General features: G+C 54.3%; 54 protein-coding genes, 2 tRNA genes and 1 CRISPR repeat array (1 of these 57 running past the window's edge). Of the genes, 7 read left to right on the forward strand and 49 right to left on the reverse strand.

What is annotated here, in order from left to right; all coding sequences use genetic code 11:
* Positions 1-77 precede the first annotated feature (77 nt).
* From glmS to cdaA, 4 genes are all read right to left on the reverse strand, one after another.
* A complete protein-coding gene (glmS, locus tag FD38_RS03160; RefSeq protein ID WP_057731062.1) occupies positions 78-1892 on the reverse strand; it encodes a glutamine--fructose-6-phosphate transaminase (isomerizing) in 1815 nt (604 codons plus the stop codon).
* A 341-nt stretch (positions 1893-2233) separates the two neighbouring features.
* Positions 2234-3592, reverse strand: a complete 1359-nt coding sequence (glmM, locus tag FD38_RS03165) for a phosphoglucosamine mutase (protein WP_057731064.1) — start codon at positions 3590-3592, stop codon at positions 2234-2236.
* Between the two features lie 38 nt (positions 3593-3630).
* Positions 3631-4593 carry a CdaR family protein gene (locus FD38_RS03170; RefSeq protein ID WP_057731066.1) on the reverse strand — a complete coding sequence of 321 codons (963 nt, stop codon included), beginning with the start codon at positions 4591-4593 and terminating at the stop codon, positions 3631-3633.
* Positions 4593-5441, reverse strand: a complete 849-nt coding sequence (gene cdaA / locus FD38_RS03175; RefSeq protein WP_057731068.1) for a diadenylate cyclase CdaA — start codon at positions 5439-5441, stop codon at positions 4593-4595. The genes FD38_RS03170 and cdaA overlap by 1 nt, the downstream gene beginning before the upstream one ends.
* 287 nt (positions 5442-5728) lie before the next feature.
* On the opposite strand from cdaA, the gene FD38_RS03180 reads away from it, so the two are divergent.
* On the forward strand, positions 5729-6382 hold the full coding sequence (locus FD38_RS03180; RefSeq protein WP_057731069.1) for a DUF1361 domain-containing protein: 654 nt from the start codon (positions 5729-5731) through the stop codon (positions 6380-6382).
* 182 nt (positions 6383-6564) lie between these two features.
* Positions 6565-6834: direct repeats of the CRISPR family, unit length 24 nt; unit sequence GAATCACCCCCACACGTGTGGGGA.
* Between the two features lie 86 nt (positions 6835-6920).
* Here the strand turns inward: FD38_RS03180 and FD38_RS03185 are convergent.
* On the reverse strand, positions 6921-9053 hold the full coding sequence (locus tag FD38_RS03185; RefSeq protein ID WP_057731071.1) for a cation:proton antiporter: 2133 nt from the start codon (positions 9051-9053) through the stop codon (positions 6921-6923).
* A 15-nt stretch (positions 9054-9068) separates the two neighbouring features.
* Positions 9069-9977: a UDP-N-acetylmuramate dehydrogenase gene (gene murB / locus FD38_RS03190; protein WP_083485257.1), complete on the reverse strand. Its 909-nt coding sequence runs from the start codon at positions 9975-9977 to the stop codon at positions 9069-9071.
* Positions 9978-10258: 281 nt separating this feature from the next.
* Here murB and FD38_RS03195 point away from each other — a divergent pair, with 281 nt between their 5' ends.
* A complete protein-coding gene (locus tag FD38_RS03195; protein WP_057731075.1) occupies positions 10259-11023 on the forward strand; it encodes an exodeoxyribonuclease III in 765 nt (254 codons plus the stop codon).
* 21 nt (positions 11024-11044) lie between these two features.
* Positions 11045-11581, forward strand: a complete 537-nt coding sequence (locus FD38_RS03200) for a 3'-5' exonuclease (RefSeq protein WP_057731076.1) — start codon at positions 11045-11047, stop codon at positions 11579-11581.
* A gap of 180 nt (positions 11582-11761) precedes the next feature.
* Here the strand turns inward: FD38_RS03200 and FD38_RS03205 are convergent, their stop codons facing one another.
* The 4 genes from FD38_RS03205 to FD38_RS03220 form a co-directional block, all read right to left on the reverse strand.
* Positions 11762-12295 carry a GNAT family N-acetyltransferase gene (locus FD38_RS03205; RefSeq protein ID WP_057731078.1) on the reverse strand — a complete coding sequence of 178 codons (534 nt, stop codon included), beginning with the start codon at positions 12293-12295 and terminating at the stop codon, positions 11762-11764.
* On the reverse strand, positions 12288-12764 hold the full coding sequence (gene tsaE, locus FD38_RS03210; protein WP_057731079.1) for a tRNA (adenosine(37)-N6)-threonylcarbamoyltransferase complex ATPase subunit type 1 TsaE: 477 nt from the start codon (positions 12762-12764) through the stop codon (positions 12288-12290). The genes FD38_RS03205 and tsaE overlap by 8 nt, the downstream gene beginning before the upstream one ends.
* A 192-nt stretch (positions 12765-12956) precedes the next feature.
* Positions 12957-13934 carry a phosphate acetyltransferase gene (gene pta / locus FD38_RS03215; protein WP_057731081.1) on the reverse strand — a complete coding sequence of 326 codons (978 nt, stop codon included), beginning with the start codon at positions 13932-13934 and terminating at the stop codon, positions 12957-12959.
* Between the two features lie 47 nt (positions 13935-13981).
* On the reverse strand, positions 13982-14695 hold the full coding sequence (locus FD38_RS03220; protein WP_057731083.1) for a uracil-DNA glycosylase: 714 nt from the start codon (positions 14693-14695) through the stop codon (positions 13982-13984).
* Between the two features lie 134 nt (positions 14696-14829).
* Here FD38_RS03220 and FD38_RS03225 point away from each other — a divergent pair, with 134 nt between their 5' ends.
* Complete coding sequence (locus tag FD38_RS03225; RefSeq protein ID WP_225430793.1) at positions 14830-15396, forward strand: LURP-one-related/scramblase family protein; 567 nt, start codon at positions 14830-14832, stop codon at positions 15394-15396.
* Positions 15397-15604: 208 nt separating this feature from the next.
* On the opposite strand, the gene smpB is transcribed toward FD38_RS03225, so the two are convergent.
* The 12 genes from smpB to FD38_RS03280 all read right to left on the reverse strand — a co-directional run bounded on the left by smpB (position 15605) and on the right by FD38_RS03280 (position 29428).
* Positions 15605-16078 carry an SsrA-binding protein SmpB gene (gene smpB / locus FD38_RS03230; RefSeq protein WP_057731085.1) on the reverse strand — a complete coding sequence of 158 codons (474 nt, stop codon included), beginning with the start codon at positions 16076-16078 and terminating at the stop codon, positions 15605-15607.
* 15 nt (positions 16079-16093) lie between these two features.
* On the reverse strand, positions 16094-18556 hold the full coding sequence (gene rnr, locus FD38_RS03235; RefSeq protein WP_057731087.1) for a ribonuclease R: 2463 nt from the start codon (positions 18554-18556) through the stop codon (positions 16094-16096).
* Between the two features lie 10 nt (positions 18557-18566).
* A complete protein-coding gene (locus FD38_RS03240) occupies positions 18567-19319 on the reverse strand; it encodes an alpha/beta hydrolase (protein WP_057731088.1) in 753 nt (250 codons plus the stop codon).
* A 126-nt stretch (positions 19320-19445) separates the two neighbouring features.
* Complete coding sequence (gene secG, locus FD38_RS03245; RefSeq protein WP_057731090.1) at positions 19446-19682, reverse strand: preprotein translocase subunit SecG; 237 nt, start codon at positions 19680-19682, stop codon at positions 19446-19448.
* A 96-nt stretch (positions 19683-19778) separates the two neighbouring features.
* Entirely contained in the window at positions 19779-21317 is a 1539-nt protein-coding gene (locus FD38_RS03250; protein ID WP_057731092.1) for a ClC family H(+)/Cl(-) exchange transporter, read from the reverse strand.
* Between the two features lie 61 nt (positions 21318-21378).
* Positions 21379-23151: a hypothetical protein gene (locus tag FD38_RS12750; protein WP_147007845.1), complete on the reverse strand. Its 1773-nt coding sequence runs from the start codon at positions 23149-23151 to the stop codon at positions 21379-21381.
* Positions 23152-23265: 114 nt separating this feature from the next.
* The gene (eno, locus tag FD38_RS03255) at positions 23266-24585 is read right to left on the reverse strand and encodes a phosphopyruvate hydratase (RefSeq protein ID WP_057731094.1); all 1320 of its coding nucleotides are present in this window, start codon (positions 24583-24585) and stop codon (positions 23266-23268) included.
* Between the two features lie 98 nt (positions 24586-24683).
* A complete protein-coding gene (tpiA, locus tag FD38_RS03260) occupies positions 24684-25448 on the reverse strand; it encodes a triose-phosphate isomerase (RefSeq protein ID WP_057731096.1) in 765 nt (254 codons plus the stop codon).
* 141 nt (positions 25449-25589) lie between these two features.
* Entirely contained in the window at positions 25590-26792 is a 1203-nt protein-coding gene (locus tag FD38_RS03265) for a phosphoglycerate kinase (RefSeq protein WP_057731097.1), read from the reverse strand.
* Between the two features lie 188 nt (positions 26793-26980).
* A complete protein-coding gene (gene gap, locus FD38_RS03270) occupies positions 26981-27991 on the reverse strand; it encodes a type I glyceraldehyde-3-phosphate dehydrogenase (protein WP_057731099.1) in 1011 nt (336 codons plus the stop codon).
* 67 nt (positions 27992-28058) lie between these two features.
* Entirely contained in the window at positions 28059-29087 is a 1029-nt protein-coding gene (locus FD38_RS03275) for a sugar-binding transcriptional regulator (RefSeq protein ID WP_057731101.1), read from the reverse strand.
* A gap of 269 nt (positions 29088-29356) precedes the next feature.
* A tRNA-Arg gene (locus FD38_RS03280) sits at positions 29357-29428 on the reverse strand.
* 245 nt (positions 29429-29673) lie between these two features.
* Here FD38_RS03280 and FD38_RS03285 point away from each other — a divergent pair.
* Together FD38_RS03285 and FD38_RS03290 are read left to right on the forward strand one after the other, a co-directional pair.
* Positions 29674-30294: an ECF transporter S component gene (locus FD38_RS03285; protein ID WP_057731102.1), complete on the forward strand. Its 621-nt coding sequence runs from the start codon at positions 29674-29676 to the stop codon at positions 30292-30294.
* A 166-nt stretch (positions 30295-30460) separates the two neighbouring features.
* Positions 30461-30814, forward strand: a complete 354-nt coding sequence (locus FD38_RS03290; protein WP_057731104.1) for a hypothetical protein — start codon at positions 30461-30463, stop codon at positions 30812-30814.
* Positions 30815-30918: 104 nt separating this feature from the next.
* Here the strand turns inward: FD38_RS03290 and FD38_RS03295 are convergent.
* From FD38_RS03295 to FD38_RS03305, 3 genes are all read right to left on the reverse strand, one after another.
* Positions 30919-30990 (reverse strand) — tRNA-Arg (locus tag FD38_RS03295).
* A 76-nt stretch (positions 30991-31066) separates the two neighbouring features.
* Positions 31067-31789: a LiaF transmembrane domain-containing protein gene (locus FD38_RS03300; protein WP_057731105.1), complete on the reverse strand. Its 723-nt coding sequence runs from the start codon at positions 31787-31789 to the stop codon at positions 31067-31069.
* Positions 31786-32247, reverse strand: a complete 462-nt coding sequence (locus tag FD38_RS03305) for a LytTR family DNA-binding domain-containing protein (protein WP_225430792.1) — start codon at positions 32245-32247, stop codon at positions 31786-31788. The genes FD38_RS03300 and FD38_RS03305 overlap by 4 nt, the downstream gene beginning before the upstream one ends.
* 267 nt (positions 32248-32514) lie before the next feature.
* Here FD38_RS03305 and clpP point away from each other — a divergent pair, with 267 nt between their 5' ends.
* Complete coding sequence (clpP, locus tag FD38_RS03310; RefSeq protein WP_057731106.1) at positions 32515-33111, forward strand: ATP-dependent Clp endopeptidase proteolytic subunit ClpP; 597 nt, start codon at positions 32515-32517, stop codon at positions 33109-33111.
* Positions 33112-33196: 85 nt separating this feature from the next.
* Here the strand turns inward: clpP and FD38_RS03315 are convergent, their stop codons facing one another.
* The 24 genes from FD38_RS03315 to FD38_RS03430 all read right to left on the reverse strand — a co-directional run.
* Positions 33197-34540 carry a PFL family protein gene (locus tag FD38_RS03315; RefSeq protein ID WP_057731108.1) on the reverse strand — a complete coding sequence of 448 codons (1344 nt, stop codon included), beginning with the start codon at positions 34538-34540 and terminating at the stop codon, positions 33197-33199.
* A gap of 11 nt (positions 34541-34551) precedes the next feature.
* Positions 34552-34821 carry an ACT domain-containing protein gene (locus FD38_RS03320; RefSeq protein ID WP_057731110.1) on the reverse strand — a complete coding sequence of 90 codons (270 nt, stop codon included), beginning with the start codon at positions 34819-34821 and terminating at the stop codon, positions 34552-34554.
* A gap of 545 nt (positions 34822-35366) precedes the next feature.
* The gene (gene whiA / locus FD38_RS03325) at positions 35367-36296 is read right to left on the reverse strand and encodes a DNA-binding protein WhiA (RefSeq protein ID WP_057731112.1); all 930 of its coding nucleotides are present in this window, start codon (positions 36294-36296) and stop codon (positions 35367-35369) included.
* 4 nt (positions 36297-36300) lie between these two features.
* Positions 36301-37314, reverse strand: a complete 1014-nt coding sequence (locus tag FD38_RS03330) for a gluconeogenesis factor YvcK family protein (RefSeq protein ID WP_057731114.1) — start codon at positions 37312-37314, stop codon at positions 36301-36303.
* Complete coding sequence (rapZ, locus tag FD38_RS03335; protein WP_057731116.1) at positions 37311-38195, reverse strand: RNase adapter RapZ; 885 nt, start codon at positions 38193-38195, stop codon at positions 37311-37313. Before rapZ ends, FD38_RS03330 begins: the two co-directional genes overlap by 4 nt.
* 159 nt (positions 38196-38354) lie before the next feature.
* On the reverse strand, positions 38355-38900 hold the full coding sequence (locus FD38_RS03340; RefSeq protein WP_057731118.1) for an HdeD family acid-resistance protein: 546 nt from the start codon (positions 38898-38900) through the stop codon (positions 38355-38357).
* Positions 38901-39326: 426 nt separating this feature from the next.
* Positions 39327-42191: an excinuclease ABC subunit UvrA gene (gene uvrA, locus FD38_RS03345; RefSeq protein WP_057731120.1), complete on the reverse strand. Its 2865-nt coding sequence runs from the start codon at positions 42189-42191 to the stop codon at positions 39327-39329.
* A 20-nt stretch (positions 42192-42211) separates the two neighbouring features.
* Positions 42212-44218: an excinuclease ABC subunit UvrB gene (gene uvrB / locus FD38_RS03350; RefSeq protein ID WP_057731121.1), complete on the reverse strand. Its 2007-nt coding sequence runs from the start codon at positions 44216-44218 to the stop codon at positions 42212-42214.
* A 106-nt stretch (positions 44219-44324) separates the two neighbouring features.
* Entirely contained in the window at positions 44325-44861 is a 537-nt protein-coding gene (locus FD38_RS03355; RefSeq protein WP_057731123.1) for a hypothetical protein, read from the reverse strand.
* A gap of 4 nt (positions 44862-44865) precedes the next feature.
* The gene (locus FD38_RS03360; protein ID WP_057731125.1) at positions 44866-45507 is read right to left on the reverse strand and encodes an HD domain-containing protein; all 642 of its coding nucleotides are present in this window, start codon (positions 45505-45507) and stop codon (positions 44866-44868) included.
* A gap of 180 nt (positions 45508-45687) precedes the next feature.
* A complete protein-coding gene (trxB, locus tag FD38_RS03365; protein WP_083485258.1) occupies positions 45688-46629 on the reverse strand; it encodes a thioredoxin-disulfide reductase in 942 nt (313 codons plus the stop codon).
* Between the two features lie 67 nt (positions 46630-46696).
* Positions 46697-47596: a UTP--glucose-1-phosphate uridylyltransferase GalU gene (galU, locus tag FD38_RS03370; RefSeq protein WP_057731127.1), complete on the reverse strand. Its 900-nt coding sequence runs from the start codon at positions 47594-47596 to the stop codon at positions 46697-46699.
* A gap of 39 nt (positions 47597-47635) precedes the next feature.
* Positions 47636-48649, reverse strand: coding sequence for an NAD(P)H-dependent glycerol-3-phosphate dehydrogenase (locus FD38_RS03375; RefSeq protein ID WP_057731129.1), 1014 nt, complete (start codon positions 48647-48649; stop codon positions 47636-47638).
* 14 nt (positions 48650-48663) lie between these two features.
* Complete coding sequence (gene lgt / locus FD38_RS03380; RefSeq protein WP_057731130.1) at positions 48664-49521, reverse strand: prolipoprotein diacylglyceryl transferase; 858 nt, start codon at positions 49519-49521, stop codon at positions 48664-48666.
* The gene (gene hprK, locus FD38_RS03385) at positions 49518-50465 is read right to left on the reverse strand and encodes an HPr(Ser) kinase/phosphatase (RefSeq protein WP_057731132.1); all 948 of its coding nucleotides are present in this window, start codon (positions 50463-50465) and stop codon (positions 49518-49520) included. The genes lgt and hprK overlap by 4 nt, the downstream gene beginning before the upstream one ends.
* Before the next feature lie 169 nt (positions 50466-50634).
* A complete protein-coding gene (locus FD38_RS03390; RefSeq protein ID WP_057731133.1) occupies positions 50635-51006 on the reverse strand; it encodes a phage holin family protein in 372 nt (123 codons plus the stop codon).
* Positions 51007-51345: a PspC domain-containing protein gene (locus FD38_RS03395; RefSeq protein ID WP_057731135.1), complete on the reverse strand. Its 339-nt coding sequence runs from the start codon at positions 51343-51345 to the stop codon at positions 51007-51009. It abuts the gene before it with no gap.
* A 135-nt stretch (positions 51346-51480) separates the two neighbouring features.
* Positions 51481-52158, reverse strand: coding sequence for a phosphate signaling complex protein PhoU (gene phoU / locus FD38_RS03400; protein WP_057731137.1), 678 nt, complete (start codon positions 52156-52158; stop codon positions 51481-51483).
* 14 nt (positions 52159-52172) lie between these two features.
* Positions 52173-52931, reverse strand: coding sequence for a phosphate ABC transporter ATP-binding protein PstB (gene pstB, locus FD38_RS03405; protein ID WP_057731138.1), 759 nt, complete (start codon positions 52929-52931; stop codon positions 52173-52175).
* Positions 52932-52947: 16 nt separating this feature from the next.
* Positions 52948-53766 (reverse strand): phosphate ABC transporter ATP-binding protein PstB, encoded by an 819-nt coding sequence (gene pstB, locus FD38_RS03410; RefSeq protein WP_057731174.1) that lies wholly within the window; start codon positions 53764-53766, stop codon positions 52948-52950.
* Positions 53767-53784: 18 nt separating this feature from the next.
* Complete coding sequence (gene pstA / locus FD38_RS03415) at positions 53785-54669, reverse strand: phosphate ABC transporter permease PstA (protein ID WP_057731140.1); 885 nt, start codon at positions 54667-54669, stop codon at positions 53785-53787.
* Position 54670: 1 nt separating this feature from the next.
* On the reverse strand, positions 54671-55603 hold the full coding sequence (pstC, locus tag FD38_RS03420) for a phosphate ABC transporter permease subunit PstC (protein WP_057731142.1): 933 nt from the start codon (positions 55601-55603) through the stop codon (positions 54671-54673).
* Complete coding sequence (locus FD38_RS03425) at positions 55600-56487, reverse strand: phosphate ABC transporter substrate-binding protein (protein WP_057731144.1); 888 nt, start codon at positions 56485-56487, stop codon at positions 55600-55602. The genes pstC and FD38_RS03425 overlap by 4 nt, the downstream gene beginning before the upstream one ends.
* 194 nt (positions 56488-56681) lie before the next feature.
* On the reverse strand, positions 56682-57671 hold the 3' portion of the coding sequence (locus FD38_RS03430; RefSeq protein ID WP_057731146.1) for a sensor histidine kinase. The gene runs 387 nt beyond the window's last position; only the last 990 of its 1377 coding nucleotides appear in the window; its start codon lies off the right edge, out of view — the gene reads right to left on this strand; its stop codon occupies positions 56682-56684.

Below are 57671 nucleotides of genomic sequence, written 5' to 3' on the forward strand. Positions count from 1 at the left end.
AATCGAGAATTTCCTTCCTGTTTTCTTATAGAATTCGAGTTATGTCCCAAACTCTTCATAACTCGTTTTAATTTAGTTTATTCGACTGTGACACTCTTGGCCAGGTTCCGTGGCTTATCGACGTCCAAGCCCTTGTTTAAGCTGGTGTAGTAAGCCAACAGTTGGGCTGGCACTACCGTCAATAACGGCATCAACATTTCGTCGACGTCTGGTAAGACCAGCGTGTCGCCGTCGATAGCCAAGCCTTCGCGGACAATGGTCATGGTCTTCGCCCCCCGCGCCATAGTTTCTTGCAGGTTGCTCCGAGTCAAACCGGCCGTCTTCGACTGGGTGATGAAGCCAATGACCGGCGTGTCCTTTTCAATCAAGGCAATCGTCCCGTGCTTCAATTCACCAGAAGCAAAACCTTCAGCTTGCACGTAAGAGATTTCCTTTAACTTCAACGCCGCTTCCAACGAAACCGCGTGGTCGATTCCCCGACCGATGTAGAAGGCCCGGTTAGACTTCATCAGGTAGTTGTTGGCGAGGTCTTCGATCTTGGCCTTTTCGTCGACGATGGCTTGCATCCCCGTAGCGACCAACCCTAATTGTTGGCGAATGTTGAAGTTTTGGGCCACGATTTGACCGTTAACTTCACCCAACGCCTTCGCCAAGATGGCTTCCAGCGCGATTTGGGCGGTGTAGGCCTTGGTCGACGCCACGGCGATTTCTGGACCGGCGTGCAACAGCAACGTGTAACTGGCTTCACGGGATAACGTGGAGTTTTGCACGTTGGTGATGGTCAAGCTAGGGTAGCCCGCGTCGTTGACGTTGACTAGCACTTCACGGCTATCGGCCGTTTCACCGGATTGCGTCAAGAAGATGAAGAACGGCTTGTCCGCTAACATCGGTTGTTCGTAGGCAAATTCGGAGGACACGTGGACTTCCGTTGGAATGTGGGCCAAGCGTTCGAATAACCGCTTGCCGACCAAGCCGGCGTGGTAACTGGTCCCGGCCCCGATGATGTAGAGCCGATCAGCGGCTTGCATGGCCTTGATCAACTTGTCATCGATTTGGGGTTCACCGTGTTCGGACAAGTAGGTTTGGGCCAACTTCCGCATCACGTTGGGTTGTTCGTCGACTTCCTTAAGCATGTAGAACGGGTAAGTCCCCTTGTCGGTTTCGTCGGCGTTCATGTCCACGTGGTAGGTCTTACGTTCAACGGGGTTCCCGTCGGCGTCTTGGATCTTCACGTCGTTAGGCGTTACCGTAACCACTTCGCCGTCCATGATTTCCAAGAAATCGTGGGTCTCACGTAACATGGCCATGGCATCAGAGCAGACCACGTTAAAGCCGTCCGCAACCCCGACCAACAGTGGGCTCTTGTTCTTGGCAACGAATAACGTGTCGGGTTGTTCGCGGTCCATCAATAAGAAGGCGTACGACCCCTTCAAGAGGCTCAGGGCCTTTAAGAAGGCGGACTTGGCGTCCAAGTGGTCTTCAACGGCGAACTTATCGATCAATTGAACGACCACTTCGGTATCCGTTTGACTCCGGAAAGGCACGTCGCTTAAGTATTGCGCCTTGATTTCTTGGAAGTTGTCGATCACACCGTTGTGAACCAGGTAGAACCGGTCGTCGTTGGAGAAATGTGGGTGCGCGTTATCCACGCTGACTACCCCGTGGGTCGCCCAACGGGTATGGCCGATCCCGGTCGACCCGTGAACGTCCGGCGTAATCTTTTCGCGTAATTGGGAGATTCGACCCTTAGTCTTCACCAGGTAGTCGTTGTCCTTCTGGTCGTTAACGTAGATACCGGCCGAGTCGTACCCCCGGTATTCCAACTTTTGTAGTCCTTCAACTAGGATTTTAACGGCATTATCGTTGCCCGTGACACCAACAATTCCACACATAAATAATCTTCCTTTTCTGGAGAGCGTTCTGAAAATCACGCCTCGATTAGTTTTAATGATGAAAATGAATGAGTTTTCTTGAAAATTGGTATAGACTGAAACAATTTGAAAACTATTCCTGAATGACTATACTTTACTGCCTTCTCGTGGGGTTGTCAATCTAAATAGTTCGAAATGGTCTATCGTTGTTTTAATATTTACTTAAGGTCGTACAGTCGCTGCATGGTTAAGCTGCTCAAGCGCTGATTTCCCGGCATTTACGGGGAACCGACCTGTCACCCGTTGTCAGGTCAATCAAAAAAGCCGCTGCCACCGGCAACGACTTTTCCGTAAATTTCAACTTATTCTTCGACGCCCACTTCGGCCCGAACCACGTCGGCGATTCGTTCCACGTAGGTGGCCACGGATTCCTTGGTTGGCGCTTCCGCCATCACCCGCAGCAACGGTTCCGTCCCGGAAGGCCGAACCAGCACCCGACCGTCACCGTTCATTTCTTTTTCGACGGTGGCGATCATGGCCTTGACCTGCGGGTTATCCATTGCGGCCTGCTTGTCAGCAACCCGAATGTTGACTAACTTTTGTGGGTAAGTCGTGACATCGGCGGCCAATTCGGACAACTTCTTGCCACTGGCCTTCAAGATGTGCAACAGTTGGAGGCTGGTCAACAGACCGTCCCCGGTGGTGTTAAAGTCCAAGAACACGATGTGACCGGACTGTTCGCCCCCCAGGTTGTACCCGGACTTGAGCATTTCTTCCACCACGTAACGGTCCCCGACCTTGGTCTTGACGGACTTCAAGCCGTGCGCTTCCATGGCCTTGTACATCCCCAGGTTACTCATGACCGTGGTCACGATGGTGTCCTTCTTCAACCGACCGTGTTCGGCCATGTACTTCCCACAGATGTACATGATCTTGTCGCCGTCCACGATGTCGCCGTTTTCGTCGACCGCGATGCACCGGTCGCCGTCACCGTCGAAGGCCAACCCGATTTGGGCGCCCTTTTCAACGACAAACTTTTGCAGGTTTTCCGGATGGGTGGACCCAACTTGGTCATTGATGTTGATGCCGTTGGGCTTGGTGGCAATCGTGTCGAAATCCAGGTCGAAGTCGGCGTACAACCGGGAGACTAACCCACTGGTCGACCCGTTAGCGGCATCGACGGCGATGTGCAGGCCGGCCAAATCATCGGAAATAGTTTGTTCCAAAAATTGGATGTACTTCTGGCTGCCTTCGGAGTAGTCTTCGACCGTGCCCAAGCCGTCCGTGGAAGGCCGCGGTTGGTCGTCGGTTGGCGAATCCAGTAAGGCTTCGATTTCTTCTTCCATGTCATCGGACAGTTTGTAGCCGTCGTTACCGAAGTACTTGATGCCGTTGTATTCGGCTGGGTTATGCGAGGCCGTGATCATGACCCCGGCAGCGGCGCCCTGCGTCCGGACCAGGTAAGCCACGGCCGGCGTGGTGATGACGCCCAACCGTAAGACTTCGATGCCGACGGACAGTAAGCCGGCAACCAAGGCGTTTTCCAGCAATTGCCCGGAAATCCGCGTATCGCGCGCCACAAGGACTTGGGGATGCTTGTTTTCGCTATCGGCGTGTTGGGTCAAGACGTACCCGCCGTAACGGCCCACTTTAAACGCTAGTTCTGGCGTCAATTCTTGATTCGCAACGCCTCGTACACCATCAGTTCCAAAGTATTTCATGACAGAATTCCTCATTTCTCAATTTTTTAAATGACAGTTTAATTAGCAGTCGCCTTGACCGTGACCCGAATCGTCGCCGGATCAAAGGCGGTCACTTCATTGTCGTTGGTGTCTAACGTCACGGTCTTAGTGGCCGTACTCTTGACGTCGCTCACATCGACATCGACCTGCGCCGTACTCAGCGCTTTCAGTTGGGCCGCACTTCCGAAGGCCTTCACCTTGGTCGTCGAACTGCTTAGTTTATACGTCGTCCCGGACGAGCCATTCTTGGCGTTCAGCTTGACGTTGACCGTCTTGCTGGCCCCCTTGGTGATGGGCAAATTGACCGTGGTAGTCGACGGCGTCAAGATCACGTTGACCGTCTTGCCCTGCTTATCCAGTGCCTCAATCACGGCCTGACTGTTGACGGTCTTCTTGGTGTTCTGCGGGACGGAAAGTTGGGCGATCACCTGGCTGACCCGGGAAATCTCGTTGGCCGCCCCGGTAGCCTTCACGTTAGTCACGTCGGTCGTGGGTTTACCCGCGGTATAACCTGACGCGATATTTTGCTGGTTGAACCGGACCTTCACGGGGAAGGAGACCGTTCGCCGCGGCTCGATGTCCACGGTAATCTTCGCTGGTGAGATCGACGATTCAATCTCGTGATTCAACCCCTCTTGGTGTAACGACACCTTGTGCTTGCCCGTCCCCAGGTCGCTCAACGAGGCATAGACCTTGAAGTTCTGAGTGTTAGCCGTGGTGGTGACCAAAGCTAACGGGCCGCGCAAGGTCACCTTGACCTTCTCGGGATACCCCGTAACGAAGTACTTATTACTATTCACGTTTAATTGGAGGGGTACCGACACCGTCATGGTCTTGGTGGCCGTTAACGACGTCTTGCCGGAATTAGTGGTCTGCTGACTACTCGAGGACTGGGTACTGTTCACGTAAAAGAACAGTAAAATCGCCAGGATTAGCGCCAGAATGCGGTAGATCCACGCCGTATAGTGTTGATTTTTCATTAGCGGCGCCCCCTATGCAGGCGTTGGTCGATCCAATCCAACGCCGTTTCTAAGATATTGTGGTTCGTTGCGGCTTCTTCGTTGACCAGTTCGTGCTTCAAGAACTTTAAATAGTCCTCCTGGGTCAACCCGCGCAACAGTTCGTTGTTCTTGGTGATGGAGACTTCCCCGGTCTCTTCAGAAATCACGATAGTCAAGGCATCGGTGACTTCGGAAATCCCAACGGCCGCCCGGTGTCGGGTCCCCAGTTCCTTAGGAATCAGGTTACTTTCCGACAACGGCAGGTAAGCCGCCGCGACTGCAATCCGGTTATTGCGAATGATCACGGCCCCGTCGTGTAACGGCGTGTTGGGGATGAAGATGTTGATTAACAATTCACCGGTCAATTCGGCATCTAATTTGATACCCGTTTCGATATAGTCTTCCAGCCCCGTGTCCTGCTGAATCGTCATTAAAGCCCCGATTCGTCGCTTAGACATGTACTGAATGGCTTTATCCAAACCCGCGATCATCCGGTTAGCAGCTTCGTTTTCGTGCCGCATGCGCACAAATAACGAGCCGCGGCCCAGATGCTCCAACCCCCGGCGAATTTCGGGTTGGAAGATGATGATGACCGCAATAACCCCCCAGTTGATCACTTGATCCATCAACCACGAAACCGTGTTGAGGCCAAAGTAACTACTAATTACTTTGACCACCAGAATCAAGATGACGCCCCGGAAAAGTTGAATGGCCTTCGTTCCCCGTAACATGACGATCAGTTCGTAGATCACGAACCAGACCACCAGGATATCCAAAACGTTGACCAAATTACCTAACGTTAGGAGATTTCCCCAGTTCAGGTTCATTTGACTTTCCCTCCAAATTGAATTCAGAATTCATTATATCACGCCCCTTGACCTTCCGCCGCAATTCCCCCCAATGTCCCGGAAAACTCGGTCAAATTTTAGACATTCCGGGCGGTTTCGCTTCCAAAAGTGCTTGTTCGGCCAATAAGTTTACAAAATTTATTAAGGTCACCCGCAGTCTGTCAGTCCGCTTTTAATTTCTGGTAAGATAGAAAGCATATTGTACTTCGAACGGCATAATTCGCTGTAAAATAGGAGTAAAGATTGAAAGGGTTGGGTGATGGCTTATGAATCGGCGTGCCAAGTGGGAAATTCGCGGCTTCTTTATCTTATGGCTGCTATTTCTTTTTTTCCGCGCTCACGACCCCTTCTCGTTTCTGGTGTTAAACACCTTTCTGGGGTACATCCCCATTGAAATCAGCTTTCACTTAGGGCGCAAGCGCTCGGCGTGGCTGTTCTGGCCAATGGTCATCATCTGGTTGCTCTTCTATCCAAACGCCCCGTACCTGTTGACCGACCTGTTCCACTTATCGCTACTTCAGCCGTACGCGGTCAGCGGGCTGTTGCGGGTCACGCCTCACATCTGGATCTACTTTACTTACCTGATTACCAGCGCCCTGTTCTGTGCGTTCCTGGGCTTCTGGAGTCTCAACTTTGTGAGTCAAAGCATCTCGGAGCGGCTGGCTCGTGGAAACAACATCGTCCGGTTATTCGTGGTTTTGACGTTGACCTTCCTATCGTCGGTCGGGGTCTACATCGGCCGCTTCCTCCGCATCCATACCATCTACCTGTTCTTAAATCCGGAACAATTCATCAGGCCCTTAATGAACATGTGGACGAATGATTTATGGATATTCGTGATTCTGATGACGTTCATCCAGCTCTTCTGTTATTGGATCTTACATCTGATTATGACCGCACAGAAACCCACCACCATTTAAATGACAAACGAAGAAGCCACCAACGAATAATTTCGCTGATGGCTTCTTTTTTGGTGCTATTTTGATGCCCACAGGTGTGGGAAATACCAGTTAGCCAGATAGCATCTGGCGCCGAGCTGGGAATCATCCCCACACCGTGTGGGGAATACTTCTGAACGAGATAAGCCGGTGTCAGCTCCTCAGAATCACCCCCACACGTGTGGGGAATACTAGCAGGAGCGCCCGCGTCACCCAATACACGTTCGGAATCACCCCCACACGTGTGGGGAGTACCTGTCGCAACTAAGGGCGGACGCCTATCCCTGAGAATCACCCCCACACGTGTGGGGAATACTATGTGGATCAGAACACTGGTCGATATGCACCGGAATCACCCCCACACGTGTGGGGAATACCATGATGCTGCGTGGTAAGGCACTGGCCGGAAAGAATCACCCCCACACGTGTGGGGAATACACTAAACGAATCCCGGTTTAACAACGTTTAGGATTGCACCAATCGCCGTTTTTTATTAACTTGCCGACGGTGGTTCAACCCGTTAATCGCCCTCGTCACTACTCAAGGACATGACCAACACATTTTCCGCATAGTTGACGTATTGCCGTAAGCGCGACGCCATGGCCCAGGAAATGTTGCCCGCCTCAAGCAAGTTCTGAATTCCCGTCCGTTCGGCGCTCAACGCCCGGACCCGCAATTTATTGAATTGGTGTTGGTACTCCTCTTCGTGTGACGGTGCGGCGGCCGCCTTGGCCCGCTCGATCCGGTTACGGTAGTGGACAATCAGGTGATAAATCGCCTGGTTATCGAACTGCGTTTCGTCCACGTCCGTGCGTGACAGATACTGCGACAAGGTCTTAATGGCCGCCTTCGCCGTTTGCCGTTCAATCAGGTTACTCTCAGCGTGAAGCCGGTCCGTGTCTTCGGAATGCAACCAGTACGCGGCGTTTCGCCAAAGGTGCTTGAAGAACAGCAACCAGTAATGTAAGACGCTAGGCATGGACCGCCCACTGGCTTGGGTGACCCGGCTTTCCAGGCGTTCGATACGCCGTAAAGCACCCACGTAGCTGGTCTGGGTGATTTTAGCCCCCTGCCGCAACTCCTTGAGCTCCGCGCGTTCACCCGCTAAGGCCACTTCGCGGAGTTTGAGTTCGTCGTTTAATACCTTTTGCATGGTGTCGTCCGCCCGGTAACTCATTTCTAAGCGCCGGATCACGAACTGGTAATCCAAAATCAAATCGTAAGCGGCCCGTTGATTATTCGGGCGCCGCATCTCTTCAATCTTGGAAATCGCCAGCCGCATGATGTAGGCGCGAGCCTCGTCCTCACTAATCTGCCGGACGGGTTCTTCGGGATATTCGTCTTCCTCGTCGTCCAGGTCCAAATCGTTGTCGATGTCGTCACTGACGCTGGCCCGGGTCTTTAACGGTTGGCCGTCCGTCGAAATCAGCGGCAACATGATGGTCGCTGCCACCAAACTGATGATAATCACCCCGGACGCCACGAACAGCATCAGCGCACGGGTCGGAAAGCCGGCCCCACTGGCCACCGTTAACGGCACGGATAGGACCCCGGCCATGGTCACGGCCCCCCGGACCCCGGAAAGCCCCGATAAAACGGCCATCCGGAAACTAGGGTGTTCGGTCGTGGTCTTGCGAATCCGCTGGAAGAGGATGTAACCGTACGTCCAGACGGTTCGTAAGACCACGATGATGACCCAGGTGCCCAGCGCAAACAGCATGGCTTCGCCGGTGTTGAATTGACCGCCCTTGATGACCTGTGAGGTCGCCACGGGCAATTCAATTCCCAGGATCACGAACACGATTCCGTTCAACGAATAGATGATGATGTCCCAGACCTTTTCGGTCACCAGCTTAAGTTCCGGTGAATCCTCCACAATCTGGCTTTCACGGGCGTGATACAGTACCCCGGCCGTGACCACGGCGATCACACCGGACGCGTGAGCGATTTCTTCGGTCACCAGGTAGACCACGAACGGCGTGGCAATCTGCAGCACCGTGTTAAAGACCACGTCGTCGATGCCCTGCCGGCGCAAGACGTCCATCAGGAGTTGAATCCCGGTCATGATGATCAGACCGGCTAAGAAGCCGACGATACTGATGTAAATAAAGTCGCTAGTCGCCGTTTTCAGGGAAAAGGCCCCGGTCACGGTCGCCGCAATGGCGTATTTAAAGGCAATCAGCCCACTGGCATCGTTGATCAGGCTTTCGCCGCTGACCAGATGCATCAGGTTTTCGGGCAACTTGACCTGTTTCGAGATCGACTGCACGGCCACCGGGTCGGTGGGCGACAAGATGGCGGCCAAGGCAAAGGCCACGGTCAACGGCATCTTTGGGATCAACCAATAAATCAGAAAGCCACCCAGAATGGTGGTTAAAAAGACCAGCCAGATGGCGTTGGCAAAGATCGGTCCCCGCAGGCGCCAGAGTTCTCGCCGCGGGAAGCGCCGCCCATCGTTATACAGCAAGGGCGCGATGAAGAGTAGTAAAAACCAGTCGGTCTCCAGTTCAATCTGGAATTTCCAAATCAGGGCCACAACTAGGCCCAACGCGATTTGAATCAAACTGACAGGAATAAAGGTGAGGTAGTGACTAATGATGTTGGAAAGTAAAACTAACACAATGAGCAGAATCACTGCTTCAAGTATTGGCAAAGAAGGTCCCCCTTTCTAAGCGTGTGGTTCTTCGCCGATAATCCGAACTTCGGTCTCCAGGTGAACTTGATCGCGGTCCCAGATAACCGTTTGAATGTGGTGAATCAGTTCCAAGTAGTCGGTCGCCGTGGCGTGGTCGATATTGACGATGAAACCCGCGTGCTTGGTCGAAACCTGCGCGCCACCCCACTTGAGGCCCTGCAGGCCCGCTTCTTGGATCAGCTGGCCCGTATAATGGCCCTCGGGGCGCTTAAAGACACTCCCGCAGGAAGGCAGGTCTAACGGCTGCTTGGCGGCTCGTTTGGCATTCAGGTCGTCCATTTGGGCCTGAATCGCGGTCCCGTCGCCCGGTTCGAGCGTAAAGGTCGCCGTCAACACGATGTCGTGGTAATCCTGAATCGAGCTGTGCCGGTAGCCAAAATCCAATTCGGTTTGCGTCAACGTGCGAATCTCACCATCCGGGGTTAAGACTTCCGCCGCCGTCGCGACCTTGGCAATCTCGCCACCGTAAGCCCCGGCGTTCATGAAGATGGCCCCACCGACACTACCGGGAATCCCCGCCGCAAACTCCAAGCCACTGAGACTGTGAGCTTGGGCGACCTGGGTAGTCTTGATCAACGCGGCTCCGGCCGCGGCCGTCACCGTGTGGGCGGCGTCATCGACCGTGATCTGGTCCATCTTGGTCAGAATCATGACCAGGCCCCGAATCCCCCCGTCACGTACGATCAAGTTGCTGGCGTTGCCAACCACCGTGATGGGTAACTTCAATTGGTTGGCGTAGGCCAATAACGACTTGGTCTCCTGAACGTTGGTCGGAAACGCCAAAAAGTCGGCGGGTCCGCCCGTCTTGGTGTGCGTGTAGTGGGCGAGTGGTTCGTGACGCAAAATTTCTACGGCTGGAAAGGCCGTTGCAATATCTTCCATGATTTACGATTTCCCTTCATCTTGAAAAATTTCAAGCCGGTGCGCCGGAATTTTTGCTCACCCGGCGGCCAAGTCTCGTAGCCCGTCACCGTAGTGGTGCGCCCACCGACCGACATGCTGGCCTTCTCCGATCGTCGTGAGGTGACGAATTGCTCGGAAAAACCCAGTAAAGCATAAGAATAGTTTAGCATGGATTTTCACAAAACGACACGCGAAACGCCTGAAAACGGGCGAAAACTCATTTTCTGGTATACTAGACATATTCGTTGGAGGTGTTTTTCGTGAAATTTATTTCGTGGAACGTCAATGGTCTGCGGGCCATTGTCAAAAAGAACTTTATGGCAACGTTTCAAGACCTCGATGCCGACTTTTTCGGCATTCAAGAAACCAAACTACAAGCCGGGCAGATTGATTTAGACATCCCCGGATACTACCAATACTGGAACTACGCCGAGCGCAAGGGCTACTCCGGGACGGCGCTGTTCACCAAGCACAAGCCCTTGGCCGTCCATTATGGCATCGATGCGCCGGACTTCGACCACGAGGGGCGGGCCATCACCCTGGAATACCCGGACTTCTACGTCATGACCTGTTACGTGCCGAACTCCGGGACGAAGTTGAAACGCCTGGACTTTCGCATGGGCTGGGAAGACGCCTTTTTGACTTACATCAATCAACTCAACGCTAAGAAGCCGGTCATCTACTGCGGGGACCTCAATGTGGCCCACGAGGAGATCGACTTAAAGAATCCTAAGAGTAACCACCATAACGCCGGCTTTTCCGACGAGGAACGCGGTAAATTCTCCACGTTGCTGGCGGCTGGTTACCTCGACACGTTCCGCCACTTCTACCCGGACGCGACCGGCCGGTACTCCTGGTGGAGCTACCGGTTCCACGCCCGCGACAACAACGCCGGGTGGCGGATCGACTATTTCGTGACCAGCCAACGCTTGCAAAATCAGCTGCAAGACGCTAAAATCTTAGACCAGGTCATGGGGTCCGACCACTGTCCGGTCGAACTCGACGTGGCCGATCTCACCGTTTAATTTTGAAAGGAAGATGCCGTCGTGAACTTTGTCGCCATGGACTTTGAAACGGCCAACGGCAAGCGCTACAGTGCCTGTTCGTTGGCGTTGACCATCGTCCGTAATAGCCAAGTCGTCGATGAATTTTACTCACTGATCAAACCCGATACCGACTTTTTCTGGCGCAACGTCCAGATTCACGGGATCCACGAAGCCGACGTGGCAAACGCGCCCACCTTTCCCGAGGTCTGGGAGCACGTGGCGCCGTTCTTCCAACGCGACCGGTTGGTGATCGCCCACAACGCCCCGTTCGATAACGGCGTGTTGCGCAGCAGTCTGGAACACTACCGCCTTCCCGCGGCCCGGTACCTGACCCTAGATACCGTCAAGACCAGTCGGAAGTTCTTCCCGGAATTTCCCAATCACAAATTGGATACGGTCTGTGAACAACTCAACATCGACTTGCACCATCACCACAATGCGTTAGACGACAGCTTGGCGTGCGCCAACATCCTGTTGTACGAAGCCAACCACTTCGGCACCCAGCCGCTCAAATCGTTTATTAAGGTGAATGCTTAGCCATTAAGATTGGGGCAAAAGGCGATTTGCTGACTTACGGAGTTCAGCGGAGCCAGCTGCCTTTTGGCGCACGTTTCAACATCAAATGTTCGAAGAAATAAAGGAGCTTGGGATTTTTATCCCAAGCTCCTTTATTAGTACTGTCATGAAATAGGCTCCGCAGTCACCGGGACCTCGCCGCTAATCTTCATCCGCCAAGCCCTGGTCGTTCAACGGGTAGACCATTTCCACGGCCGTGACCTGGTTACCGGCATCGTCCGTGACCGTTTCGGGCGGCGTTTTGGTCCGGGTGAAGCCCAACTTGGTATAGAGCTTCACGGCCGCCACGTTACGGGTCTGCACGATCAGGCCGACCGCGGCCAACGAACTGGCCGTTTCGGCCCAGTACAACGCCTCGTCAACCAGCGCGGTCCCGATGCCCTGGTGCCAATAGGCCTGCTCCACGGCCACGCCCAGTTCGCCCACGTTGCCTTCGTGCGTCGGCGAGACCGACAGGACCCCAATCAGCTGGTCTCCCAGACTGGCCACCAACAGGAGATGCGCCGGGCTGCGTTTGATCTGCTCGATCTGTTCCCCCTCCTGGTCAACGCTGATGGGATCATCGGCATCGGCGAGGGTAAACGTATCGCTTTCTTGCTGCAGGCGCTCCAGTAGTGTCAGTAATTGAGCAGCATCTGCGGCGCCCGGTAAACGAATCGCCACGTCCTCACTCATGGTGGGTCGCCTCTAAATGCTCAACTAGGCGTTCGAAATGATCCCCGTGGGGTTCGAAGGTCAGGGTGCGCTGGGTCTCGCCCGCGTCGTCATCACGTTTGAACACGATACGTAAGTAATGTTCCGGCAGTTCGTCAGCAATGAACTGGGACCATTCCACCACGTTCACCCCGTCACCGTTAAAGTATTCTTCTAAGCCTAGTTCGTCCCCGCTACCGTCTTCCAAACGGTAGACGTCCATGTGGTACAGTGGCAACCGGCCGCCCTGGTACTCGCGGATAATGGTGAACGTGGGACTCTTCACATTGCGTTTGATGCCTAATCCGGCCGCTAAGCCCTTGGTAAACGTGGTCTTGCCGGCGCCCAAATCACCGTCGAGTAGGATTACGTCTGGGGCCTGCAACCCGGGCGCCAACTGCTTCCCGAGGGCCATCGTCATTTCCGGACTTGTGACTGTCAATTCTAACATTTCATTAACTCCTTTATGCCAACACTTATTTAACCGGCACCGCGCCTGATGATGAGCGCGGGAAGTTGCCTGGTACTCGTTCATTTCTTCATTTACAACGTCAGCCTAACTAGGCATGAATCGAATTCAATACAAATAATACCCGGATTGCCGTTAAAGCGCAATCCGGGTATTCGATGACTTCGTGAATCGTTAGTTTAATGCTTGAGCGGCCGTAATGATAGCGACCTTGTAGACGTCTTCTTCGTTGCAACCACGGGACAGGTCGGAAACCGGCTTGTTCAACCCTTGCAGGATTGGGCCAATGGCTTCAAAGCCCCCGAAGCGTTGCGCAATCTTGTAACCGATGTTCCCGGATTGGAGTTCTGGGAAGACGAAGACGTTGGCGTGACCCGCCACGTCCGAACCCGGTGCCTTTTGTGCCGCAACCGTTGGGACGAAGGCCGCGTCAAATTGGAGTTCACCATCGACAGCCAAGTCTGGGGCCGTTTCGTGGGCGATCTTCGTGGCTTCTTGCACCTTGGTGACCATGTCACCCTTAGCCGAACCCTTCGTGGAGAAGCTTAACAGGGCCACCTTAGGGTCAATGTCGAAGACCTTGGCGGTGTGGGCACTTTCCACGGCAACTTCGGCCATGCCGGCTGCGTCTAGCTCAATGTTAATCGCACAGTCCGCAAAGACGTAGCGTTGGTCGCCCTTTTGCATGATGAAGGCCCCACTGATCCGCCGAACGCCTTCCTTGGTCTTGATAATCTGTAAGGCCGGGCGAACGGTGTCGCCAGTGGCGTGAATCGCCCCGGAGACCATCCCGTCGGCTTGGTCCATATACACCATCATGGTCCCGATGTAGTTGGGATCCTTCAACATCTCTGCGGCCTGTTCCGGCGTGTTTTTACCGTGCCGGCGTTCAACTAGAGCATCTAACATGGCCTTGTGTTGGTCGGCCGGGATGTTTTCGGGATCCAGTAACGTCAGTTGGCTCAAGTCGATATCGTTGGCCTTGGCCGTTGCATCGATTTCGGCTTGCTTACCCAAAACGATGGCCTTGATCAGACCGTCGTGAGCTAAACGACTCGCAGCGCCTAAGACCCGCTTATCGGCCCCTTCTGGGAAAACGATGGTTTTATTTTTACCGTTGATTTTTTGCTTAAGACTATCAAAAAGTTCCATAGGTGAAGACCTCCATAAAATGTCCTACGAATCAATTCTCTTTATGCTTACGCGTGGTTAGATTGTGAAGCGTCGTCGGCACTGACCGTTGCCGGGAGTTGCCAATCGATGGGCGTTTCACCTAATGATGTTAGTGCGATGTTGGTTTTTGAAAAGGGACGGGACCCGAAGAAGCCGCGGTTCGCCGATAACGGACTCGGGTGCGCTGACTTCAAGACGATATTGGTCTTGGTATCGATCAGCGCAATCTTGTCCTGAGCGGCACGACCCCACAGGATGAAGACCACCGGCTCGGCTCGTTCGGAAAGTTTCCGAATGGCCGCATCGGTCAGTCGCTCCCACCCGTGACCCTTATGGGAGAAAGCCGCCCCGTCACGCACGGTCAACACCGAGTTCAGGAGTAAGACTCCCTGATCGGCCCACTTTTTCAAGTAGCCGTGATTGACCGGCGTACAGCCGACGTCCGTCTGGAGTTCCTTATAGATATTCAGTAACGACGGTGGAATCTTGGTCCCCGGCATCACGGAAAAACTACACCCGTGCGCTTGGCCCGGATTGTGATACGGATCCTGACCCAAGATGACGACCTTGACCTGACTAAATGGCGTCCAATCGAACGCGGTAAAAATGTGATACATGTCCGGATCAATCCGGTAGTGCTGGTACTCGTCGACCAGAAACTTGCGCAGGTTTTGGTAGTAGTCCTGCTCAAACTCCGGCTCTAGTACCGGCCACCAATCATTATGAATAAACGGTTTCATTCCCAACACCTCAGCTTTTATTCTATCATATTGCCTAGCGAAATGATATTCCCGAACGCCAAGTCTAAAACATGTTAAAATAAAGAAAACATCCGTGACGTTTCACGCCATAAATTCGTTGTTGGAGGTGCCCCATGCGTCAACTGTATCTCAACCAAGCCGCCCTATCGGCCCGTGCAACCACGGTGATTCGCGATGCTGACAATCAATCGCGCTACCTCCTGGTCGGCAAATGGGGGCTGCGGGCCGACGTCTTAACCGTTTACTTAATCGATGGCTCACTGGAAGCCGAAGTCAAACAAGAATCGTTGGGACTGTTGCCCCGCTTTCGGTTGCTGTACCACCGCCAACCCGTTGGTCACGTCAGCAAAACCTTTGGCGTGATTCGCGAAGTCCTCTTTGTCCGGGGGCTCAACTGGGTCATCATGGGTAACCTGAACAGCGGTCGCTTCCGCATCTTTCACGGGCGCGAATTGATTGCCAACATCGCGCCGGTCTCAGCGGACGGTCAGACCATCTCGTTAGAAGTCGACCAGCCCGATCACGAGGCCCTGGTAGTCTGTCTGGCCGCCATCCTGGACCGCTGGGCCAAGCACCAGCAACGCGGCCTCAATCCCCTGAAAAATCGCGGGTGGACGCCCGGCTTATCGTCGGAGGTCACGCCCTTCATCACGCATCAACGGGGACCCAAAGGCGAATAATTCATTGTGCAGATAACCCAAAAAGGGTCTGGGACAAAAGTCTCAGGCCCTTTTCCGTCTCCGAATATTTGGTGTCGAAACGTGCGCCAAAAGGCAGCTGGTTCCGCTTAACCCCGTAAGTCAGATAATCCAAGTTCGGGATTATCCGCCTTACGACGTTAATGCTCACCAGCTAACCGCCTTTCGTCCCACTCTCTTTTTAGTGGTTTTAATAATGTTTCATGACCCGGGCAATCTGCCGGTCTTGTTCGCGGCGCTTCAGGGATTCACGCTTGTCGTACTCGCGTTTCCCGTGGGCAACCCCAATTAAGACCTTCGCAAACCCGTGCTTGAGATAGACCTTCAGGGGGATCAGGGTGACCCCTTTATCCTGCGTGGCCAAACCCAAGCGCTTGATTTCCTTCTTGTGGAGCAGTAATTTTCGATTTCGTAACGGATCGTGGTTGAACTGGTTGCCTTGCGCGTACTCACTGATGTGTACGTTCATCAACCAGGCTTCCCCGTTACGAATCTGGGCGAACCCATCTTGTAAGGTGATTCGCCGTTCCCGCATCGATTTGATTTCGGTCCCGGTCAACACCAAGCCCGCTTCGATCGTTTCGGTCACGGTATAATCATGCCGGGCCTTGCGGTTCTGGGCGAGTTGGTTATCCGGGGTCTTTTTCGGTTTCCGTTTAGCCAAAGGTGTCCACCTCGCTTAGTGTCGGTTCCCGTTTTGCGAGTTCCGGTGTTGCCCACCGCCATGGTTGCTGTTGCGGTGGTTATTCCCGGCGTTCCCGCGGTGGTCCGAGGACCGGTGCGTGTTATTGTTATTCGTGTTGCGGTGACCAGCGCCACCGTTGTTGCGGTTGCCGCCGTTGCCCCCATTACGGTGGTTACGGTTCCCGCCATTACCGCCGTTGTGACCGCCATTCCCGTGTTGGTTGTTCCGGTTGCTGCCGAAGCGACCGCCGCCACGAGAGCGGTGTTCCCGGTGCGGCAAGAGGTCGCTGACCGGAGCGTCTTCAGGGTTCAACAGTTCAAAGTCGATTTCACTTTGTTCCTTGTCCACGTGAATGACCTTGACCCGAATAGCTTGACCGATTCGGTAAGTCCGCCGCGTATTGCGACCAACCAAGGCCAGGTACTTTTCCACGTATTCGTAGTAGTCGTCTTGCATCCGGCTGATGTGAATCAGGCCTTCGATGGTGTTCGGTAATTCCACGAACATCCCGAACTTCATCACGGAACTGACGACGGCGTCAAACTCTTCGCCGACGTGGTCCGCCATGTATTCGGCCATCTTCATGTCGTTCGTATCCCGTTCGGCATCGATTGCCCGCCGTTCCATTTCGGACGTGTGGACCCCGATTTCTTCCAGGACCGGTGCGAAGACTTGCTTCGACGCATCGTTGATTCCGTGATCTTCGTAGTAATGAATCATCCGGTGCACCATGGTATCTGGGTACCGCCGAATTGGCGACGTGAAGTGGGTGTAGAATTCCGCCCCCAACCCAAAGTGTCCCAGGGATTGGTCACTGTACCGCGCTTGCTTTAAGCTCCGCAGCATCATGACCGAGACCATGGCTTCTTCCGGCTTACCAGCAACCTGCTTTAAGATGCCTTGCATCATCTTTGGCCGCAAGTGGTTCGGGTCACCCTTGACGTTGATCCCGAAGGCCGTCAAGAATTCGAAGAAACTGCGAACCCGGTCGCCATCTGGCGTTTCGTGGACCCGGTATAAGAACGGCACCTTGGCGCGGAAGTAGTGTTCCGCGACGGTTTCGTTCGCAGCCAGCATGAAGGATTCAATCATCCGTTCTGCCAGACCCCGCGTCCGTAACTTCACGTCGATTGCGTGGCCCTTGTCGTCCACGATGATTTCGGCTTCGCGGTCATCAAAATCAATGGCCCCCCGGTTCTTCCGGTGCTTGAGTAAGATTCGGTGTAAGTCGCCCATGTCTTCAAACATCGGGACTAATTCCTTGTAGCGGTCCATGGTCACCGCATCGTGGGCTTCCAGGATTTGGTTAACGGCCGTGTAGGTCATCCGGGCCTTCGAGCGCATCACGGACGGGTGAATCCGGTGCTTGACCACGTTACCTTCTGGGTCGATTTCCATGTCACAACTCATACATAACCGTAATTCGCCCTCATTCAGCGAGCAAATGCCGTTGGATAACCGCCGGGGTAACATCGGAATCACCCGGTCGGTCAGGTAAACGGACGTACCCCGCTTGTAGGCTTCCTTATCGATCAACGAGCCTGGCGTCACGTAATGCGACACATCGGCAATGTGAACCCCTAAGTGGTAGTTCCCGTTAGGTAGCTTCCAGACGGTCACGGCATCGTCCAAGTCTTTAGAAGACTCACCATCGATGGTTACCAAGTTTTGGTTGGTGACGTCTTCACGCCCCTGCATTTCTTCGGGCAGGACGTGATCCGGAATCTCGTCGGCCGCTTGCATCACGTCTTCCGGAAATTCGGCCGGAATGTTGTGTTGGTAAACGATCTGTAAGATGTCGATTCCTGGGTCGTCGACGCTCCCGATGACCTGTTTGGCAATCCCCACCATGGCATCGGGATGCGCATCATTAGGGTATTCCGTGATTTCGGCCGTAACGACTTCACCGGGCGTTGGCTTCAAGCCCACGGCGGTGATGTAGAACTTGTACTTGAGCAACTTCTTGTCCGTCAAGCGAACTTGGCCCACGTAACCGGCATCGTCGTCGGTCTGCATGAACTCGCCGACGACCTGTTCGTAATGCCGTTCGACGATTTCGGTAACCTTACCTTCGGGGCCTTTGCCCGTGCGGGGGTCGCCGGCCCGGACAATTTCAATCTTGACCGTGTCGCCGTTTAAGGCTCGCATGGTGTTGTCCGGCGCGATGTAGGCATCGGGTTCCACCTTGTTTTCGTCGTACGCCACGAACCCAAAGCCCTTGTCGTTACCGTGGAAAATCCCGGTTAAGACCTTTTGGCTGGGGTCCAGCTGAAAATGCCCGCGGTCGGTGACTTGAACTAAGCCATCCCGTTCGAGCTGCGCGAGTTCCTGGACAATCAGCTTAAACGCCGCTGATCCGTGATAATGGAGGGCATCCGAAATGTCCTCAACGGTATAGGTTTGATCCGCGTGTGCGCGGAAAAACGCTGTTAAATCTGCTTTTAAATTATCTTGCACTATAAATTCCTCATTGTTTTTCAAAGATTGGGTGTAAAAACGCTAAAATATCCGCCTCGAGTGCGTGGTGGGCCGAATTAACGGTCAAAACGTGCCCGGCACCGGCGTAATTATGATAATCGATTTGGTCGGCGGGATAGGCCGCTGCCAGCCATTGGCCCGAGCGCGGGTCGATCATCTGATCGGCGTCGCCCTGCGCAATGAATACTGGTTGGTGGATGTCCCGTAAATGGGTGGCCGTGGTGTCTGCAAAGGCCTGAATCGCCGTTAACTGGGCGGTCAGGTGGTCTTGCAGCCATGCCACCTTGTGATCCTGTGCCGCGCCCACAATATTCTGGGTGCGGTACGTGGCGCGCGCCATCTCAATAAACGCGGTCGGAACGCGCGTCTGGCCCCGAAAGATCACGGGGGAGGCAATCGTTCCGCCCCCCACTAGTTGCGGGTCTTCTAGTAACGCCCGGGTGGCAAACAGGCCGCCCAGCGAGAGACCAAAGATGGCAATTTGTTGGTACCCACGTTCTCGTAAGAAAGCAATCGCGTCACGGGTGTCTTGCCACCACTGCTGCGGGGAGCCGTCCCGTAAAATATCGGCGGGATCCCCGGTCGCGTGCCCCGTAAAAATGGGTGCGAGAACCGTATACTGCTCGCTTTGCAATTTTCGTGCTAGCAAGCGCATGTCGTTAGAGCTACCCGAATAAGCGTGCAATAAAATTACTGCGTGAGGGCCCTGCTCAAAGAAGAGCGGGACTGGTTTTCGAATCATGTCAAACCACCGCTTTCCGCTATCGAAGATAGTCTGTACTGCGATTCTGCCGGAGTCATTTTCAGGCCCACGGCAGTTTTAACTAAAAAGCCCCCTGCTAATAAAACGGACAGGAGGCTGACATCTCTAATGTGAAGATAGATATACTAAAGCCATTGCCAGCGCAAAGAAGATGATGCCTAAGACGACGGTCACTTTTTGCATGAAGGCTTCGAACCCTCGCGGCTTTTGCTTTGCAAAGAGGTCGTCGGCACCACCGGACAGTGCTGACAACGCATCGTTCGTCTTAGCAGGCTGCATCATAACCGCAATGATAATTAAAACACTGACAATTAGAATACAGGTCATTAAAAAATTATACACAAATTTGCCTCCTACCTACCGAATAGGTCTAACTATACTCCCCTTAATCTATCATAATCGGCCGCTTTTTACCAGCCCCAGGCCCAAAAAGGCCCCTCAGGCGTCCAGTCGACGCATTTGTTGACGAACATAGGCCCGATTATGCTGATAGGTCAAAATAATCAAAATATCGCCGGCCCGCAGCAAAGTATCGCCGTGCGGAATCACCTGACGTTCCCCCCGTTGGACACCGACCAGCAAGGCCCCTTGCGGCCATTTAATGTCACGGACTTGGCGTTCGACCAGCGGGGAGTCGCCCCCCACGGGATATTCCACCCGGTCGGTCAACCCGTGGGCGTCGGGGTCCGCCGGCGTGACTAATTTTTCTAATAACGCCTCGTAAATTGGCGCTCCACCCAGCACGTCAACGGTGATGTAGGCCACGATGGCTACCACCGCCAACGGCAATAGGTGTTGCAAGCTGCCCACCATTTCGGTGATCAGCAAAATCGCGGTGAACGGCGCCTTCGAAATCCCGGCAAAGTAACCCGCCATGGCGTAAATCATGAAGTTAGCGATGAACGCCGCGGGTAACCACCCCAGGAGAACGAAGCTTCGCGCCCCCACGGCCCCCAATAAGGCTCCCAATGTCAGGATCGGTAAGAAGATCCCACCAGGCAACCCGGAACCGTAACTGATCATGGAAAAGACCAGCCGCAAAACAAAGTACCCAATTAATGGAACCAGTAGTGGCGTGTGCTGGGCAAACGAAACAATCATTTGATTACCCCCACCCAGCGTTTCCGGCCAGAACAGGCCAATCGGAATCACCAATAGAAACGGGATGATGCCGTTCAGGTGCGCCGGTAACCAAGTCAACTTGGCGTACAGTTTGCCGCCGTTAAGCGTCCCCCACTGATACACAACCCCCAGCAGGCCCAGCCCCACGCCTAAAATCAGGAGCAGACCGTAATACTTGAGGGGTAACGCGTGTTGGTAAGCGATATGTAAGACCGGCGTTAGCCCAAACACCTCACTGGAAATGAAGTCGGCCACCACCGCACTGGTCAGCGATGTGATCCAGACTAGCGTGGAAAAACTATGATACACCTCTTCTAGGATAAACAGCGTCGAGGCGATTGGCGCGTTGAAGGCCGCGGACAATCCGGCCGCCGCACCACCGGCAATCAGTAGCCGACGTCGACGGCCATCAAAGTTGAACCGTTCGGCCATCCCCTGAGCGACGGTCCCGCCCAGCTGAATCGACGGGCCTTCCCGTCCCAGAAACAGGCCGGAGCCGATGCCTAAGATGCCGCCCACGAATTTCTTCCACAACACGGGCCACCAAGGATAATCCAATTCTCCGGCCAGTTGGCCCTCAATCTGGGGAATCCCGGACCCCTTGATCATGCTAGTGCGCTTGACCAGGTGCCCGATAAAAATCGCCACTAAAACCAATAAAATGGCCCAGGGCAACAACCACATTGGGTGTCCCCCGAGCCAACCATACATGGCTTGCATGAGTTTGAGGAGTTGTTCGATACTTAATCGAAACGCGCTGACCACGATTCCCGCTCCGATTCCAACCAATCCGCCGAAGCCGATTGCCTGGACTCGAGTAAAATCGTGACGCGTCGTTTGTCGTTGCTGTTGCATGTTTCGTGTTCCTCCCCGTTTTTCTGTCTACGTTTTAGTGTAGCACAGAATTTCGGAAAGCTTAGTGCAAACGTCGATAAACCCACGGGCTAGTTAGTGTCGTTCCCAAAAGTAACCACCCTAGTCCGGCCCACCGATTCGGCTGCCCTGCCGTTTGGGGTAACCGTGAAGTACGGTGGGAAGCGGCAGTCTTAGCCTTAGTCGTTATTCGCACTTTAGTGACTGGCATATGGTGGCGCCGATGAGCGTGCGGGTGACGGTGCGCCGCGTGCCGGGACTTCGTGGGCGTCTGATTATCCGCATCGCCTAGTTCGGCCACGTGATTGAATTGGTCCGGCCGGGATTGGGGCCGGGAGTCCGTTTCCGCCACTAACGGCATTGCTAAGGTTTCCTGTAGCGCCGAATGGGGTTTGGTGACTGGGCGTCCCGGCGACAATACCGGGCGCTGCCCACTATCAGCGGTCACTGGTCCTACCGGTTGGGGTATCGCGGGGGCCGGATTTGCTGGGCCCCGGTGTGGCCGCCTTACCGGGGATGGCTGAACGGCGGGCGGCGTTACTAGCGTTGATGACGCATGACCCGAGCCGTTATGGTGCGGGCCCGCCGGTGCGGTAGCTCCCGGCCCAGTCGGCTTTTTCTGGGACTGCGGGGCTGGTTGACTTTGGTGCGGTGACTGATGTGATTGCGGCGGTGTGAGTTGCGGCGTTTCCGGTCGCTGCGGGACTTGTGGTTGATCAGTCGTAGGCTCAACTGGTTGGATTGGATGGGTTGGCCTCTCTGGCACTTCCCCTGGTTGGACCGGTCCCGCAGGCCGTTCCGTTGTGGGCTGTTTTCCTGGCTGACCCTGCGGTTGCGTGGGCGTTGGCCCGACCACGACTGGACCCGGTTGGGGTTGGGGCTGAGGCTTAGCCGGTTGCGGTGTTGCTGGCTGGGGATCCTTAGGCACTGGTAACGGCCGCTGTGTTGGCGATTGCGGGCCGTTAGAATTCGGCTTCCCTGCAGACGATTGCCCCGGGTGCGGCGCCTTATCGGCGGAACCATCGGGCATCGGTTTGGGGTTGATTGGCTGACCACCATCATGGGCACCGCCGGACTGTGATGGCCCGGGTTGGGGCCCCGGTAACGTTGGTGCTGGTGGGACCGGTTTTGTCGTGGTCGTGCCCGGTTGTTCGTTAACATGGGGAACTTCCACGGGCGGTTTAGAATTAGACGCTCCCTCCTGCGAGCTAGTTTCCGTTGACGGTGGCGTCACCACCGTCACGTGGTCTGAAGGCAGCTGTGGAACTCGATGAGCGCCTAACTTATCAATCTTTCTGATTTTAATATGCCAAGCACTACTAGAATTCATTACCGGCCGATAGGCATCTTCCGGATTTACTAATTCATACCCATCCGGTAGCGGTAAAACCGGCCATCCCCCCGCCGCATCTTTAACCGCGAAGTAAAGAATTTCCGAGCCGACCTTCTCATGATCATCAACATCGACAAAGATAACCTTCTCATCAGCCATTTGTTTACTGGTATAAATGACGTCCGTAACCTCACCTTGAATCGTTTGGTGCGGATCATAATCAAAATTCTTAGAACCATCTATCAGTTCCGATAACTGGGGGACCGCCGTATCCTCATCCTGATGCGTCAACACCGTTTTATACAGCCTGGTCTTGTACCCGCCGCCCCCAATGTCATTAGCCTTGATCCAATAATTGATGATCCGGGCATTTTCTAAATTATCCTGAGTCGGTCGTTGACTGGCGGCCCGGGCCACCGGTTGTCCCCAACTCCCACCGGCGACTAATACGCCGGCCAAACATAACCATCGTTTCCATGTCATTGTTCTAACGCCTCCCTTTGCCCTTACTTCCGCAAAGGAAGGTGTTTTTGTACGAAAAAAATGGCGTTCCCTCATCACAAGGAAACGCCATTTTTAACATTTAATTAGATTGGATTACTTGTTGATGATGGCTTCACGCGCATCTTGGTCCAAGTTGTAGAAGGAGTGAATCCCCTTGTATTCGGACGTCTTACCCAAGTTGTCTTCAATCCGCATTAATTGGTTGTACTTCGCGATCCGTTCGCCACGGCTCATCGAACCAGTCTTGATTTGACCAGCGTTCAAAGCCACAACTAAGTCGGCGATCGTCGTATCTTCAGTTTCACCAGAACGGTGAGAGATAACGGCCGTGTAACCAGCTTGCTTAGCCATTTCAACGGCTTCAACGGTTTCCGTCAAAGTCCCGATTTGGTTCAACTTGATTAAGATGGAGTTGGCAACGCCCATCTTAATCCCCTTAGCCAGGTAGTCCGTGTTGGTAACGAACAAGTCATCACCGACGATTTGGACCTTCTTGCCAAGACGCTTGGTAGCCATTTGCCAGTCTTCCCATTCGTTTTCATCCAATGGGTCTTCGATGGAAACAACTGGGTACTTGTCAACGATGCCTTCAAGCAAAGTAACGAATTCTTCAGCGGTGTAGCTCTTGCCGTCACCCTTTAATTCGTACTTCTTAGTGTCAGGGTTGTAGAATTCGGAAGAAGCACAGTCAAAGGCAATGGCAACATCCTTACCTGGAACGTAGCCGGCTTGCTTGATAGCCTTAACCAAGATTTCGAATGGTTCTTCGTTGTTCTTCAAGTCAGGGGCAAATCCACCTTCGTCACCGACGGCAGTAGAGTAACCTTCATCGTTCAAGATAGCCTTCAAGTTGTGGAAAGTTTCGGAACCCATCCGGATGGCTTCCTTAACACTCTTCGCACCAACAGGCATGATCATGAATTCTTGGAAGTCAACCTTGTTGTTGGCGTGCTTCCCACCGTTGATAACGTTCATCATTGGCGTTGGTAAAACGTGACCATTGAATCCGCCTAAGTAGTTGTACAGAGGCATTTCTAATTCGTCAGCAGCGGCCCGTGCAGCAGCTAAGGAGACACCCAAAATGGCGTTGGCACCTAACTTGCCCTTGTTTGGCGTACCATCTAAGTCGATCATGGCTTGGTCGATACCACGTTGGTCCGTAACGTCATAGCCGACGATTTCCTTAGCAATCAGCTTGTTAACGTTGTCAACGGCCTTGGTAACACCCTTACCCATGAAACGGCTCTTGTCACCATCACGAAGTTCAACAGCTTCGTGTTCACCAGTGGAGGCACCAGAAGGAACGATCCCCCGGCCCATAGCACCAGCTTCGGTGTAGAGTTCAACTTCAACAGTTGGGTTACCACGAGAGTCTAAGACTTCGCGTGCGTAAATATCAGTAATCAGTGACATTATATTCTCTCCTTATGAAAGTTTGACTTCACGGGAACAAAACGCCCATCCCACGTTACATTCTATAAGTTTAACATTGAACTTTCAATTATATTTTGTTAGTTTTCCAAATTTTGATAATTTGCGAGTTGAATAAACGAGTCTTCCGCCAGACTGGACCCACCGGCTAAGACACCGTCGACGTTGCCGCGGGCCATGAGCCCCGCGATGTTATCCGGTTTCACACTGCCCCCGTACAACACCCGAACGCCGTTGGCTAAATCATCCGAATAAATATCGGCCAAAGTTTGGCGAATCAAGTAACACCCTTCCTCGGCCTGGTCGGACGACGCGGACGTCCCGCTACCGATGGCCCAGCTGGGTTCGTAGGCCACCACGATGCGCGCAGCGTCCTCGGCGCTGACGCCCTTCAGCGCGGCGCTGACTTGATTGACCACCCAGTGAATCTTTTCACCAGATTCTCGCCGACCCATGGTTTCGTCACAGCAGACAATCGGCGTCATACCGTTACGAAAGACCGCCTGGACCTTCCGGTTGATCACGTCGTCCGTTTCGTTAAAGTACCGCCGGCGTTCCGAATGCCCACAGATGACATAGGGAATCGCCATCTGGTGGAGCGCCTTAGGGCTAATTTCTCCCGTATAGGCGCCCTCGTCTTCGTAGTAGCAGGTCTCCGCCGCTACGCGTAACACTTGGTCAACGTTGGCTTCGAGCATGGTCTCCAAGAACAGTGCCGGTGCCGCAATCGCCGTTTCCACCTTATCGGGTGCCGGTAACTTTCCCTGCACCGCGGTGACAAACGCACGGGCTTCCGCAACCGACTTATTCATCTTCCAATTCCCTGCAATCAGTGGTATCCGCAACCTAATCCGCCCCTTTAACATAAAATTACTTACGCTTCATCATCTTACCGGAATTCTCGGCAATCTACCAGTAAAAGCCCTTTCAGTCTGGCCTAATCAAAAAGCCGTGATGCTGCCACCACGGCTTCTTGTGTCTTGCGTTTACTTGTCAGAAATAGCCGCAATCCCTGGTAACGTCTTACCTTCGAGGTATTCGAGGGAAGCCCCACCACCAGTGGAAATGTGGGATAACTTGTCAGCCACACCGAGTTGTTGAACGGCGGCAGTGGAATCCCCACCACCAACGATGGTCTTGGCATCACTTAACGTGCCCAAGAACTTACCGATTTCCAACGTTCCTTCGGCGTAGTTACTCATTTCGAAGACACCCATTGGGCCGTTCCAAACAACGGTCTTGGCCGTCTTCAGAACGTCTTCGAATTCTTTGATGGACTTTGGTCCGATATCTAAGGCCATGTAGCCATCAGGAATATCGCCATCGACCGTCTTGTGCGCAGCGTCGTTGTCGAACTTTTCGGCAACCACGGAGTCAACGGGCAGTACCAGCTTGTCGCCGGCCTTGTCCAGGATTTCCTTGGCCAAGTCGATCTTGTCCTTTTCAACTAAGGAGTTCCCAATCTTCATACCCTTAGCAGCGTAGAAGGTGTAGGTCATCCCTCCACCGATCAAGACCTTGTCAGCCTTGGACAGTAAGTTGTCGATCACGCCGATCTTATCAGAAACCTTGGCACCACCTAAGATGGCGACGAATGGGTGTTCTGGATTGTCGACGGCGCCACCGATGAACTTGATTTCCTTTTCCATTAAGAAACCAGCAGCGGTTTGGGCCATGTTGGACGCAATGCCGACGTTTGAGGCGTGAGAACGGTGGGCCGTCCCGAACGCATCGTTAACGAAGACGTCACCCAGTGAAGCCCAGTACTTGCCCAATTCAGGGTCGTTGCCGGATTCACGCTTAACGTATTCGCCGTTCTTCACGTCTTCGTAACGGGTGTTTTCCATGACTAAGACGTCGCCATCGCTTAAGCCGTTAATGGCGTCTTCCAGTTGTTGACCTTCCGTGGTTGGGACGAAAGTGACTGGCTTGTTTAACAAGTTAGACAACCGTTCTGCGACTGGCCGCATGGACAGACCTGGCTTGTCGTCTTCCTTCTTAACCCGACCCAAGTGGGACAGTAAGATGGCCTTACCACCGTGTTCGATGACGTACTTGATTGTTGGCAATGCTGCCACGATCCGGTTATCGTTACCGATCACACCGTCTTTGATGGGGACGTTAAAGTCGACACGCATGAGGACTTTTTTGCCCTTTAAGTCTAAATCAGAAACCGTTAATTTCGCCAATTTAGAAAATCCTCCTTCAATTGATAACCAAAATGATTACTTTCACAATATACAGCACTTACCGGCGAATTTCAAAGGACTTCTCTTAAATTCACCGTGGCAAACAAAAACGCGTCGAGGAAGACCCTCCCCCGCCGCGTTCGTGCGTAACTTTTTATGACGCGCTTAATCACGCGGCAACGCTTTGATTAAAGAGTTGCGAACCGTAATAAAGTACGAACCATGTTGCAAGTGAAGCCCCATTCGTTATCGTACCAAGCAACGGTCTTAACCAATTGAGTGTCACCGGCAGTCGTAACTTCCGTTTGAGTTGGGTCAAAGACGGAACCATGAGGGTCGTCGATGATATCAGTGGAAACAATTTCGTCAGCGTTGTAACCGAAGGCGTCGTTGTTTTCAGTGTGCTTCTTGATAGCGTCGTTGATTTCGTCAGCAGTGACCTTCTTGTCAAGGACAGTGACTAATTCAGTCAAGGAACCATCAACGACACCGACACGTTGGGCATGGCCTTGTAACTTACCTTGTAAGTCAGGGATAACCAAACCGATAGCCTTAGCGGCACCAGTGGAGTGAGGAATCGTGTTGACGGAAGCCGTCCGGTTGTTCCGCATCTTCTTGCCACGAGGGCCATCCAAAATCATTTGGGTAGAAGTGAAGGCGTGGATCGTGGTCATCGTTCCGGCCTTGATACCGAATTCTTCGTTTAAGAAGTAAGCCATTGGTGCCAAGCAGTTCGTGGTGCAAGAACCGGCAGAAACAATGACATCGTCCTTAGTCAAGACGTCCAAGTTAACACCAGGAACAACGGTCGTGATAGGACCAGCTGGTGCGGAGATCAGAACCCGCTTAACACCGGCATCGATGTGAGCGTGAGCCTTTTCTTCGGAAGTGTAGAAACCGGTACATTCGAGAACGAAGTCAACCCCATCGTTCTTAACCCAAGGAATGTTTTGAGCCTTTGGTTCAGCGTAAACAGGGTATTCCTTACCGTCAACCACAATGCCCTTGTCCGTGGATGAAACTTCGCCAGGGAAACGGCCATGAGTTGAGTCGTACTTCAGTAAGTAAGCTAACATGGAAGGCGTCGTTAAATCGTTGATAGCGACAACTTCGATGTCATCAGAGTGAAGTTCGTGAATCCGCTTGAAAGCCAAACGACCGATACGGCCGAAACCATTAATACCAATCTTTACAGTCATACTGTGATTTCCTCCTTCAGGAAGCAAAACAAAGATATTTTTTAAAAAGCAGTACAGTTAAAGTGTATCACTTTTTTAAAACAAAGTCAGCAGCTCCTTGATCCGTAATCAACCAAGTTTGAGCTGGCGCTAAATGCATGTACGCCTGAATCGCGGTCCCCTTTTCGGAGCCCCCCGCCACGGCGATCACCAAGGACTTGGTGGCCAAATCGGCGATACCTAGACCAATCCGGGGTAACTCGCTGACCACGTGGCCTTGCGCATCGAAGAAGACCCCAAAGGCCTCCCCCACCGCATGAGCAGCGTTCAGGTTGGCAATCACGTCCGGCGCGATATTGCGCCGTTGGGCCATCGCCAACGCCTGACCGATGCCGTGAACCACCACGGTGCTCTGTTCAATCAACTGGAGCACCGCGTGAATGGCGGGTTCTGCAAATAACGACTTGTAAGTTTGGACGTTGAGTTGCTCAGGGACGTACAACGACCGGAATTGACCGTTAGTCCGTTGGGCCATCTGCGCGCTCACGGCGTTAGCCTGAATCTCCGGTGCTTCGCCGATACCCCCGCGGGCGGGAACGAACAGCAACTGCCGTTGATTACTCAACGACGGCGTGAGGCTCGCCGCCACGGTGGCCATGGTGTGGCCGCCCATCACGGCGACCGTACTGGCCCCCGTGGGGAGTTGATCGGCCAAGACACCCTTAGCGCCCTGAGCCAGGGCACTTAACGACCCATTGGGCTGCGAACTGTCCCCCGCCACAATCGTGCAGTGGGCGATGCCTAACCGCTGGGCTAGCTCGCGTTCCTGTTGTTGCCGCCCAGCGAGCGTCGCCATCACGGGCGTCAGTCCCGTCAGGAGTCGCTGCCCGTCCGGCGTGATCTGCATTCCCCGGACCGTCATCTGAATGAAGCCCAGGGTCGCTAACGCATCAGTAGTAGTCCGCACAGTCCGCTCGGTGCAGGCGAGTTGGGTGGCCAGCGTTCGCCGACCAACCGGTTGGAGCTGAGCAATCCCTCGTAACACCCGAAAGCGCGTGGTCAGCTTACTGACCATCTGGGGCACGATTGCTTCGACCCATTGCCATTCGTCTTGCATCCAACTTACCTCCTAGTGGGACACTAGTCGACCAGGGTGGCAAGAATCCGCCCACCTAAGCCAAAAAAATATCGGTCAACGTCTCGCTAACCTAACTTACTGTGCCATTATAAGCCCCGACCTGACGAAATAGCAAGTCTTTCCCCTCGAGAAGTTGGGTGGTGTTTCTAACGGCACGTAGCCTTGGCTAACCAACTACCGTCACCGGGTTAAGTCAACCAACAAAAAAGGCCGGAACCTTCGTCCCGACCGCCGAGTAATTGCTGTGATGCGCCCGGAGGGAATCGAACCCCCATTTCAAGAACCGGAATCTTACGTGCGATCCATTACACTACGGGCGCATAGTTGCTGTGCTCAACAACACTTAACTACTATAACCGATTTTGCATAAAAATACAAGGTCCTTTTTAAATTATCCGGTTTGACCCGCTTCCTTTTCCCCAGTTTGCCGCCCGTTTTTTCCATAAAACATGCTATAATAACCTCGCGCAGTGTTAAGCGAAGCGGTCCCCACTACGGGTCTGCCACTAGCACTACCCGTAGCAGCAAGCACCACCATTACTTTATGTTGGGAGTCTACCGGACCATGACGCACGAAAAAACGTTTCGCCTGGTGATCGATGCACTACTTATCGCCATCGTATTACTACAGAATATTCTACCATTTTTAGGCTACATTCCCTTCGGCCCATTCAGTATGACCTTGATTGGGTTGACCGTGATCGTCGCGGGGGTCGCCTTGGGTCCCGGTGATGGCGCCCTGATTGGGGGGGCCTGGGGATTAATGACCTTTATTCGGGCCTTCGCATGGCCGACTAGTCCCGTGGCGCCACTAGTGTTCACGAATCCGCTGGTCTCGATTCTTCCCCGCCTATTAATGGGGATTGCCGCCGGCTACCTCTACCGGTGGGCCCGCCATCGACGTCACTGGGGCATGCACCGCTCGATGCGCTTAGCTGCCGCCTGCGCCGCTCTGGTCAACAGCCTGCTGGTCCTCGGTCTGGTCTATTTCTTCTATCAAACTCCGGCCGTGGCTCACGCCTTCGGGGCGACGGGCAATCAAACGTTAGGCTACGTGCTGATGATCTCCCTTCTAACCAACGCCGTGCCCGAACTGATTTTGGACGTCCTGGTCGCACCCGTCATTGCGGTACCCCTCCGACAACATTGGGACCGCATTCGACCTAAAGCTAAAACTAAAGCTTAATTTTCAGCCACCGGCTCTGCCGGTGGCTTTTTTAAGTTGTTTCACCATGAGCTTTCCCGTATAGAAGACCACCAGTGGTTAAATTTCTTCCCGGTTTGGTTAAATTTAGCCCTAGCCGGTGACGACTTATGTCTTCATACTTAATCCATTAAGGAAGTGAACCATGATGTCTCGCACCAATTCTCAACAATTAGCCGCTATTCTCCTGGCCTTAGACCACTTTTACGATCTCTGGCACGACTCCGCTTCGGCCCTGCACTTACGCGAGTACACAACGCTACAAGCCGTCACACCGCGCCACCACATCGTGCAGTGTCGCGTTTGGGCCCAAACCGACGGCTCCCAGACCGTAAACCTTCCCGTCGTGCGTTTCGATGACGGCGAAGACGTGGTCATCCTGCACTATCCCGCCGCCACGCTAGCGCAGTTGCCCTCGGTGATCACCACGGCGAATGCGACCTACGTGGTCACGTTGGTCAACGAGCTCATCCGGCTAGTCGATCTGGATACCCAGCTTTAGCCATTAACTTGACCAGCGAACGAAACGCTGGCAATTGCCAACCTAAAAGTTGATTCTGAAAGCTAAAAAAAGCCGCCACTCAATTGAGTGACGACTTTTTGTGATGCGCCCGGAGGGAATCGAACCCCCATTTCAAGAACCGGAATCTTACGTGCGATCCATTACACTACGGGCGCATAGCGCTGATGTCCTTAACAGAACATTAACCACTATACCCGACTCACGTTTGAAATTCAAGGGGTAATTTTAGATTTAAACGTAGATTACGGTCAGTCCCGATAACGACAGTCGGCCCTGGATCACGACCGTGGGCCCGTCGCCGGGGGTGTGACTGCCCTTCTCCTCGACGCCACCCAGGCTTGAATCGACCGCAATCTTCACCGGCCAAGTCCGGGGAAGGTACAGCTCCGCGCCGCCCAACGATACGTCGAGATTAATCACCGCGCCGTTGGGATTCAGCCGGACATCATCGCAGTACAGCTTGGCGTCGCCCATCCGGACCCACACATCGGCGCGTTGAAAATCCTGCGACTGTAAGTACCGGATGCTACTGCCCATGTTCACACTGACCCGCGTCTGAGCCTCGTCCGTGGTCATCCGTTCCGTGGTTTGCCGCCCGTGATGCCAATTATTTTGCTGATGATACTGATAATGGTAATTAAAGTAATGGTGCGGATTCAAAATTAACGACAACCCAATGGTCACCAGTAAAGCCACGCCCAAGATGGTCCACGGCCCCAGCGCCGTGATGCCTAACGGCTTGGCAAATAAAATCGCTAACGCCGCCAGGCCAAAAACCGTCCCGGTGATTCCCCGGTGGGCCAGGCTAAAGACCACAATGGCCACCATGAAAATGCCAAATAAGATTCGCCAAAACCCGAACTGATACGGCAGGAGGCCCAGCTGACTTAAGACCAGCACCACGGCCCCCACAATAAAGAAACTCCCCCAAAACCAACGTCGACCCGTATTCATCCTAATTGCCCCTTTCGTTCTAATGCCCGTTTAACGTCACCGTAATAGCGACGGGACACGTATAATTGCTTATGTGACTGCTGAAATTTGACCAAGTTCCCCGTTAGCGACCTGGTCAGTGACGCCACCTGATTACGGTTCAAAATGGCGGATTTGGATGCCCGGATAAATTGATCGGGTAATCGTTCGGCCAACTGATACAACGGTTCACGGGTGGTATAAAGTTGGTCAGCCGTGTGGACCGTGACCTGGTGGCCCGCCGCCTCACAGAATAGGATGGTCGCGATGGCAACGCGAACCTGCCGCCCCCGGTGACTGAGCGTCAGCTGTTGGGGTGTCACGGCCGCTTGAAGCGCGGCCACCAGTTCCGCCGTCCCCGCCGTTTGGGGTGGCACCCGCAGGACCACTTCCGGCGTGGTTAATTTTTCGTCTTGTTCGATGCGGACCCGCACGGCCATCCCTCCTTTAATATCTCTAGTACACCATAGCCGCTCTGCCTTGTAAACACGCCGCGCACAACGGGGTTCGTTCGCGACCCAACCGGTCATTTTGCGGTGATAGAATACGTGACGTTTAGCCATTTTCTGTTATGATGGGGCTAGTTAAATGGTTCTGGGTCATCAGTAAGTCATTTCGTTTGACCTATTCTGACCATAGCGGTACACTGACAACATGTTAGCAAACTGCTAGCCATTCTATGTAAATTCAAAGGAGGCTATCTTGTCATGAATTTAGTACCAACGGTTATCGAACAATCATCCCGTGGCGAACGGGCTTATGATATTTATTCACGACTTTTAAAAGACCGGATCATCATGTTATCCGGCCCCATCGAAGATGACATGGCCAACGCCATCATCGCGCAATTGCTCTTCTTGGATGCCCAAGATTCCACTAAGGACATTTCCTTGTACATCAATTCCCCTGGTGGTGTCGTTTCTTCCGGGTTAGCCATTTACGATACCATGAACTTCATCCAATCCGACGTGCAAACGATCACGTTAGGGATGGCAGCTTCCATGGCGAGTGTCTTGGCTTCCTCCGGGACCAAGGGCAAGCGGTTTGCCTTACCACACGCCCAAGTCATGATTCACCAACCTTCTGGTGGTGCTCAAGGTCAACAAACCGAAATCGAAATTGCGGCGCGTGAAATCTTGAAGACCCGGAAGTTGATCAACCAAATCTTGGCAGACAACTCCGGTCAACCAATCGAACGCATCAACAAAGACACCGAACGGGACAACTACTTAAGTGCCCAGGATGCCGTTGATTACGGTCTGATCGACCACATCATGACCAACAGTTCCGAACAAAAGAAGTAATCTTCGCGAACTCCTTGCGATTAAAAAAACGTTCTCGTCAATCGACGGGAACGTTTTTTGTTGTTCACAACTGCGCTCAGTTAGTTTAGTTTTTAAACGAATGAATCGGTGCCGGGATGTGACCCCCCCGCGCGATGAAGGCTTGGGGTTGGCTGGCGTTAATTGGCATTACCGGGGCTCGCCCGAACAAGCCCCCAAACTCGACCTCGTCGCCCACACCCTTACCCGGTGCCGGGATCACCCGCACGGCGGTAGTCTTGTTATTGATCATCCCAATCGCCGCTTCGTCGGCAATCATGCCGCTAATGCTGGCCGCGCTGGTGTCACCGGGGATGGCAATCATGTCCAGGCCCACGGAGCAGACCGCCGTCATGGCCTCGAGTTTCTCGATGCCCAAACGCCCGGCCCGCACGGCGCGAATCATTTCGGCATCTTCGGAAACCGGGATGAACGCCCCGGATAAGCCGCCCACGTGTTCGCAGGCCATCACGCCACCCTTTTTAACGGCATCGTTGAGGAGGGCCAAGGCCGCCGTGGTTCCCGGCGCACCCACGCTTTCCAGACCGATTTCTTCCAGGATCTCGGCGACGGAATCCCCTTCATTTGGCGTTGGGGCCAACGATAAGTCGACAATCCCAAACGGCACACCCAGGCGCTCGGACGCGATACTGCCCACGAACTGCCCCATTCGGGTGACCTTGAAGGCTGTCTTCTTGATTTGTTCGGAAACCACGTCGATGCGTTGGCCGCGCACCTGTTCTAAGGCTCGTTTGACCACGCCGGGACCGCTAATACCGACGTTGATGATGCGATCGGCCTCCCCGACGCCGTGGAAGGCCCCCGCCATGAAGGGATTATCCTCCACGGCGTTGGCAAAGACCACCAGGCTCATGCAATTGACCGGGTCGATGGCCGCGGTCTGCTTAATGATGCGGCCCAGTTCGCCCACCGCGTCCAGATTGATGCCGGCCCGCGTCGAGCCAATGTTGACCGAACTGCAGACCCGACTGGTTTCGGCTAAGGCTTGCGGAATCGAGGCAATCAGCTTGCGGTCCCCACTTTGATAGCCCTTCTGGACCAGCGCGGAGAAGCCCCCAATCAGGTCGACCCCGATGGCTTCGGCCGCCCGTTCCATGGTTTGTGCGTAGGCCACGTAATCCGCATCACTACTTGCGGCCGCCACCAACGCGATCGGCGTCACGGCAATCCGCTTGTTGATGATGGGAATCCCGTATTCCGTTTGAATCTGACCAGCCACCTTGACCAGGTCCTTGGCGCTGGTGGTAATTTTATCGTAAATCTTCTGGCGGGCCTTAGCCCCATCGCTATCGATACAATCCAACAGGGAAATCCCCATGGTAATCGTGCGAATATCCAGATTTTCTTCATCAATCATTTGAATCGTTTCGAGAATTGACCGACTCTCCATCTGCCCGCCCCCTATAACTTTTGGATGGCGTCAAAAACCGCCTGCCGCTGAATGCGAATCGTGAGGTCGTTGGCCTGACCCAGTTGTTCCAACAATTGCTTGGCTGCCACAAAGCTTAAATTAGCCTCGTCCCACTCACTTAGTAACATCATGGTGAAATTCTGGTCCATGATAGTTTGCGAAATATCGACAATGTTCATGTCGTGCTGGGACAGTTCGTTAGCGACCGCCGCCACGATGCCCACGTGGTCGTGCCCGATCACCGTAATAATTGCTCGCATTAGTTGTACCTCCAACTCAATATTTGTTAGCTATTATGATAGCACGGCTGAATTGAAAGCGCACTCACTCTTTTGCCACGCTTGTCGCTAAAAAGGCCGTTTCTCGGGGATTGATTCCCGAGAAACGGCCTTTTGGTTTTAGTCATAATTTGGTCCCAACGCTGGGATTTCGCCCGTAGGCTGGCGCCATCTGCGGCCGCTGAAACGTGCTTTTAGGGGACAGCCAGTTCCGCTTAACCCCATTTCGGCGATTAGCCAAGCCCATTCAATCATTGGTATCTCGCCCGTAGACTAGCGTCATCTGCGGCTTCTGAAACGTGCGACTGACGGGCAGCTGGTTCCGCTTAACCCCGTTTCGACAACTAGCCAAACTCATTCAATCATTGGTATCTCGCCCGTAGACTAGCGCTATCTGCGGCTTCTGAAACGTGCTTATCAGGGGCAACGGGTTCCGCTTAACCCCACTAACGGAATCATCCCCCAAAATCGGGGATAATCCCGTTAGTGGCCTTAATGCTCGCCCGCTGACCGCCCCTGAACGCACTCTACGCCTCACGCAACTGCTTGGCGTAATCGTTGATCTTTCGTAATCGGTGGTTGATCCCGGACTTCGAGATTGGCCCACCCGGTACCAGGTCGCCCAATTCCTTGAGACTGACCTCCCGGTGCGCCAGACGCGTTTCCGCTACCTCGCGTAACTTGGTCGGCAGTTGTCCCAACCCCACCGTTGCCTCAATGTATTGAATATTATCAATTTGACGCGTCGAGGCGTTAGCCACCTTGTCCAGATTGGCGTTTTCGCAGTTGACCAGTCGGTTGACCGAATTGCGCATATCACGCATGATACGGACGTCCTCAAACTTCAACATCGCCGTGGTGGCCCCGATCAACGACAAAAAGTCGGCAATCTTTTCGGCCCCCTTGAGGTAGGTAATGTAGCCACTGCGCCGTTCAATGGACCGGGCGTTGAGGTTGTACTGGTTCATCATCTTGGCAATCATCTGGTTATGCTCCTCGTACAAGGAGTAGATTTCCAGATGGTAGCGACTGGTTTCGGGATTGTTGACCGACCCGCCGGCCAAAAAAGCCCCCCGTAAGTACGACCGCATCTGCAGGTCGGACTTGAGGATGCTTTCCGGGACGGATTCGGAGAGTTGGACGCCGTCGAAGATGCCGAGATCCGACAAGACTTCGGTCACGCCCGTTTTGACCCGCACGATGTACAGGTTATTTTTCTTGAGCTTCATTTTTCGCCGCACCAGTAATTCGCTCTCCAGGTCGTAGAACTGCTTGAGCAGTTGGTACATCCGGCGCGCGATGGCGGGATTTTCCGTTTGGACGTTCAGGACAAAGTGGTGGTTCGCCAAGCCCAGGGCCCCGTTCATCCGAATCAGGGCCACCAGTTCGGCCTTGGCATTGTCCCGGTGAACTTCCAACGTGGTCAGCTCTTTTTTGACTTCGCTGGCATAAGACATGTGGTTAAGACCCCCGATCGATACGGTAACGCGGTTGGCCAATCAGGTTCAGCAGTTCGCTGACCACCTCTTGACCGTTATGAAACGCCCCGTTATCGCGTAATTGTAAGAAGTCCGTCGAAATCACCCGACAACCTTGGTCGCGGAGACCTTGGAAGTCGTGACGGACCGGCTGAGACATTTCGTCCCACCGTTGATAGTCGATGTATTGGTCGGGCACCTTGCGGGTGTTGACCAATACCGTGTCAATAAAGTTCGTGTTTAAATGCTGGTTCAAGACCCGCACGTGATCGGCGTCGGTAAAGTTTTCGGTCTCACCTTTTTGCGTCATGATATTACAGATGTAGACCACCTCGGCCGGGCTTTCCCGGACCGCGTTGCCGACGCTTTCGATCATCAGGTTCGGTAGGATACTGGTAAATAAACTCCCCGGTCCCAGGACGATTTGATCGGCGTTCATGATGGCGTCGATCACGGGCTGGACCGCGTGGGGTTGCTGGTGGTGGTCACTGGTTTCGACCCACACCCGTTTGATCAGTTTGTGCGCCGCCGTGATCTCCGATTCCCCACTCAAAGTACTGCCATCGGCAAACTGGGCGTGCAATTCCAGCGGTTCGTTGGCCGCCGGGTAGATGTGGCCGTTGACCCGCATCAGTTGGGACAACTCCTGCACCGCATCGAAAATACCGCCCTTCATCTCGGACAGCGCCGCGATAATCAGGTTGCCGATCGCGTGACCGGCAAAGAAGTCGTCGGTGGTTTCGAAACGGTATTGAAATAGGTCTTTATAAATGTCGGGCACCTCGGCTAAGGCCACCATCACGTTACGAATGTCACCAGGTGGCACCACGTTGACGTAATGGCGAATGATACCTGAGGACCCGCCGTCATCGGCCACGGTCACGACCGCGGTGATGTCGACGTTTTGGTCCCGCAGGTTCCGTAAAATGACGGGTAACCCGGTTCCCCCACCGATCACGACAATCTTCGGCCGGTGGGTATGCATAGGATCTCTCATGAGCGGTTAGCGGACTCCTTTCTCTTCTCGATGTCGCGGTGGGTCACGTGGACGGGGTACTGGTCCCCGAGCGCTTGCCCGATGCGTTGGGCCAAGGCGACCGAGCGGTGTTGCCCGCCGGTACACCCAATGGCGATGGTGAGGTTAGCCTTACCTTCTTTTTTATAACCCGGCATGATGGATTGCAGCAGACCCAGGAAGCGCTGATAAAAAGCCTCGGTCTGGGGCTGCTTCATCACGTAATCGTAGACCGGTTGGTCCAAGCCCGTCTGGTCCCGTAACTCTGGTAAATAGTACGGGTTAGGCAGGAACCGCACGTCCATCACGATGTCGGCGTCGATGGGCAAGCCGTACTTGAACCCGAAGGACATGACCTCGATGTGGAACGTCTGGGTAGTTTCGGTTTCGTAGTTGTGGAAAATCTCTTCGCGGAGTTTGCGCGGCGTAATCTTGGTGGTGTCGATCACCAACTGGGCCGCCTGCCGAATCGGGGCTAATAGCCGCCGCTCGCGTTGAATCCCCTCCATGACCCGGCCGTTACGGGCCAACGGGTGGGAGCGCCGGGTCTCCTTGTAACGGGAGACCAGTTCTTCGTCGGAGGCGTCGAGGAACAGCACCTGAGCCTGCATGGTCCCGTGGATCGCCACGTCGTTTAGCATCCGCACGATTTCGTCGTAAAACGCCCGCGACCGTAAGTCGATCACCAGGGCAATCTTGTTGAGCTTACCGGATTCACGCACCAAGTCCCAGAACTTGGGCAGTAACGATGGCGGTAAATTATCAATGCAGAAGTAGCCTAAGTCTTCAAAACTTTGCATGGCCACGGTTTTACCGGCCCCACTCATCCCGGTAATGATTACCAAATGTACCTGTTCAGTCATGTGTGTCACCCTCTCTACCGAAAAATCGTCTTTCTGCAGTATAGCACACCGGGCGTGTCTTTCCTAATATTTGCCAGAATCCGCCGAATTCAACGTTCAAACTGGCCGGATAGCCACCAAAAAAGGCCCGACCCATCGGCCCGACCTTCATTTACAAACTTATTGGCGACTCCGCGCGATGGCGATCCAAATCGCGTTCACCCCGAAGACCGCGAAGAACACCGCAATCAACGTGTTGAGCGATAGGGCCGCGACCACCGGGTTAATAAATAACATGATCCCGATAATCAACGTCAAGACGTCTAAAATCATCGATACCCAGAAGAAGCCCCCACCAAAACTCCGCAGGTGACTCCCCACGATGAGCCGTTCGATCGAATCAAAGATAAACCACAGGGCAAACAAGTAGCCCAGCGTGACAATGGCACTGTTCATATCGAAGAAGAACACCACCGCAATCAAGATATCCAAGATGCCGAAGACCAGCGCGAAGTTCGCGCGAATCCCCGTGACTTCGTGTAATTTACGGTAGCCCGCAATCGTGGTCAACCCACTCAAGAGCGCCATGACCGCAAAGATAATGGCTAAGCCCGTCAACCCAATCTTAGGTGAGCGGAACAGACCATACGCGGCAACGATGAACAAAATGCCGAGAATGAATTCGCCCCAATCAAAGCCCCACCGGGTCCGGTTCATATTAAACATGCTGTGACACTTCCTCTCACAAGTTCAGTCGTGTGTGACTGGTTTTATCCATTGTACTGGTTTTCCAAATTTCCTACAAGTTAAGGGGCAACGCTAAAGGCGCTCACCCCTAATCACACTAGGAATGAGCGCCTTTCTAACAATTTCATAACATGGGACTAACCTAGAGAATCCAACAATTCCGGCGCAGTCAGAAACGGGCGGGCACGGATTCAAGCCCCACACACACCGGATCTTGAAGGCCGACCTTTGTCTAGGCCAGCACAACAACACACTGGCCAAGACAAATTTCGCCCCTGAGCCCATTTCTGACTACCCCTCCAGCTCACACTAGTCATCAAAACCATTCAAACAGATTTTCTTCAACTAGTCACAATCATTTTGATCAGTACGCTAATTTTAGACTAACCTGCTGCCAAGTTTCCCTTACTGCTTCGCCGTTGGCTGGTCTTCTTCGGTCCGTTTCCGGTCGCGTTCTAGGACGGGCTTGAGGTACTGACCCGTGTAGCTGTTGGCGACCTCGGCCAGTTCTTCCGGCGTTCCCGTGGCGACCACGTTTCCGCCGGCTTCCCCACCCTCGGGACCTAAGTCGATCAGGTGATCCGCCGTCTTGATAACGTCCAGGTTATGTTCAATGACCAGCACCGTGTTGCCCTTGTCGACCAAGCGGTGCAGGACCTCCAGCAGCCGTTTGATGTCGTCGGTGTGTAGCCCGGTCGTGGGTTCGTCCAAGATGTAAAAGTTTTTCCCGTTCTGCTGCTTGTGCAGTTCGGAAGCCAGCTTCATCCGTTGTGCTTCCCCACCGGACAGGGTCGTGGCGGGTTGCCCCAACTTGACGTACCCCAAACCAACGTCCTGGATGGTTTGCAGTTTGCGGGTAATCTTGGGGATAGCGTCGAAGAACTTCAGGGCTTCGCTGACCGTCATGTCCAAGACGTCGGCGATGTTCTTCCCCTTGTATTCGACTTCCAAGGTTTCGGAATTGTACCGCGTCCCGTGGCAGACTTCACACGGCACGTAGACGTCGGGTAAGAAGTTCATTTCGATCTTCAAAATCCCGTCGCCGTGGCAGGCCTCACAACGGCCGCCCTTGGTGTTGAAACTAAAGCGGCCCTTCTGGTAGCCCCGCAACTTCGCGTCGTTGGTCTGCGCAAACAGACTTCGAATATCATCGAAGACCCCGGTATAGGTAGCTGGGTTACTCCGTGGCGTCCGGCCGATTGGACTCTGGTCGATGTCGACCAGCCGCTCGATGTTCTTCACGCCCGCGATACTCTTGTATTTCCCGGGTTTTTCGGAGTTATGGTTCAGTTTCTGGGCCAAGGCCCGTTTCAAAATCGTGTTGACCAACGTAGACTTCCCGGAACCCGAAACCCCGGTCACCACCACGAACTCGCCTAACGGAAAGTCGACGGTGATGTCCTTCAGGTTGTTTTCCGCGGCGCCGGTCAGCCGAATCGACTTGCCGTTACCGGTCCGCCGTTCGAGCGGTACGGGAATGTACTTCTTGCCGGAGAGGTATTGGCCGGTCAAGGACTTCCGTGACCGCATCACCTGCTTCGGCGTTCCGGCGGCCATCACCTGGCCCCCGTTTTCCCCGGCCCCCGGGCCAATGTCGACAATGTAGTCGGCGGCGCGCATGGTGTCCTCGTCGTGTTCAACCACGATCAGGGTGTTGCCCAAGTCACGCATCTGTTTGAGTGAGGCAATCAACCGGTCGTTATCCCGCTGGTGTAACCCGATCGACGGTTCATCCAGGATGTACAGCACCCCGGACAGGTTCGAGCCAATCTGCGTGGCCAGCCGAATCCGCTGAGCTTCCCCACCGGACAGGGTCCGCGCCGAACGACTCAACGTCAGGTAATCCAAGCCCACGTTGCGCAGGAAGGTCAGCCGGTCCCGGATTTCCTTTAAAATCGGTTGGGCGATGACGGCATCCTGTTCACCAAAGCTCAGGTCCATGAAGAAGTGCAGTTCCTTGTCAACGGGTAAATCGGAGACCTGCCCGATGTGCTGCCCGTTAATTTTGACACTCAGAGCCTTCTCGTTCAGCCGGTAACCGTGACAGGTGTGGCAGGTCAGTTCGGTCATGTACTTGCGCATCACGTCGCGGGTAAAGTCACTATTGGTTTCGTGGTAACGCCGGTTGATGTTCGGCACGACCCCTTCAAAGGCCACGTCCACGTCCCGCACGCCACCGAAATCATTTTCGTAGTGGAAATGGAACTCTTTACCTTGTGAGCCGTACAGTACCAAGGCCTGGTCCGTCTTTGACAGGTCCTTGAACGGCGTATCCATGTCCACGCCAAAGGCCGCGCAGGCTTGTTCCAGCAAGGCCGGATAGTACTGCGAGCTGATCGGGTTCCAGGGCTCTAGGGCCCCTTCTTTTAACGTCTTAGTCTTGTCGGGCACCACCAGGTCGAGGTCAACTTCTAACTTGACCCCCAACCCATCACAGTCGGGGCAGGCCCCGAACGGTGCGTTAAAGGAGAACAACCGCGGTTCGAGTTCCCCGACCGTAAAGCCACAGACCGGGCAGGCGTAGTGTTCCGAGAACACCATGGGATCACCGTCGATCAAGTCGGCGATGGCGTACCCGCCACTCAACCGTAAGGCGGCCTCAAACGAGTCAAACAGCCGGGAGCGAATCCCCTTCTTGACCACGATTCGGTCGATCACGATGGCAATGTTGTGCCGCTGGTTTTTGTTTAATTCCGGCACGTCGTCGAGGTCTTGGGTCTCCCCGTCGACCCGAACGCGCACGAAGCCTTCGCGCCGAATCTTTTCAAAAATTTGTTTGTGTTGGCCCTTCTTGTCCCGCACGATGGGCGACAGGACCTGTAACTTGGTCCGTTCGGGCAGTGCTAGGACCTGATCGACCATCTGTTCCACACTCTGGCTGGTGATCTTGGTGCCGTCGTTAGGACAAATTGGCGTCCCCACCCGGGCCCACAGCAGGCGCAGGTAGTCGTTGATTTCGGTCACGGTTCCCACGGTCGACCGTGGGTTCTTCGAGGTGGTCTTCTGGTCGATGGAAATTGCCGGACTTAACCCGTCGATCGAGTCAACGTCGGGCTTATCCATCTGGCCCAGAAATTGCCGGGCGTAGGACGAGAGACTTTCGACGTACCGCCGTTGACCTTCCGCGTACAGCGTATCGAAGGCCAACGAACTCTTCCCGGAACCGGAGAGGCCACTAATGACCACCAGCTTGTTCTTGGGAATCGTCACGTCAATGTTTTTTAAGTTATGGGCGCGTGCGCCGTGAATCACAATTTTATCGTTGTTCAAATTCGCCTAACTCCTTATCACTAGTCGCCAATCTCCGTCTTCATATCCATGATGGTATCCCGTAATGACGCCGCTTGCTCGAAGTCCAATTTCTTGGCCGCCGCGCGCATCTCGTCTTCCAGGCGGGCAATCAGCTTTTCTTGATCGTCCTTATCCATGTCCTCGAAGTCGTTGGCCACAAAGTCATCGCTTTCCCCGCTGTCGTCACTCTTCTTGGTGACGGCGATTAGGTCCCGAATTGGCTTAATAATCGTCTTGGGCGTAATACCGTGCTTTTCGTTATAAGCCATCTGAATCTTCCGCCGCCGCGCCGTCTCGTCAATGGCGGCCTGCATGGATTCGGTGACACTGTCGGCGTACATGATGACCGCCCCGTGCGAGTTTCGCGCCGCCCGACCGATGGTTTGAATCAACGACCGTTCGTTACGCAGGAAGCCTTCCTTGTCGGCATCCAAAATGGCGACCAACGAGACTTCGGGAATGTCGATTCCTTCCCGCAACAGGTTGATGCCGACCAACACGTCGTACTTGCCCAAACGCAGGTCCCGCATGATCTGGGTCCGCTCCAACGTCTTGATGTCGGAGTGCAAGTAGGCCACCTTGATGCCCAAGTCCTTGAGATAATCGGTCAAGTCTTCGGCCATCTTCTTGGTCAACGTGGTAATAAACGTCCGTTCGTTGGCGTCGATGCGTTTGTTGATTTCGCCCACCAAATCATCCATTTGCCCCATGATGGGCCGGACTTCAATGGTCGGGTCGAGTAAGCCGGTCGGCCGAATGATCTGTTGAACCACGTGGTTGGTCTGGGCCTCTTCGTAGGGTCCTGGCGTGGCCGACATGTAGATCACTTGGTTAACGTGCTGTTCAAATTCACTGAGTTTTAGCGGCCGGTTATCCAGCGCACTGGGCAGCCGGAAGCCGTAGTCCACTAATTGTTGCTTGCGGGCCTGGTCCCCGTTGTACATCCCCCGGACCTGCGGCATGGTAACGTGTGATTCGTCGACCACCAGCAAGAAGTCCTTGGGGAAGAAGTCCAGTAACGTGTACGGCGGTTCGCCGGCCTTACGACCATCCATCCAGCGCGAATAGTTTTCGATCCCGCTGGTGTAGCCCATTTCCCGCATCATTTCGACGTCATAGGTGGTCCGTTGCTTCAAGCGTTGGGCCTCCAGCAACTTACCTTGGCCCTCTAGCTCGGCTAAGCGGTCTTTTAACTCGCCCTCGATACCGGCCGTGGCCGTCGCCATGATGTCGTCGTTGGTCATAAAGTGGGTCGCCGGGAAGATGGCAACGTGTTCTCTGTCGCCCACGATTTCACCGGTCAACGCGTCGACTTCCCGAATCCGGTCGATCTCGTCGCCGAAGAATTCAACCCGTAAGGCCCGTTCATCCCGAGAAGCCGGGAAGATTTCGACTACGTCACCGTGGACCCGGAAGCGGCCCCGTTGAAAATCGTAGTCGTTGCGTTCAAATTGAATGTTGACTAATTTCCGGAGTAACGCGTCCCGTTCGATCTCCTGACCGACCCGTAACGAGACCACGTGGTTCTTGTATTCCGTGGGATCCCCTAATCCAAAGATGGAGGACACGGAGGCCACCACGATCACGTCGTTACGTTCCAGCAACGAACTCGTGGCCGAATGCCGTAACTTATCGATCTCGTCGTTAATCGAGGAGTCCTTTTCGATGTAGGTGTCACTAGACGGCACGTAGGCTTCGGGTTGGTAATAATCATAGTAACTCACAAAATATTCGACCGCGTTGTGGGGGAAGAACTGCTTGAATTCCCCGTACAGTTGGCCCGCTAACGTCTTGTTATGCGATAAGACCAACGTCGGTTTATTCACGTTCTTAATCACGTTCGAGATGGTGAAGGTCTTCCCCGTCCCGGTGGCCCCCAGTAAAATCTGGGCCTTTTCGTGGTCGTTTAAACCCTGGGTCAGCGCCTTGATGGCTTGGGGTTGGTCCCCCGTTGGTTGATAATCCGAAACCAGATCAAACTTCCGATCAGTCTGTCGATCGATCATGGCATGGTCCCTCCTTACCCGTTAAAAAATAGTTTTCAGCGAAAAAAATGGGAAACCTTCGCTTCCCATCACGTTCAAATATTCTACCACACCGAACATACTTTCGCTAGTTTGCCGCTTGGTCAAACTTGTGCTGATAAATGGTCACGTTGGCCGCCCGTTCGCCCCGCACCACCGTGGTGGTCTGCACCTTAGTCAGTCCTTGTTCCGCCCAGAAGGCCGGGGCTTGCCGATCCCCCATGAAGACGCTCAATTGAAGCTGCACGGCATCGGCGGCCCGCAGGGTTTGTACCAGACTCTGGTACAGCTCCCCTCGCCGTTGCGCACTCAGGGACTTGTCCGGTAACCATAACCCCAACCACACTAAGCTTGGTAGGGGGTAGTCGACGATCAGGTCAACGATCAGCACCAATTGGTCCTGTTCAAACACCCCGAGATAGGTTTTCTGGTCACGCGTGGCGTTCACCGGTACGTCGTCCACGTCCTGGATGGCTTCCTGACGGGTCACCGGGTGATCCTGGAAGTGACCGAAGTAGTCCGGGTGTTGTGCCTGAAACTGATAAATCAGGTCATCGTCGGCGTGGGTCAGTTCCCGCACCGTGGCGTCGGTCAATCGTTGGTTCCAAACCGTTGCTAATTCCATATTTTTAGTCCTCCGCTTGCGTTAATAGGTCGTTGGTCAGCGTTTCGAGCTTCTGTCGGTCGCTAAAGTCCGCCGACAAAAGTTCGGGCAAGACTTCCTTTAAGAAATACTGGACGCAGGCCAGCTGCTTGAATTTCAGAATCGTGGCCAGGCTTTCGCGGTAAATGTCGGTGTAGACCGGCTCCGGGTTCCCCTTTTGAATCTCACCGAAGGATTCGTACAGCAGGTCGACCTTATCGGCCACGGAGAGAATTTGCCCCTCTAGGGTGTCGTCCTTGCCTTCGCCCAAACGCCGGGCATAGGCGGCCTGAAATTGCTTGGGAATTTCGTTATGAATGAAGTTCGCGGTCAATGACTCCTCCACGTCAGCTAACATTCGCCGCAGTTCGGGCGTGGCGTACTTGACCGGCGTCTTGATATCGCCGATAAACCGCTCCGTATAGTCGTGATTCAACGCCTTTTCGTACAGCGAACGCCAATTGATTGCGTGACCGGCCTGTTCTTCGACGTCGCCCAAGAACTGCGCCACTTCGGCCACCTTGAACGAATGTGCCGCCACGGAATGTTGCTCAAACTTGAAGTAGCCCGGTGCCCGGTTGATGGTTTCCAGATCACTGAGACTCTGTAAAAATTGATTCATGCCCATTGCACTCAACTCCTTTGGGGCGGGGAATGCCCCCACCCAACATCTTAATTCTATCCTAGGCGATGTCCGCCGGGATTGCAAAAGTTCGGTGAGTTAAATTTTAAAAATCAGTCGGTGCCCTGGTCAGCCAAAAAAACGGAGGCGCCGTCTTGGCCGTCTCCGTTTCGTGGGTTGCTTAAATTAATCTTGCGTTGCCGCTTGGGACTTGAGCGTTTCCAGGTAGGCGAACGCGGCTTGTCCCGCCGTGCCGCCTTCCCCGACCGCCGTGGTGATCTGCCGCAAATCCTTTTGCCGCACATCCCCAATGGCGAACACGCCCGGAACGGCCGTGGCCATGTGATCATCGGTCTTGATCCAGCCCGCGTCATCGGTAATCCCTAAGCCCTTGAAGGCGTCGGTCATCGGTAAGGTCCCCACGTAAATGAAGACCCCACTCGCGTCGAGATGACCCTCTTCACCGGTCTGGTTATTATGCGTTGCCACTCCGGTGACCTTCATCTTGTCGCCTTGGATTTCCGTGACGTTGGTGTTCCAAACGAATTCGATCTTCTCGTTCGCAAACGCCCGGTCCTGCAAAATCTTTTGGGCCCGGAGTTGGTCGCGCCGCACGACAATGGTGACCTTAGACGCGATACCGGCCAAGTAAAGGCCTTCTTCTACGGCTGAGTCGCCACCACCGACAACCACGACTTCACGGTTCTTGAAGAACGCGCCATCGCAGACCGCGCAGTACGAAACCCCACGGCCACCGTATTCATCTTCACCCGGCACGCCGAGCTTCTTGTACTCGGAGCCGGTCGCAATCAACACGGCCTTGGCAGCGTAGTCCCCATCATCGGTCTTGACGACCTTGTGATCACCGTGATCTTCAATACGCTCAACGCTCCCGTAGGCGAATTCTGCGCCAAACTGGGTCGCGCCATCGTACATGTCCTTGGCCAAGTCGGGACCTAAGACGGACTTAAAGCCGGGATAGTTTTCAATCGCAGCGGTGTTGTTCATCTGCCCACCGTAGATTCCTCGGTCGAGCATCAGTACGGATAGGTTGGCCCGTGACGCGTAGAGCGCTCCAGTCATCCCACCGGGTCCGGCACCGATGACAATTACATCGTAAGTCTTCAAGTTAACAACTCCCCTTCATCCTGATTTGCTTGACCATTACTTTACTAGGAAAAAGTAAGTTTGTCACCTATTTTGACTTCGGTTGGTCTTCAGCATCGAGCCGCTTGCCCAGTTCCTTGATGTATTGGCGTAGTTGCGCCTTGGTTTCGGGGTGTTGCAAGCCGTATTCAATGTTGGTTTGCAGCCAACCGAACTTGTTGCCGACATCGTAACGTTTGCCCGTGTATTCGTGGGCGAAGACGCGTTGGGTCTTGTTCAGGTTGTCGATGGCGTCGGTCAATTGCAGTTCGTTACCCAGGCCGATCGGCGTATTTTCTAAGGCTTCGAAGATTTCCGGCGTGAAGAGGTAACGACCAATGATGGCCAGGTCACTCGGCGCCTCGTCCGGTTGTGGCTTTTCCACGAAGTTCGTGACGTTGTACAAGCCCGGCATGGTTTCTTCGGAAGGGTTGATGACCCCGTACTTGGCGGTGTCCTTGTGAGGGACCCGCATGACGGCCAACGTTGAGGCACCCGTCTGGTTGTACCGGTCGATCAGTTGCTTGGTCAACGGCACCTTGCTGTCCGTCATGTCGTCGCCCAACATGACCACGAAGGGTTCGTCGCCGATAAAGGCCTTGGCCGTTAAGACGGCGTCGCCCAGTCCCCGTGGGTAAGGTTGCCGGATGAAGTACAGGTTCATACCCGTGGTCTCTTGGACCTGCTTGAGCATCTTTTCCTTGTGCTTGGCTTCCAAGTTGGCTTCCAGTTCGGGGTTGGAGTCGAAATGGTCTTCGATGGACCGCTTGGACTTGCCGTCCACGACCACGATGTCTTCGATTCCGGAACGCCGGGCTTCCTCGACGATGAACTGGATCGTTGGCTTATCAACGATCGGTAACATTTCCTTGGCTAACGCCTTGGTGGCTGGTAAGAAACGGGTCCCGAGACCCGCCGCCGGGATAATAGCTTTTCTAACTTTTCTCATAAGAGCTTAAACCCTCCTCAAATTTTGACACACAACATTTTAAAACTCGGACCGACCCTCACGTTGCATCAGGTCGGAAATGGCCGTCTTGATGTCCTTGCCTTCGTAGAGCACCTGGTAAATGGCCTCCGTGATGGGCATCGAAACGCCCCGTTTTTGCGACAACTCGTAGGCGGCCTTAGTCGTGGCGAGTCCCTCGATCACCATCCCCATATGGCTGATCACGTCGTCCAACTTTTCACCGCGGCCGAGTTCGTCACCGGCCCGCCAGTTCCGCGAATTGGTACTGGTGGCCGTAACGATCACGTCGCCGACCCCGGACAGCCCAATGAAGGTCATCGGGTCCGCCCCGAAGGACGTCCCTAACCGGGAAATTTCGGCCAAGCCCCGGGTCATCAGCGCCGCCTTAGCGTTGTCGCCGTAACCTAACCCGTGTAATGCCCCGGCTCCTAAAGCGATGATGTTCTTTAAGGCCGCACCAATTTCCACCCCAATCACGTCGGAGTTGGTGTAGACCCGGAAATACGGCGTCATGAACCGCTTTTGCGTGTGCTTAGCGGCTTCCGGATTAGCACTGGCCGCCGTAATCAGTGTAATGTCGTGGCGTGCCACGTCCTCGGCGTGACTCGGCCCGGACAAGACCGTGACGGACTTGCGGTTAGCGGCCGGAATCTCTTCTTCCAAGATCTGCGAAATCCGCTTGTAAGTCTTCTGTTCGATCCCTTTGCTGGCGTGGATCAATTCCGGCTGTAAGTGCTTAGCGGCTAAAATACCGGCCACTTCATGGGCCACGGACCGCACGGCCTTAGTCGGTACTACGAACAAGATGGCGTCCACCCCGTCGAGGGCGCTCGCCATATCGGCGTAAGCCACCAGGGACTTGGAGAACGTAAAGTTCTTGATGTAATGACTGTTGGTGTGCTGGGTGTTTAATTCTTCAACCTGCTTGGGGTTGTAGGACCACAACCGCACATCGTGCCCATTTTCGTCTAAGACGCTGGCCAAGATGGACCCCCAAGAACCGGCACCCAGAACGGCAATTTTCTCTGACATAGTCTAGATTCTCCTTAATTAGAAAGTTTGGTTCGTTCACGGAACGGGTTACCGGCTAAGTAATCCGTTGGTGGCGTATTCTGACGTCGCCGGTAAACCCAAATAATGGCGGCGCCCACAAACAAAATCACGGATAAGAGTTGGGACACGCGAATCACGTTGCCCAACATTAAACTATCGGTCCGCATCCCTTCAATAAAGAAACGGCCCAACGAGTACCACATCACGTACCCCAGGAAGACCTCGCCCTGCTTGAAGAGTTGGGGATAGTGCCGCAAGCTCATCAGGACCACGAAGCCCAGTAGATCCCAGGTCGACTCGTACAAAAAGGTCGGCTGGCGGTAAGCCCCGTTGATGAACATCTGCTCCACGATAAAGTGCGGCAGGTGTAAGCCCTGCAAGAACGACAGGCTGGTGATACGCCCGAAGGCTTCCTGATTCATGAAGTTACCCCACCGCCCGATGGCTTGGCCCAAGATCACGGTCGGTGCGGCCACGTCAAGCATCAGCCACACGGGAATGAATCGTGAACGACAGAAGAAATACACCACCAGTCCGGCCCCAATCAGCGAGCCGTAGATGGCGATCCCCCCGTCCCAAATGGCGATGATCTCGCCGGGATGTTGACTGTAATACGGCCACTGAAAGGCCACGTAGTACAACCGTGCGGCAATGAGCGCCGCCGGTAGGGCCCATAAAATCATATCATAAATATCGTCGGGATTGATGCCCCGGCGCCGACCTTCCCGCACGGCCAGTAATACCGCCAGGATGACGCCGGAGGCAATGATCACCCCGTACCAGTGGACCTGAATGGGCCCTAAATGCATCGCAATCGGATTTAGGGCGGCTAAAAATGGTGTTACCGTCATTGCGTCCCTCCATCCTTTTGGGAATTTTGTTTGATCAAGCGGTTCAAGTTATCGTCAAAGACCTTGGTGGCGTCGTAGCCCATTGAACGGGCCCGGAAGTTCATGGCCGCCGCTTCGATAATGATGGCGAGATTCCGCCCGGTCTTGACCGGAATGGTAATCTTCGGCACCTCAACGTCAAAGAACTTCTGACTTTCGGTGTTGTTACCCAAGCGGTCGAAGTGGTTATCGTCGTGCCAGAGTTCCAGGTGAACGATCAGGTCAATGTCGGTCTCGCTCCGCACGGCCCCGGCACCGAAGAGGTTCATGACGTCGATGATTCCGATGCCCCGGATTTCCAACAAATGGCTCAGGATGGCCGGCGCGGCCCCGACTAGGGTCTGTTCGTCTTGTTGGTAAACTTCCACGCGGTCGTCGGCAATCAGCCGGTGGCCCCGTTTGACCAGTTCCAAAGCGGTTTCACTTTTGCCGACCCCGGAATCACCGGTAATCATGACCCCGACCCCGTAGATGTCGACCAGGACGCCGTGAACGGACTGCCGTTCGGCGAGCTTGCCTTCCAAGAAGTTGGTCATGTTACTCAGGACCCGCGACGTGGTCAGCTTGGTCCCCAGGATGGGAATCTGGGCTTCTTCGGCGGCCTGTTTTAATTCCTCCGGTGGGTCGAGCTGGGTCGACACCACGAACGCGGGGGTTTCGGGCTGACACATCTTTTGCATCACGTCTAATAACTGTTCGTGACTCATTCCCTTGGCGAACGAGGTTTCCGTGATTCCCAAGAGTTGAATTCGTTTGGCCGGGTAATAATTAAAGTACCCCGTCAATTCCAATCCGGGACGCGAAATATCGCTGGTCGTAATTTGCCGATTAAGGTCATCCTGACCGGAATAGACGTCTAATCGATTAGCCTTGACCAGGTCGGCGACTGTAACGCTTTCTGGCATGCGTGTTTCCTCCTAACTACATCATCTCATAAAACATACCCTAATTTTAGCACTTTAATGGGGCTTCTCCTATCAAATTCAATTCGTTACCGCGGCCGCTTTAAGAATCGTTGACCGGCTTAAGATAGCGCTTACTTAATGGTTCAGCCCTTACCCGGGGCTAGACACCCTACCCCCGGGCAAAGTGGTCACTGATAATGGCGTTGAACAGGGACATCACGATGGCGACAATCAGCGTCACGCCAAACGACGCAAAAGCGAAGTTACTCCCCACGAACCACGCGGTCAGTTCCAACATGATGGCGTTAAGCACCACACTGAACAGGCCCAGCGTCAAGATGGTAATCGGTAGCGACAACACGAACAAAATCGGTTTGACCACCGCGTTTAAAATCGCGAGCACCAAGCTGGCTAGTAGCGCAATTCCCACGCTCGACACGTAAAACGCGTGCTGGTAGCTCCCCGCCAGCGAACTCTGGAAGAAGCCGGCTAACGCCAGAAAGATCAGCGCATTTACTAAGATTCGGGTCCAAAACCGCATTTACTCACCGTCCTTATGGTGCACGTCGTGTTCGGTGACATCGTGAATCACTTTACGGTCGGCTTTAGGGTTGGTTTGTTGGCCGCCACGCCCGAAACCGAAGAGGTCACCGAAACTGGTACCGGTTGGTTGCGCGTCATCCAAGGGAATAAACGTCATTAAAATCACGTAGACCAATAGGCCCAATACCACGTGCATGAACGGAATGGAGATGGTCACGATTACGTAGATCAATCGCAATAGGTTGGCATTCCAACCGAAGTAATCGGCGATTCCCCCCAAGACCCCGCCGACTAACCGGTTGGTCCGGGAACGCACGAGTTTTTTCTTTGCTGCCATTGTCATGGCCTCCTTTAAGTCTGATTAAACTTGTCCTATTGGGAAAAGAATAACGAAAGCGGCCACTGAAAGCAAGTTTTCAGTGACCGCTGGTTTAAATCTTCAAATTTCGGTAAGAATTACGGACGGTGCTTCCTAGTTTTCCGTACCTTCACTGGCCGAGTTCAGTTCCACAATCTTACCGGAACGCAGGTAAATGATCCATTCACACACGTTGGTCACGTAATCGCCAATGCGGCTCAGGTCCTGCGCCACGTTTAAGTAAATCGACGCCCCCGTTTCAAAAGTCGCGTCCTGGCTCATCGCCCGGTAGCTCAAGTTCCGAACCTGGTGATTCAGGTGATCGAGTTGCCGGTCCACGTCAGCCAACGACCGGGCTTCGTGGTCGTCCTTATTCACGTAGGCCGCCAGCACGTCTTGCACCATCTTGGTGGTCATCTGGCCCATCTCAGCCATCAGCTGCTCCAGTTCCGGCACCTTTTGCTTTTCGCCCATCTTAATGGTCGAGTGGGCAATGTTGCGGGCGTGGTCCCCGGCGCGTTCCAAATCGGAAACGGCCTTTAAAATCGTCACGATTTCTCGTAAATCCGTGGTCACGGGCTGATACAGGGCAATCATTTCGAACGTCTTCTTCTCTAACGCAATTTCTCGTTCGTTGATGTCGTGGTCGTGGTCGATGATCGATTGAGCCGTGGTGGCGTCGCGTTCGATAAACGCGTTCACCGACTTCTGGATCACCTCGCTGACCAGCATCCCCATTTCCGTAAAGTCTGCATCCAATTCTGCTAATTCGTCATCAAATAACCGGCGCATCGGTCTACCTCCTATTATCCGAACCGACCACTAATGTAGTCTTCCGTTTGCTTCTTGGCTGGGTTCATGAAAATATTTTTCGTCTGATCCACTTCCACCAGTTCGCCGTTCATGAAGAAGGCCGTTCGATCGGCAATCCGCGAGGCCTGCTGGAGGTTGTGGGTTACTGTAATAATCGTATAATCGTGGCGTAAATTCAAGAGGGTCGCTTCAATTTGACTACTGGAGACCGGGTCCAAGGCACTGGTCGGTTCGTCCAGCAGAATAATCTCCGGTGACACGGCCAGGACCCGCGCGATGCAGACCCGTTGTTGTTGCCCCCCGGACAGAGCCAGGGCGCTTTCGTGCAAGTGGTCCTTGACTTCGTCCCACACGGCGGCCTGCCGCAAGGACTTCTCGACCACGGCGTCCAACTTTTCCTTATCGCGTTCCCCCGCGATGCGCAACCCGTAGATCACGTTATCGTAGATGGAGAACGGAAACGGGTTAGGTTGTTGGAACACCATGCCGATTTCCTTACGAATCTGAACCGTGTCGGCGTTGGGCGCGTACAGGTCTTCCCCTTTGAACTGTACGGTCCCCGTGATGGTGACCCCCGGAATCAAATCGTTCATCCGGTTCAACGTCCGCAGGTAGGTCGACTTCCCACAGCCGGACGGGCCAATCAACGCCGTAATCCCCTTTTCGTCAAAATTCAAATTAATTCCCTTCAGGGCTTCCTTACTCCCGTAATACAGGTGTAAGTCCTGGGTCGTTAAAATTTCCTTACTCATTCTTCCTCGCTCCTCGCTAACCAAAGTTCCCCGAAACATAGTCACTGGTGACCTGAACCTGCGGATTGGTGAAAATTTGGCTGGTAGTGTCGTATTCCAACACTCGTCCTTGATTAAAGAACGCCGTATATTCACTGATCCGCGCGGCCTGTTGCATGTTGTGCGTCACGATAATGATCGTGTAGTGCTGCTTTAGCTTTAACAACGTGTCTTCCAGTTGACTAGTCGACACGGGGTCCAGCGCACTGGCGGGTTCGTCCAACAGCAACACGTCGGGTTTTACGGCGATGGCTCGGGCGATACACAGCCGCTGCGCTTGACCCCCGGACAAGGCTAAAGCACTCTTGTCCAGTTCGTCTTTGACCTGGTCCCACAACGCGGCTTGGCGCAGCGAGGTTTCCACGATCTCGTCTAACTTATTTTTAGCGGTGATCCCCCGCAGACGCAAGGCAAACGCAATATTATCGTAAATCGATTTGGCAAACGGATTCGGCCGTTGAAACACCATGCCGATGCGACGGCGCATCTCGTAGACGTCGATGTCGGGTTGGTTGATGTCCACGCCCCGGTACATGATCCGCCCCTTGACCGTGGCGATGCGGTCGTTCATCCGGTTCAGTGACCGTAAAAACGTCGACTTGCCGGACCCGGACGCCCCGATCAACGCGGTGATCTGGTTGCGCGCAAACTTAAGGTCGCCTTCGGACAAGGCCTCCTTGTCGCCGTAAAAAACGTGGAGGTCTTCCGTCGACAACACAATGGGATGCTGGGCATCGCCGGGTTGAACGATGTGTCGTTCCGGCGTGGTGCCCGGCGTGGCAATATCACTACTCATAAACATACGCGTTCCTCCTTAGGCCGACGTTAGCCGTTTGTACAGCCGCTTTCCCAGGTACCGGGCGGCCAAGTTGAAGAGCAGAATGGCGATCACTAAGACCGCGGATGAGCCGGACGAAATCGCCTTGGCGTCCGGCATGATGCCTTCCGAGTTGATCTTCCAGATGTGGACCGCCAGCGTTTCGGCGGGGCGCATCGGGTTCAACGGACTGGAGATGTTGAAGGGATTCCAGTCCATGAAGTTTAACGCGGGGGCACTTTGGCCGGCCGTGTAAATCAACGCAGCGGCTTCCCCGAAGACCCGCCCGGCACTTAAGATCACGCCGGTCAGGATACTGGGGACCGCGGCGGGGAGAATCACCCGGGTGACGGTCTCCCACCGCGACAGGCCTAAGGCGAGGCCCCCCTCCCGTTGCTTATCATCAATGGTGTGCAGTGAATCCTCGATACTCCGAGTCAACAACGGTAAGTTGAAGAAGGTCAGCGCAAAGGCCCCGGATAGAATCGAGAAACCTAACCGTAACTTCACCACGAAGAACAGGAACCCGAACAGCCCAACTACTACGGAAGGCAGCGAACTGAGGATTTCGATCGCCGTGCGGACCAGGTTGGTCACCCAGTTGTCCTTGGCGTATTCGTACAGGTAAATCGCCGCCCCCAACGCGATGGGAAACGAGATCAACATGGCTAAAATCAAAAGGTAAAACGAGTTAAAGAGTTGGATGCCAATCCCGCCCCCCTTTAAGAAGGCTTTGGCGGGCGTGGTCAGAAAGTGCCAGCTGACTTTGGGCAGGCCGCTGACCAGGATGTACCCCACCAGGGCCAGTAAAATCAGGACCACGAGTCCGGCGATGCCGTACAGCACGCCGATGGCAATTTTATTTTGCACTTTAGAATTCATATTATTGGAGACGCCCCTTTCGACCAATCAACCGGATGATCAGGTTGAAGACCAACGACATCAGCAGTAAGACCAGGGCGAGCGACCACAGGGCGTTGTTTTGTAACGAGCCCATCACGGTGTTCCCAATCCCGGTGGTCAAGACCGACGTCAACGTCGCGGCCGGGTCGACCAAGGACTGCGGCATCAGCGCCGCGTTCCCGATGACCATCTGGACCGCCAACGCTTCACCGAAGGCCCGGGCCATCCCGAAGACCACCGCCGTCATCAGTCCCGGCGTGGCCGCACGCAAGACCACCTTATAGATGGTCTGCCATTGCGTGGCACCCAACGCCAGCGACGCTTCGCGGTAGTACCGCGGTACGGCGCGCAAGGCATCGGCACTCATCGACGTGACCGTGGGTAAGATCATCACGAACAGCACGCAGGTCCCGGACAAGATCCCGAACCCACTACCGCCGAAGACCGAGCGGGTGAACGGTACGACCACGCTTAACCCGATGAACCCGTAAACGACGGAAGGAATCCCCACCAGCAGTTCGGTCACGGGTTGTAAGATCTTAGCGCCCCGGTTCGGCGAGATTTCGTTCATGAAGACCGCCGTCCCGATGGCAAACGGCGTTGCCACAATGGCCGACAGCACCGTGATCAGAAACGAGCCGACGATCATCGACAGCGCCCCGACTTCGGGTTTGCCGTGCGCGTCCGTTAAGCTGGGATTCCAATTCTTGCCACTGAGGAAGTCCCAGAGATTGACGTGATTAGTGGTAAACGTGGCGAGCCCCTTGGAGGCCACGAACCCGATGATGGCGACCACGACGGCCACGATGAGGATCAGGGCGGAAAAACTCACGACCCGACCCCAGATTTCTAGCTTGGCCGCCTTGGAGCGGCGCTTTAATTCTTGTTCTAATTGTTCGGGTGATTTGGTCATGAGTGGGTCCCTCCAATCGGCGTAACCTGACCGTTAACGTCCCGCGTCACGTGCATCTGACTGGGTGACAGGTAGCCTAATTGGCGCACCAGCGTCTTTTGAATGGTCGGGGATTGCACGTAAGCGATAAAGTCCTTGGTCAGTCCCGTGGGTTGCCCCTTGGTGTACAGATGTTCGTAGGACCAGATTTTCCAGTGGTTATCAAGCACGTTGGCCTCGGTCGGCGCCACGCCGTTGAGACTCACGGCCTGGACCGCCTTGGTCACGTAGGAGAACGCCACGTAACTAATGGCGCCCGGCGTGGTCTGGACGATTTGCCGGACCATCCCCGAGGAATCCTGTTCCTGGGCGGTCTTCGCCTGGTGCCCGGCGATGCCGAATTGCTCGAAGGTCGCCCGGGTCCCACTACCTTGGGCCCGGTTGATCAGCACGATGGGCAGGTTTTTACCACCGACCTGTTTCCAGTTGGTGACCTGACCGGTAAAGACGGCCGTCAATTGCTTGGTGGTCAAGTGCGTGATGCCGTTCTTGCGGTTGACGATGGGCGTGATCCCGACCACCGCGACCCGGTGATCGACCAGACCCTTGGCCCGGATGCCCTTTTGTTCGGCCGCAAACAGATCGGAATCCCCAATCTGGACGGCGCCCTCCTGAATCTGACTCAACCCGGTCCCGGTTCCCCCACCCTGCACGTTGATAAACGTGCCCAGGTGGTCGGCCGTGTATTGTTCGCCAGCCGCTTCAACTAGGGGCTGTAGGGCCGTGGAGCCCACCGCCGTAATCGATCCGCCGGCCTGACTGACCTGGCGGGTCTGGTACGCAAAGATTCCCAGGGCTACTAAAATTGTGAGGAGTAAGCCCTGTAACCATCGTCGTTTTGTCATCCCGTTGTCCCTCCTATACCGACCGGTGTGGCCACCGCCGGTTCTCTCAATTGTCAGTATAGCGGGTCTTTGTAAATGTCATGTAGACGTATTGTAAAGGTTATGTAAATGTCCCTCAAAACGCCGATAACGCAAAAAAGCCGACCCGTCACGTCGACTTTACCTGCCTGTTCAATTAATGACGTTGGTGGCCGTTAGCCCGTAGCCTCGGGCGTTGTCGCCGGTGTGGTCCGCGGAAAGGTCAACGTCACGGTGGTCCCGACACCCAGTTCACTTTGCAAATCCAGCTTACCATTCAAGGCCTTCACCAGTTCACGCACGATGGCTAGCCCTAAGCCGCTACCGCTCACCCGTTGATTCGAGTGGGAGACGTCGGCGCGGTAAAAGCGTTCGAAAACGCGCAGCTGGTCCTGCTGTGAGATGCCGATCCCGGTATCGGCAATGGTCAACGTCCAACTGGTCGCCGTGGTGGCCACGCGCAACGTGACACTCCCCTGGGGGCGGTTGTACTTGATGGCGTTACTCAAAATATTTTTCACGATCTGGTCTAATTTACGCTGATCGGTCGCCGCGACAAAGTCTGCCGGAATCTGGTTATGGAGGGTGACCTGGTTGACCGCCGCTAAGGGTTCCAGTAGGTGAACCTGGGCGGCGAGTTGCTGGCCGACCGGTACCTGGTTGATTTCCACGGCGTTGCCCGATTCGATGTGCGAAATCGTCAGCACGTCGTTGATCAACTCCACTAGCCGGTCACTTTGCTGGTCGATAATCTTTAAGAACTCGACCAACTTTTCCGGATCGTCCTTGGCCCCCGCCAATAGCGTCTTGGCAAATCCGGCGATCGCCGTCACCGGCGTCTTGAGTTCGTGCGAGGCGTTGGACACGAAGTCCAGTTGCATCTGTTCGACCGCGTAGACCTCGGTCACGTCGTAGAGCAGGACCAGGACCTGGAAGAAGTCTTGTGAGGTAGCCGTGTAGACCACCTGCACGTCGACGGTCCGCTCGTTAGGCGTACCCGGTAACTTCATCACCCGGTGTTGAGTCTGCCGCTCGCTTAAGGCTGTGTTAATCAGGCTCGCTAATTCGAACTGCTGCACGTCCTGGGTGAACGGGTGCCGGCGCGGTGAAATCTGTTGTTGTAAGAATTGCTCCATCGCCGGGTTGGCCAGTTCGACCTTGCGGTA

This window comes from Levilactobacillus zymae DSM 19395 (assembly GCF_001434115.1).
GTDB classification, from domain to species: Bacteria; Bacillota; Bacilli; order Lactobacillales; family Lactobacillaceae; genus Levilactobacillus; species Levilactobacillus zymae.

Excerpts from the sequence above, each read along its gene's own strand:
- murB (WP_083485257.1), bottom strand. The coding sequence starts at position 9,977 with ATGGAAGATATTGCAACGGCCTTTCCAGCCGTAGAAATTTTGCGTCAC.
- clpP (WP_057731106.1), top strand. The coding sequence starts at position 32,515 with ATGAATTTAGTACCAACGGTTATCGAACAATCATCCCGTGGCGAACGG.
- eno (WP_057731094.1), bottom strand. The coding sequence starts at position 24,585 with ATGTCACTGATTACTGATATTTACGCACGCGAAGTCTTAGACTCTCGT.
- pstB (WP_057731138.1), bottom strand. The coding sequence starts at position 52,931 with ATGAGTAAGGAAATTTTAACGACCCAGGACTTACACCTGTATTACGGG.
- phoU (WP_057731137.1), bottom strand. The coding sequence starts at position 52,158 with ATGCGCCGGTTATTTGATGACGAATTAGCAGAATTGGATGCAGACTTT.
- FD38_RS03395 (WP_057731135.1), bottom strand. The coding sequence starts at position 51,345 with ATGGCAGCAAAGAAAAAACTCGTGCGTTCCCGGACCAACCGGTTAGTC.
- FD38_RS03205 (WP_057731078.1), bottom strand. The coding sequence starts at position 12,295 with ATGAGTGAGGACGTGGCGATTCGTTTACCGGGCGCCGCAGATGCTGCT.
- FD38_RS12750 (WP_147007845.1), bottom strand. The coding sequence starts at position 23,151 with ATGACATGGAAACGATGGTTATGTTTGGCCGGCGTATTAGTCGCCGGT.
- rapZ (WP_057731116.1), bottom strand. The coding sequence starts at position 38,195 with ATGACTGAACAGGTACATTTGGTAATCATTACCGGGATGAGTGGGGCC.
- FD38_RS03320 (WP_057731110.1), bottom strand. The coding sequence starts at position 34,821 with ATGCGAGCAATTATTACGGTGATCGGGCACGACCACGTGGGCATCGTG.
- hprK (WP_057731132.1), bottom strand. The coding sequence starts at position 50,465 with ATGCCAGAAAGCGTTACAGTCGCCGACCTGGTCAAGGCTAATCGATTA.
- glmM (WP_057731064.1), bottom strand. The coding sequence starts at position 3,592 with ATGAAATACTTTGGAACTGATGGTGTACGAGGCGTTGCGAATCAAGAA.
- pstB (WP_057731174.1), bottom strand. The coding sequence starts at position 53,766 with ATGAGTAGTGATATTGCCACGCCGGGCACCACGCCGGAACGACACATC.
- FD38_RS03425 (WP_057731144.1), bottom strand. The coding sequence starts at position 56,487 with ATGACAAAACGACGATGGTTACAGGGCTTACTCCTCACAATTTTAGTA.
- FD38_RS03240 (WP_057731088.1), bottom strand. The coding sequence starts at position 19,319 with ATGATTCGAAAACCAGTCCCGCTCTTCTTTGAGCAGGGCCCTCACGCA.
- glmS (WP_057731062.1), bottom strand. The coding sequence starts at position 1,892 with ATGTGTGGAATTGTTGGTGTCACGGGCAACGATAATGCCGTTAAAATC.
- FD38_RS03300 (WP_057731105.1), bottom strand. The coding sequence starts at position 31,789 with ATGAATACGGGTCGACGTTGGTTTTGGGGGAGTTTCTTTATTGTGGGG.
- FD38_RS03330 (WP_057731114.1), bottom strand. The coding sequence starts at position 37,314 with ATGAGAGATCCTATGCATACCCACCGGCCGAAGATTGTCGTGATCGGT.
- lgt (WP_057731130.1), bottom strand. The coding sequence starts at position 49,521 with ATGACGGTAACACCATTTTTAGCCGCCCTAAATCCGATTGCGATGCAT.
- FD38_RS03250 (WP_057731092.1), bottom strand. The coding sequence starts at position 21,317 with ATGCAACAGCAACGACAAACGACGCGTCACGATTTTACTCGAGTCCAG.
- FD38_RS03375 (WP_057731129.1), bottom strand. The coding sequence starts at position 48,649 with ATGTCAGAGAAAATTGCCGTTCTGGGTGCCGGTTCTTGGGGGTCCATC.
- pta (WP_057731081.1), bottom strand. The coding sequence starts at position 13,934 with ATGGAACTTTTTGATAGTCTTAAGCAAAAAATCAACGGTAAAAATAAA.
- FD38_RS03220 (WP_057731083.1), bottom strand. The coding sequence starts at position 14,695 with ATGAAACCGTTTATTCATAATGATTGGTGGCCGGTACTAGAGCCGGAG.
- FD38_RS03170 (WP_057731066.1), bottom strand. The coding sequence starts at position 4,593 with ATGAAAAATCAACACTATACGGCGTGGATCTACCGCATTCTGGCGCTA.
- uvrB (WP_057731121.1), bottom strand. The coding sequence starts at position 44,218 with ATGATCGATCGACAGACTGATCGGAAGTTTGATCTGGTTTCGGATTAT.
- FD38_RS03225 (WP_225430793.1), top strand. The coding sequence starts at position 14,830 with ATGCGTCAACTGTATCTCAACCAAGCCGCCCTATCGGCCCGTGCAACC.
- tsaE (WP_057731079.1), bottom strand. The coding sequence starts at position 12,764 with ATGTTAGAATTGACAGTCACAAGTCCGGAAATGACGATGGCCCTCGGG.
- FD38_RS03285 (WP_057731102.1), top strand. The coding sequence starts at position 29,674 with ATGACGCACGAAAAAACGTTTCGCCTGGTGATCGATGCACTACTTATC.
- FD38_RS03360 (WP_057731125.1), bottom strand. The coding sequence starts at position 45,507 with ATGGGCATGAATCAATTTTTACAGAGTCTCAGTGATCTGGAAACCATC.
- cdaA (WP_057731068.1), bottom strand. The coding sequence starts at position 5,441 with ATGAACCTGAACTGGGGAAATCTCCTAACGTTAGGTAATTTGGTCAAC.
- FD38_RS03305 (WP_225430792.1), bottom strand. The coding sequence starts at position 32,247 with ATGGCCGTGCGGGTCCGCATCGAACAAGACGAAAAATTAACCACGCCG.
- FD38_RS03390 (WP_057731133.1), bottom strand. The coding sequence starts at position 51,006 with ATGCGGTTTTGGACCCGAATCTTAGTAAATGCGCTGATCTTTCTGGCG.
- whiA (WP_057731112.1), bottom strand. The coding sequence starts at position 36,296 with ATGTCTTATGCCAGCGAAGTCAAAAAAGAGCTGACCACGTTGGAAGTT.
- gap (WP_057731099.1), bottom strand. The coding sequence starts at position 27,991 with ATGACTGTAAAGATTGGTATTAATGGTTTCGGCCGTATCGGTCGTTTG.
- FD38_RS03290 (WP_057731104.1), top strand. The coding sequence starts at position 30,461 with ATGTCTCGCACCAATTCTCAACAATTAGCCGCTATTCTCCTGGCCTTA.
- FD38_RS03355 (WP_057731123.1), bottom strand. The coding sequence starts at position 44,861 with ATGGAATTAGCAACGGTTTGGAACCAACGATTGACCGACGCCACGGTG.
- pstC (WP_057731142.1), bottom strand. The coding sequence starts at position 55,603 with ATGACCAAATCACCCGAACAATTAGAACAAGAATTAAAGCGCCGCTCC.
- FD38_RS03340 (WP_057731118.1), bottom strand. The coding sequence starts at position 38,900 with ATGTTTAATATGAACCGGACCCGGTGGGGCTTTGATTGGGGCGAATTC.
- FD38_RS03275 (WP_057731101.1), bottom strand. The coding sequence starts at position 29,087 with ATGCAAGACGAATGGCAATGGGTCGAAGCAATCGTGCCCCAGATGGTC.
- pstA (WP_057731140.1), bottom strand. The coding sequence starts at position 54,669 with ATGAATTCTAAAGTGCAAAATAAAATTGCCATCGGCGTGCTGTACGGC.
- FD38_RS03315 (WP_057731108.1), bottom strand. The coding sequence starts at position 34,540 with ATGGAGAGTCGGTCAATTCTCGAAACGATTCAAATGATTGATGAAGAA.
- galU (WP_057731127.1), bottom strand. The coding sequence starts at position 47,596 with ATGAGAAAAGTTAGAAAAGCTATTATCCCGGCGGCGGGTCTCGGGACC.
- FD38_RS03180 (WP_057731069.1), top strand. The coding sequence starts at position 5,729 with ATGAATCGGCGTGCCAAGTGGGAAATTCGCGGCTTCTTTATCTTATGG.